This window comes from Nonomuraea sp. NPDC005692 (genome assembly GCF_040631115.1).
GTDB lineage: Bacteria > Actinomycetota > Actinomycetes > Streptosporangiales > Streptosporangiaceae > Nonomuraea.
Genome location: NZ_JBEXYU010000024.1, coordinates 1 through 55,523, shown reverse-complemented (window position 1 = coordinate 55,523; position 55,523 = coordinate 1). Strand labels below are relative to the sequence as shown.

Below are 55,523 nucleotides of genomic sequence, written 5' to 3'. Positions count from 1 at the left end.
TACTCCTGCGAGCCTTCGTATCGAGCCGGTCAGCCACGCGCCCCGGACGGCCCCCCTTGAAACTGACGGAGTCAGCACCATGTTTGATGTTCTGGGCGATCTGAACTGGTTCGGGATCCTGCTCGGCTTCATCGCCTTGACCCTGCTCGGCGGCGTCTGGTTCGCCGGCCTGTTCCCCAAGGCGTACAACCGCTCCCTCGGCCGCGAGCTCGGCGCCAAGGCGCCGAGCTGGGCGCTGTTTCTCGCCGGGCCGCCACTGGCCAGCCTGGCCATCACCCTCACGAGCGCGATCCTGATGGCTGCGTTGAAGATCGACACCTACTCGTCGGCGGCCTGATCGTCAGCGCCGTTCTGCTGGCCATCTGAGACCGGCAGCACCGTGGGGACCCGCCGATTCGGCCGTCCGCGACTTACCAGCCCATACCGGGCGTACCGCGCCCGGAAAATCAATAAGGAGTCACCAGCATGGCCATCTCCACCACCACCCACCTGAACTTCCGCGGCGACGCTCGCGCAGCGCTGGAGTTCTACCAGACCGTGTTCGGCGGCCACCTCACCACCATCGCCTACGGCGATTTCGGCATGCCGAAGGAACTGCCGGACGCCGACAAGATCGTCTTCGGCCAGGTCACGGCCGACAACGGCTTCAGCATCATGGCGTACGACGTGCCCAGCCAGGCACCGGCCGCCGCCGCGCCCGCCGCCACCACTCGCGAGCACGGCATGACGCTGACCGGCGAGCAGTTCTTCGTGTCCGTCCGCGGCGAAACCACCGAGGAAGTCAGCGAGCTGTGGGACAAGCTCGCCGACGGCGCCGACATCATCGAGAAGTACGGCCCGTCACAGTGGGCCCCGGGCTTCGGGATGCTGACCGACCGCTTCGGCGTCACCTGGATCCTCGACGTCGCCGCCCCGTACGCCGGCTGACCACCGACGCACTCATCCGGTCCGAGGCGGCCCGCCCAGGCCGTCTCGGACCACCCGGCCCTCCGCCTTTCGAAGGAACAGATCATGCGCACCCGCCCCCTGGGCCGTACCGGCATCAAGGTCAGTCCCTACTGCCTCGGCACCATGATGTTCGGCCCGTTCGGCAACCCCGACCCCGACGACTGCGTCGCCATCATCCATCGGGCCCTCGACGCCGGCATCAACTTCATCGACACCGCCGACGTCTACGGCGGTGACGGCGAAACCGAACGGATCGTGGGCAAGGCGCTGCGCGGCCGACGCGACGACGTGGTGCTCGCCACCAAGTTCAACGGCCCCATGGGCCCTGACCCCAACCATCGCGGCAGCTCCCGCCGCTGGATCGTCACCGCGGTCGAGAACTCGCTGCGGCGTCTCGGCGTCGACCACATCGATCTCTACCAGGTCCACCACCCCGAGCCCGGCACCGATGTCGAGGAAACCCTCGCCGCCCTGACCGACCTGATACAGGCGGGTAAGGTACGCGCGATCGGCCATTCCAGCCTGCCGGCCGCGGAGATCGTCGAGGCCCAATGGGCTTCCGAACGGCGCGGGCTGGCGCGCTTCCGCACCGAACAGCCGCCGTACTCGATCCTGAACCGCGGTATCGAGCGCGACGTCCTCCCGGTCTGCGAGCGTTACGGGCTGGGCACGCTGGTCTGGAGCCCGCTGGCCTCGGGTCTGCTCACCGGCCGCTACCGCCAGGGCGGCAACGAACAAGTCTCGAGCGCCCGCATGCACTGGGTGCCGAAGCACATGACCGACAAGCGCAACCACGATGCCGTCGAAGAACTCGTCCCGATCGCCGAGCAGGCCGGTCTGTCGCTCACCCATCTGGCCCTGGCCTTCGTCATCAGCCATCCCGCGGTCACCTCGGCGATCATCGGCCCCCGCACCATGGCGCAGCTCGGCGACCTGCTCGCCGGCGCCGGCACCACCCTCGACGACGACACGCTCGACCAGATCGACAAGGTGGTCCCGCCCGGGGTGAATCCGGGCACGCTCGACATCGCCTACGTACCACCCGCACTCGAGCAAGCCGACCTGCGCCGCCGCCGCACGGCCGACCGCGCCGCCGCCTGACGTGCCTGTCCACGACCACCGGTAGGCCCAGTGCTCCCGAAGCTACGGCGAGGAGCAGAGTACCTCGCCGGTGACGCTCCAGCCCCGCGCCCGGCACCAGTCTGCGAACAGCGTCGACACCTCGTCCTCGCGTCCGGTGACGCCGGGCCGCCGGATCGCGAGGGGCAGGAGTTCGGCAGCCTCGTCGGCTCGCGCCGCGACCTTCGCCGCCATCTCATTTGCGGCCATGTTCCACCATCTTCGTTTCTGTTGCCAGGGACGGGGCCGACGGCCACATGGTGGCCGGTACGACCTCGCGCGCGGTGAGGTCGGAGAGCGTCTCCCTGCGGCGGACGAGCTGGTTCGACCCGCCCTCCACCATGACCACCGCGGGACGCGGGAGTCTGTTGAACCGCGTCGAGGTCATCTCGGTGTAGGCGCCCTGATCGAGCACCGCGAGCACGTCGCCGACCTCGACGTCCGGCAGCAGGATGTCCTCGGCGCGCGACGATCCGCGGGAGGTGAACATCGTCGCCGACGAGTCGACGGTGACGAAGCGTCGGTGCGCGAAGTGCTGATGACGTCCTGCAATGACGCGCCAGAGGCAGTGAGAGCCGCCTTCATGTTCGCAGGCCAATCCGCCTGTGTGCACGGCTCGCAGACATGTCAACCGGCACTCCTCAAGCAGCCGCCGACGACTTACGCAGGCGAGGTCGTCGCCTTCCGCAGGGCGTTGACGGCCGCCGTTGGGACGTAGTTCTCGGGCACGCCGTCGACCAGGATGAGGTCGGTCTCGATGTGCCGTGAGCGCAGCGGTGCGATCTCCCGGTACGCGGGAGAATCCCACCACGCCCGCGCCTCGGCGATCCCCGGGAAGCCGAGCATCACGACATGTCCTGGCCAGCTGCCCTCCTTCACCTCGTGCTGGGTGGCGTGGACGAGGTAGCGTCCGCCGTACGGTTCGAAGGTGGCGGGGAGCCGTTCGATGTACTCGGCGATTTCCGGGTGAGGGGCTGCCTTCTGCAGGTGGGCGATGACGTAGGCCGTCATGGTGTCCTCCTGGTGGAGTCGTGTGCGGTGCGCCGCCGATCCTGGCACGCCCTTCGTAGGCGGGGCGATTACCTGACAGGTAGGCGATCTGACACCGCAGGCGGATTTGCGCATTCGTTTGAGCCGGCTGTTGATGGCGGCCGAGTCCTCCGCGAGATACGACATGAACCGCGCGGGTGCGGTCGTGATCGCGTCTGGGAGCGCCCAGCCGGGCCCCGCACTCTCCACAGGAAAGGCCACCTCGTCCAGGGCCGCGAGCCGAAGCGCGCTGCTCGCCCGTTCTAGATGGGACGGTGATGGACGTACTCCACCACTGTCCCGTCGGGGTGCCGGGCATTGAAACCGGCTCCGGTCGGCACGTCCTGGAGTGGGAACACGATCTCCGCGCCCTCAGCCACCAGCCGCTCGTAGTACGGCCGCACGTCGTCCACCAGCAGGGTGCCCACAGTGTCCCGGAACGGGCGCAAGGCCGCCTCGTCACCGGCGATGATCAGGAACGCTCCCACCGTGGCCAACTCCAGCCCCACCGCCGCGAAGGCGAACCGCGCGTCGACCGCCGTCCTCTGCAACCGCTCGTAGAAGTCGATGCTCTGGTCCAGTTCCTCGGACGGCACGAACACCCGGATCAGCACGCGGGGTTCGGCCAGGTCGGAGGAGTCGTCGTGCAGTCGCCACATGTCATTGCTCATGGCATCCAGAGTGGCGCCGGGCGCCGCCGACAGGCAGGGGAGAGTTCATGGGATGAGTGGCACTCATAGGCTGGCGGTCATGAACGAGACCCTTCGCCGCGAGCTCGGCGCCCACCTGCGCGCGGCCCGCGAGGTCGTCGACCCGGCGGACGTGGGTCTGGCCGGCGGCGGGCGGCGGCGTACCCCCGGACTGCGCCGCGAGGAGGTCGCGACGCTGGCCGGGGTCAGCGTGGCCTGGTACACCTGGCTGGAGCAGGGCAGGGCGAGCACCACCCGCCAGGTGCTGGACGCGATCTGCCGGGTGCTCGGCATGGACACGGCGGCGCACCGCCACACGCTGGCACTGGCCGGGTTCCTGCCCGCCTCCCCGGCCGCGGGCGCGGCCGTGATCGGGGAGCCGACCCGGACACTGCTGGACAGTTGGACGTCCACACCGGCCGCGGCCGTGGACGTGCGCTTCGACGTGCTCGCCGGCAACGCCGCCTACCGGCGCTTCTGGGGCGATCCGGACAGCGTGCCGATCGAGCGGCGCAACCTCCTCATCATGCTCGCCACCCCCGGGGGCCACCGCCTGACCGACGCGGAGCCGCTGCTGCGCGGCCTGTACGAGCAGTTCCGGGCCAACATCGGGCACATCCCGGACGACCCACGCGCCGCGGCCGTCGTCGATCTCCTGAAGCGCGAACGGCCCGACGCAGGGCACTGGTGGACCTGCCGGACAGTGCGGGAGTTCGCCCCTGTCACGGTCGGCGGGTTCACGTTCTGCCTGCTGCGGCCGGTCGGCGAGGAAGGCGTCGTCATCCTCGCGCAGCTCCCGGCCGGACTGTCCGGAACCGCCGGATCAGGAGTCCTGAACAGGTAGCCCTGAATGCCCGCAAGCACGGCATCGATCCCGGCACGCTCGTCTCGTGTTGGGCGGGTGGGGGCGTCAGTTGAATGGCGCACGGTCATGCAAAGGGGCCGACCGGCAAGGTGCTGCCGCTGTCACAGGTTCAAGTCCGCGCCGAAGGAGCGCCCTCAGCGCGCGTACAGCGACGCGACGCCCCCACCATCACGGCGGGGCGATGGCGCGGACCTCGGCCTCCAAGGTGGCCGCCGCGGCGGCGTCGGACGGAGCGAATCATGTAGGTGATGTAGTCGTTGCCAGTTGTCTGGGCGGCTCGCCCACCCTGGACGTGCGGCATGAGGCGGTCCGCGCAGGCCGCCGCACGCATGTCCCGTGCGGCCTCGCGAGGTGCGGAACGGAGGTCACCCAGCGGTGGGTGGGCGAGGACGATCGCGTAAACGCTGCTCCATGCCCAGCAGCCCGGCGTCCAGAGCGGTCTGGATCAGCCAGCTCCTCACCTGCCCGTGGCGTTGCTCGGGGTCGGCCAGGTCCAGGCCGGGGTCGGCCAGCACGTGCACACCGGTCGAGTTCCCGGCGCCGGGGATCCGGGTGAGCCCGCGGGTGTCCAGGACCTGCGGGATCGGCCGGGAGGTGACCATGTGCAGGACGCGGGGCTGGGCGATCGTCAGCGCGTCGACGAACGCCAGCCCGGCGAGCGCCCCAACGACCCGCTCGTCGACCAGAACCGAGATCATCGCGTCCATCACCGACTCGAGTGCCTCGATGCTCATCAACCACTGCTCTGCGGGCGGCTCGGTCCGTCCGCTCACCGGTTGCCATTCCGCTTCCTGCAGCGCGTCCCAGTTCGCCTGCCGGTGGAGCCGGATGACGCGCGAGCGGTTATGCCCCCGCCGTTCGAACGGCCGGCAATCCACGCCCGAGGACACCAGAGCGGACAGGACGGCGGGCAGTGGCGAGTGACTCAATGCCTCCGCCAGCCGATCAGCGTGCTGCTCACCCAGGGGACGCCACGCGGCCCGCGGGTCGACGGCGATGTTGAGACCAGAACGCAGGACGAGATCCACCCGCTCATCCGTGCCTCCGGCACCGACAGGCACGTCGGGTCGCTGGCAGCATCGCGTACGCCAGCAGGTTGTCGACCAGCTCGGCGGCGCGGGCGTGCCGAGCACGATCCGCTGGACGCGTTCGTCGCGGCCGTCGAGGTCGAGGATGCCGCCGTTGCGGGCGGCGGCCGGGGCGCGCAGGCGCCGGCGGACGTCTTCGACGCGGTCGGCCTCGCGGCGGCCGTGCAGGCAGCCGAACGTGGCCGGATGAGGCCACGAGGGGGGTGACGATTACGGCAGTCCACTCGGAGGCTGATGGGACGGGAGTGGCAGAGCCGAAGCGATCTGCCCCATGCGACCAGGACGAGGCTTTGGGGGCTTTCGACCCGGACCTCGCGGTTTGCGTCGAGGAGACGAGTCCGTGCGGGGCGCTGTTGGTCGCGGCTGAGCGGAAGGCCGAGGCGTAAGAGGCAGCCGCAAATGAAAATGTGAGCCCCACTCTGTTTGTTTCGGTCCAACCTGACAGATTGTGATCATTGTGAGCGCAGTTGCGGCTCTCTTAACGTCAGCGGCATGGCCCTCCCGGGCCGGCCAGGAGGCGCAAGACGGTGACGACGTAACCCCCGCGTAGCGAAGGGATGGCATCGCATGTCACAACCAGACGAGAGCGTAATGATCAAGAGTCTCGGCTCCACATACTGGAGCTGGCGTCAATACCAGGAAAAGACATACTGGTGTTGGAACGCGACAACGGTCAGCATCGCGAACTTCTACGCCAACGCGCGAACATGGACCCAGTGCGGGTTCGCCACCGCGGTCCTCAACAGGAAAGACTCCCGGCTCGCCGCCCAGCAACCGTTCCAGTGCTGCCCGGATGGCGCGTTACGCGGGGACTGCAACCAGGGCTGGTGGCCGGATGCCGGGCCGCTGCAGCAAGCCGGGGTTTACGTCCCGGCCCCCGAAGATGCCAGGAATTACCTCGACTGGGTGGAGGCACCCGGGTGGGTGCAGGTCAGAAGGTTCCCGGCGTTGACGAAGAACGAGGTCAAGGCGGAGATAGACGCCGGACGCCCGATCATGATGAACATCGGCTGGGGCGGCGGCCTCTCCGGCCACATCGTCAACATCTGGGGGTACAGCTACCGCCCGGAGACCGGTGAACTGGTGCACGTGTGGGTGCATGACCCGTGGCAGGGCACTCATGGGACATACGCGGGCCAGGAGAACGATCCCATCATGTGGGTCGCGTGGGAGACGCTCTTCGGCGGCTACCCGGGCGGCCCGAACGGCACCTGGAACAGGACCTTCAAGACTCGGCGAAACTAGCCTCAGGGAGCATGCGATGCCGTTGAACATGCCTGAACCGCCGGGACGGATTCGGGAGGAAACACGCTCCCAGCTCGGCCTGATCGCCAGAGCCGGCGGAGAGGGCCCGAAACTGCTGGGCGAGGTCTCCCCGGATGACGTGGAGGTGTCCACCCCCCACCGGGTGTTCGCCCTGCTCGTCAAAGACATCGAGGCCGGCGGCGGCCTGGCAGTGGCGCAGCCGGTGGGCTGGCGATTCCTGCTGGAGTCCGGCGGCAATGTGCTCGCCGGCGCCGAAGTCGCCGAAACGCCGGACCGAACCTTCCCGCCAACGTTCTACAGAAGCTCGTCCGTCGGAGCAACCGCGACCGCGGTCAGAGCCGCACGAGCCCTGCCACAGCTCGAAAAGGCCGGGTTCGACCTCCGGCTCCTGCAAATCCCCGAGCTCTACCAGACCGCCCTGTGGTTGCACTCACTCGCCACCGATCTGCTCATACCGTTGGCACCCTCCCCGATCGGGCGCGAAGGCCAGGTCACACCACCACCGGTGTTCTTCCGGGAACTCGCCGTCCGTGCCCAGGAGTACAGAGCCCACCAGCCCCGCGAACGGGAGCCGACCTGATGCCATCCGCTCGTCCTCCCTGGAGGTGATCGCAAAGAACCGCCGGTTGGCGTGAGCTGCTCGGGAAGCGGAGGCGACTTCACCACCTCCGCTTCCAAGGCCGTGGTGCCCGCCACCGTCCGGTCGGGGCTCGACCCGGCCAGCCGAACCGGGCCTCTGGCTTGAGGATCTTCTGCGGCGGTCCTCCTCCAATTCGGCCGCGACCCCGGAACCCCGGCGAATCTCGTTCAGCGCCTCGATGACCGCGCGCACCCGGTACAGGGTGTGGCTACGCCTCTGCTCGTGGTCCTGCACGCGGGCCTTCGGCCAAGGGGCGCTGGCAGGCTCGCCCATCATGACGAGACACAGCGACATGGGCGGCTGGTAGCCCGTACGGCATGCGGAAGGGCCGAACCCCGGTAGGGCGGATCCGAGGGGTTGTCGCAACGCAGTGATCGGTTACTGACTGCAAGCAGCAGAGCGAGACGCTCGGCTGGGGGTTCCAGCCGAGCGTCTGTGCGCGCTTCGGTAGCCGCGAGACATCGCGCCTGGGCCGGCAACCCCGGATGGCGCTACGAACGCCGCCCGGCCGGCGTTTCAGGAAGCCGGCCGACTACTTTGCCCTCGGAGTCCAGCACCTTGATCACCGGTTTGTCGTCACCATCGATCTCCAGCACAATCCTTGGACGTCCTCGCGAGTCGCTGAGCACTAGAAACGCTCCTTCTGCAGTGCTGCAGCCGAGCTGGACACGAGGCGGCATGGCGGGCACTTGGTCTATCGGGAGCGCTGGATCAGGCATGTGCTTCATCTCTAGCAGCGCTGCGCCGTGGACGCCCTCCCACCGAGTGACCATCGTGATCGCCTGCGCGTTGGTGTAGTCGAGTGAGAGGCTGGCCCCGACAGAGGAGGCAGTGATTCCTCCTTTCTCGTTGCCGTCCCCATTATTGAAGATCAGATAGGTGCCCTGTGGCCCCTGGCGTTGGTCGGCGGGGTACGTCTTGCCTCCGATGATTATCGGTGGCTAGCTCGAGCTCGCCAGAAAACGCTGTCGGCCGCGGCGGTCTACCACCCGGAACGACTCTCGGGCCTGCTGGCCGGAGGACTCCGCTCGGGCGGGTCCGCTGCCCGCCATCACGGTCACGCCACTCGCCAACAGCGCGGCCGCCGTTCCGATCGCGGCCCGCCGATCACGTTGCTCCATCTCCCGGTTTCCCTTCCTCTGTGGAGGGCAACCAGTTGATCATCTGAGCGTGGCTGTGTCCCTACGGCATGCATGAAGATCACGGGTGGGGATAGCCCCCTACTGATGGATCCATATCGTCACGTCACTTGCCGGGAACTCCTGACACCGGCGCCTACACCCTTGCCACAGTGCGCTCTCACCCCTTTCTGTGAGCGTTTCGCGCTCTCATCCCCGACACCGTTCCTAGGTCAGCCCCTGATGTGCCAAGAGCTCGGCGAGGCGCTTCTGCGGGAGTGTCCCACCCAAGTCATGAGGGATCCCGCCCGGCACATCGGGCACCAGGGCCGCCCCGATCGGGGGTTCAGGTCGGCGCCGCCGCCTCGCCGTGCGGACAGCAGGGCCGCGTGCGCCGGTCGCCGGCGGTGGTGCGGGTCTGCTGGCGGACGGCGTCCTCGCGGACCTGACCAGGTCGGCCAGGTCTCCGCTGCGGGCCATGGCAGTCAGATAGCCGGCGAGGTTGCGCGGGGCGTGCTGGCGCTGGACGGTGACCACGATCTGCCTGGCTTCGTCCTCCTCGACGCCGAGCTCGTCCATCGCAACCTGGACGGGCCGCACAGACCGTCCCGGCCGTGCCGGTCCTGATGATGAGGAGTTTGAGGGCACTGAGGGGATGGGGGCCGGCTCTTCCGGACACTTCGGTCGCTTTCTCCGGACCCTTCGTCCTGGTTTTCCGGACCCTTGGCCGGTGGCGAAGGGTCCGCCTTTCCTGGACCCTTCGCGATGCCGACATCGGCCTGGGGTTCGGCCGTGGTGTCGCGTGGTGTGGGTGGTGGGCGCCAGGTGCGGGATCTCGAAGACCGCCCGGCGGCCGTGATGCTTGGTGCTGACGCGCTGGAGCGCCCTTGCTGATCAGCAAGTTGATCACTTCGAGCGGTCGCGCCCGGCAGCGCGCCGGGCTTGCGGATCAGGACCTCCAGATAGTGGTCCAGCTCCAGGCGCCGGCCGCCCTTGGCGAACAACCGATCGTGCTCGGCCACGACCTGCTGCCCGTCATAGACGATCAAGTGGGAGGCGTGCAGCATCACCCGCAGCTGGCGGCCGATGAACCGGGCCGGGGCCGAGTAACGGTTCGTCCGGACGGTGATCTGGCTGTAGCGATCGACCCGGACCGGGAGCAGCAGCCCCGTCTCGAACGGCTCCTGCGAGACCGTCCGCAGCAGCGGCCGCTCGATCACGAAGTACTCGCCGACGGTCCTGGCCCGCGCCCCAATCCGCCGGCCCTCGTCGGCCTCGTCCCAACGGTCGATCATCTCGTTCAGCTCATCCAGCGAGCCCACCTCTGGAATCGGGACCAGGTGATTGCGGCGGAACCAGCCGATGTCGCCCTCGACCCCGCCCTTCTCATGGGCGCCCTTGATCCCCGGCTGACAGTAGAACGCCTCGACCCCGTAGTGCTCGCGAAACGCCGTCCAGCGGGCGGACTCCGTCCGGGCCCGAGTGAACCCCAGCACCGCGGAGACCGCGGCCTTGAGGTTGTCGTAGCGGACCTTGCCCGTCGGAACTCCGCCCAGCACCCTGAAAGCGTGGACGTGTCCCTCGAAGAACGCTTCCTGCCCTCCGGTGGCCAGCACCCGGTGGACCGCTTGCCCGAATACGACAATCGGAACGAGAACAGGAAGCACTTCACCTGCTCGCCCGCGATCCGCACCGTCACGTCCCCGAAGTCGACCTCGGCCTCGACTCCCGGCAGATGCGACTGCGGGATGAACGCCTCCGGCGGACCCCGGCCTGCCTCGACCCGGATCTCACCCCGCCGGTGAGCGACATGGGCGCGGACGATCTGATACGAGATTTCCATCGCCTGGTGCTCATCCACCAGCCGCGCGAAGATCCGCTTCGCCGTGTGCCGCTGCTTGCGCGGCGCATCCAAATCGGTCCGCAGCATCTCGTCGATCAATGGTTGAACTGATCCAGCCGACTCGCCCGCGGCGCCATCTTCTTCCTCGGCTCCGGCCACGGCTGACGCAACGCCTCAGCCACCGTGTTCCGGCTGACCCGATACTTGATCGCGATCTGCCGACCCGGCAGCCCTGCACGAGAACCCCGGCGAATCGCCGCGAATACCTCCACCTTGGACTGGGGGTGTGTCACCAGCGTCTCCTCACACGGAGTAACGCTTCGATACTCGCACCGCTAACCCTCAGATGGCTCTGGAATTCGCTGACACGGCTCCATCCCCACCGAGCGCCACAGAGCCACTGACCGACATCCGGCTCTCAAATTCACCTACAGAGCCAGACATGCCGAGCTCGCGCACCTCGTCGATACGGCCTTGCTCGACCAGCAGTTCGGTGAGGCGCTCAACGGCTACAACTGTGGCCGTCTCCCGCGTGCGCCGGAGCGACCACCTGGCCGCGGATGGTCGCGTACGGCTTCCGCGGCCGTGAAATCGGCTCGCTGCTCGGCGAGGGGATCGTGTGCAGGCCAGACTGGCGGACGACGCGGCGACCGCGATCATGTTCGTGCTCGGCGCGCCGGCTGTGGCCGGCGTCCTGTGCCTTGGTGAACGCGAGCGCGTCAGCGGGCCGGGTACCTACGCCCCCGTTCAGGACGCGGACGCCAACCGCGTCCGCTCCGGAGAGCTGCTGCTGAGGCCACGATGGAGCTGTGGAGCAGCCGTACGGGTGTGGAGTACGGCTGCAAGGACTCCAGTGCGACTCCTGGTTCCTCCGGAACCTACCGGCCCTGACGCGGTAGCCCGTATTCTGCTGTCAGCTTCCCCCCGCAGCCGGAGAACAGATGCCGACCACGGTCGAACGCGTCGCCGAGGTATGGTCCCGGCAGGCCGACGCGTCCTGGTCGTCCGGCTCCGGCTACCTGATCGCCCCGCGCCTGCTCATCACCTCCACGCACGTGCTGTCCGCGACGGGCCGCCCCGGACCCGGGGCTGAGATCAAGGTCAGGACCGCCGACAGGACGCGCCTGTGGTCCGCCGCGTGCACCTGGTCGGCGGCCGACCCACAGGTGGACGTCGCCCTCCTGGAGATCACCGACGACGACTGGGCCGATCCTCCCGTCGCGCCCGTGCGCTGGGGACGCCTGGTCAGCCGCCGGGCCGAGGTGGTCTGCCAGGCCTCGGGCTTCCCCGAGGTGCTGGCCCAGCCGGACGGCGTGCGCGAGCGCGATCAGGCCGGCGGCCGGGTGAACCCGGAGGCGGGCGCCAAGCAGCGCCGCTATCACCTCCAGGTGCTCAACCCGCCCAAGCGCACAGGTGCCGGGTCGCCGTGGGCAGGGATGTCCGGTGCCGCGCTGTTCGCCGATGACTTGCTGATCGGCGTGGTGGTCGCCGACCACCAGGGGTACGGCGGAGCCAGGCTGCTCGCCACGCGGGCCGAGGCCCTGTTCGCCGAGCCCGGTTTCCTCGACGCGATCGCGGTGCCGGCGGTCCTCGAATCAGCCGAGCTGGCCAGGTTGTTCTCCCCTCCGGCCGACCGGCGCCGCCCGCGCTCTCCCGCGGCGCTCCTGCGCGCCGACGCCGAGGCGGTGCGGTGGTTCACCCCGAGGGACGACGAGCTGGCCAGGCTCGTCGGCTGGTGCTCCACGGACGAGATCTTCGACGCCCGGCTCGTCTTCGGCGCCGGGGGGCTGGGCAAGACGCGGCTCGCGCGCCAGCTCGTCGCCCATCTGCGCCGCGAGGGCTGGGTGACCGGGCAGGTGGTGGCCGAGAACGCGGCGGCGCTGCCGGAGGAGCCTCTGAGCCGGTTACGCTCGTGTGACCTGCCCCTGCTGCTCGTGGTCGACTACGCCGAGACGCGGCCCGACGTCGTCCGCCGGTTGATCGAGAACGTCGGGATCGACGACGGCAGCGCGGTGCGCGTGTTGATGCTGGCGCGCTCGGCCGGGCAGTGGTGGCAGCGGCTGACCGCGAAGTCCGATCTGATGGAGTACGCCCTCGAACTCGCCGAGCTCCACCCGCTCACCGGCCTGCCGACGTGGACGGGAGCACGCGAGACGGCGTTCAGGGAGGCGGTGGTCGACATCGCCGCCCAGCTCCATCGGGTGTCGGGCCTGCAGGAGACGTGCTGGACCGACCTGGCCGCCCAGGTGGCGCCGCCCGATCTGGGCGGCCCCGGCTACGGATCGCTGATGCGCCTTCATCTGAGTGCCCTGGTGGGGTTGCTGCAGGCGGGGCCCGCACCGGCCGCCGCGCGCAGCCGTACGCCGCACGAGAAGGTCCTCATGGTCCACGAGAACCGCTACTGGCGGCGTACGGCGGACGCGGTGGGCCTCGCCTTCCTGTCGGACGACACGCTGCGCAACACGGTGACGATCGCCACCTTGTTCGGGGCGTCGAGCAAGTCCCAAGCCGTGGCACTGCTCAGCCACGTCCTCGGTCTGCGTGACCTCGGGGAGAACGAACTCCTCGTCGTCCACCAGTGGCTGAGCACGCTCTATCCGTCCCAGGAGGGGGAGTGGGGGCCCTTGGAGCCGGACCGCCTGGGTGAGTATCTCGTGGGAACCCACCTGCGCGAGTGGCCCGACCTGATCGACGAACCGCTGGCCGCCGCCGCCCCCACCCAGCTTCACCAGGCCTTCCACGTGCTGGCCCGGGCGAGCGGCGATCACCCCCACGTCGGACGGCTGCTCAAGGAGCAGGTGGTCGGGCAACTGGCCAGATACGGCCCCGTCGCCCTGCAGGTCGTCATCGAGACCGAGCAGCCCGGCTACCTGATCTCGGCGCTGGAGGACGGCGTGGCCGGGGTCTCCGCCTCTGACGAGGCCGCGCTGGTCGCGCTGGCGGGTTCCTTCCCCGCCGGCGCGCCCGCGCTCAACCTGCTGGTCGAGCCACTGACCCGGCTGGCCATATCGGTGTACGGCAGGCTGGTGAGCGAGGGCAGGACGGACTACCGCCCGGAACTGGCCAGGGCGTGGCAGAACCTGAGCGATCACATGCGGGAGGCCCGGCGCCACGATGAGGCGCTCGCCGCCAGGGCCGTGGCGCTGGAGCTGTACCGCAAGCTGACCGGCCTGGGCAGCGCCGCGACGGGAGGAGCCTCTCATGCGTCCTGACCACGGCTACCTCCCCGACTACGCCGCCAACCTCGTGAGCTACGCCGAGCAGCTCATGGAGGTCGAGGATCACGCGGGCGCGTCCGCCGCGGCGCGGGAGGCCGTCGAGGTCTACGAACGGCTGCGCGGCGAACCGCTCGGGCTCGCTCGCGCGCTGACCGTGCGGGCGGAGTCGGCCGCCGCGCTCGGACGGTTCGGTGACGCCATGGCCGACGCACCGTCCGCCCTGCTCGTCCTGTGGGACGCTGTCGCTGAGACGGGCAGCACGCCCGTTCTGCGCGACGCCCAGCTGCGCGTGCTCCTCCTGCTGACCGACGTCCAGCTCCGCGCGGGCCTGGCCGCGGAGGCACTGGCTACGGCCGAAGGCGGCCTCGAGCTGCTCGCGGGGTCCAGGAGCCGCAGGAGGGCCGGCGAGGCGAAGTTCTCCGCGCTGAAGGCGCAGGCGCTGCGCCTGCTCGGGCGCGACGGCGAGGCAGCGGAGGTCATCGAGGAACTGGACGACTCCCGCCATTCTCCCCATGAGGCCGCCTTCTCGTACGAATACCCCGATGAGGCGGTCGCCTTCTATCGTGGCCTCGCCGAGCACACCCCGGAGTCGGCCCTGCCGGCGCTCGCGGCGGCGCTCACCGAACGCCGCGGCAGGCAGCGGAGCCAGGGCGATGACGAGGGCGCTCTCGCGACGGCCCGCGAGATCGTGGACGTCCATCGGCGGCTCGCCGCAACCGAACCGGACCCTTACCAGATCCATCTCGCCTACGCTCTGGCGGCGCAGGCGGAGATCGAGCGGGGGGTCGTCCCGGACGAGGACAGGGCCGGGCTCGACCGGGTCGCCGCTCTTCTGCTCGAGGCCGCCGAGCTGCTGCCGAGCGACCACGAGGACCGCGCCAGGTTCATGGTGGCGGCGACCGTCGAGCAGTCGCCGGACGCCGCGATCTCCGTCCTGACCCGGCTCATGCACGAACAGGACGGCCTCGCGGCCCACTCGCTGTTCGTCTACGCGACGCTCGGCGATCTCCTCGTCGACCGGTTCCAGCGTGTCGGCATGGACGCAGACCTCGAGACGGCCATCGGGGTGCTGCGCGAAGGGCTCGCGGTCGTGCCCGAGGCCGAGCCGGAGCGCGACGTCCTGTGGATCAGCCTGAGCGGGGCGCTGCGGCTCAGGTACGAGCGATCGGGGTCGCTCGCCGACCTGGACGAGTCCATCAGCCTGGTCAGAGCGAGCCTGGAACTGTCCGCCGGCGTGACCGCCCCCGCCGAACTCGGCCTGCTGCTCTTCCACCGGTTCCTGGCGGTCGGCGAGCAGGCCGACCTCGATGCCGCGATCGAGCTCATGCGGGGGGTGGCCGCGGCGATGCCGGAGGACTCCGCGGACGCCCCGCTGATCGCCGGCCGTCTGGCCGACATGCTGGGAGCCCGTTTCGAGCGGTCGGGCGAGCCCGATGACCTGCGCGCCTACCTGGCGGCTGCCACGGAGGTCCTGTCCGGCACCCCCGCCGACGCGCCCGAACATCCCGTGGCGCTCGATCGGCTCCGTCACGCCGTGTCGTGGACGTACGAGGCGACCGGGGAACCCGCCGTCCTGGACCACCTGCTCGACCTGACGCGCAGGCTCGTCGCCCTCGACACGCCCGGCACCCACGGAGCCCTCGCCCTCGTGCAGCTCGGCCACGCCCTGGAGGAACGCTTCGAGCGTTTCGACAACCCCGGCGATCTCGAAGAGGCCGTGGACATGGCCCGCAGGGCGGTCGGCGCGATGCCGGAGGGCGACCCGGACCGGCACTGGGCCTTCGCCCTGCTCGCGAAGGTCCTGCTACGACGCTCGTGGTCCGCCGGGATCGCGGACGACCTGGACGAGGCCGAGGCGCTGATCCGGCTGGCGGCGGCCATCGCCCCTCAGCAGGCGCGCCGGCAGCACGAGGCGTTCATCGACACGCTGCGCGAAGCCCGGTTCCGGCTCACCCGTGACCTCGCCGACCTCGGCGCGCAGCACCGCGGGCGCTGGGAGCGCTCGGGAGACCCGGCTGCCTTCGAAGGCGCGCTGGAGGCGTTCGCCGCGATCGCCGGACGGCTCGACGAGCCGATCGCGGAGCGCGTGCTGGCCTGGCAGGAGTACGGGCGGCTCGCCGTGGCGGGCGGTGCCTACGAGCGCGCGCTCGGCGCGTTCCGCGCCGCGATCGAGCTGGTGCCGCTGGCCATGTCGGACCGGCTCTGGCATGCACGGGGGAGGCGCGAGGACAGCCTGACCGAACTGGCCGGCGACGCCGCCGCGTGCGCGCTGGAGACGGGACGGCCGCAGGAGGCGCTCACGCTGCTGGAGCAGGGACGCGGGCTGCTGCTGTCGCAGGCCCTGGGCGTACAGGAGGATCTTCGCACGCTGCGTGCGCGCGCACCTGAGCTGGCGGAGCGGCTGTCGGCGCTGCGGATCGCAGTGGACGAGCCATCGTCACGCGAACCCGGAGGCCGGGCGGCGGAGGAGTTCGAGCGGCTGGTGGAGGAGGCACGCGCCCTGCCCGGCATGGCGGGTTTCCTGCGCCCGCCGGCGGTCGGCGATCTCCTCCAGGCCGCGGCCGAGGGGCCCGTCGTGGTTCTGAACGTGAGCGGGCACCGCTGCGACGCGATCGCGGTGACGACGGACGGGTTGCTCGTCATCCGCCTGCCTGGCCTCGATCGTGCGGCGGCCACCGAGCGTGCGCGCCGTTTCCTGACCGAGCTCACCACCGCCTACCGACCGCTGCGTGACCGGCTGGGCCGGGAGCAGTCGCTGGCCGAGACGCTGGGCTGGTTGGCGGAGGTCGTGGTCGGCCCGGTGCTGGAGGCGTTGCGGCCGCACCTGCGCGCAGCCGAGGGCATGCCGCGCGTGTGGTGGGTGCCGACGGGGCCGTTGAGCGTGCTGCCGTTGCACGCGGCCGGGTGGCTCCCGGAGACTTCCGCCATCGACTCGGTCGTCTCCTCGTACACGGCGACGATCGGCGCGCTGACGCGTTCCCGTTCGGCCACGCCCGCGGACCGACCGCGTTCGGCCCTGGTCGTACTGCCGCAGGCTGCGGAGAGCCCGATGCGGATGCCGGGGGCCGAGCGGGAGGCGCTCACCGTCGCCCGCCTCCTCAGCCCCGCCGTCGTCCTCGAGGGAGAGCAGGCCACCAGGCAACACCTCCTGCAAGAGCTGCCGGGCACCGACGTCCTGCACTTCGCCGGCCACAGCAGCACGGACGCCGACGACGCCACAGCCGGCTCGCTCCTGCTGTCGGACGGGCGGCTGCGCCTGCGGGACATGGCCGCGCCCAGCCGCCTGACGTATCTGTCCGCCTGCACCACGGCGGCGCCAGGTGCCGCCGGCGAGCCCATCAACCTGGCGGTGGCGGCGCAGCTCAGCGGCTCCCAGCAGGCGATCGCCACGCTGTGGGAGGTCGACGACCGCGCCTACGCCGACCTCGCACAAGCCTTCTACGAGGAACTCGCGGACGCGAACGGAACCCTTGACGTGGACCGCTCGGCGCGAGCCCTGAACGCCGCCGCCCGCCGGCTGCGTGAACGTTACCCGCACATCCCCTCGCTGTGGGCCGCACATGTCCATGTCGGCCGCTGACCACGATTGGAGCCCCATGACCGACGACCAGTTCGCCGACCTCAGCGCCACCATCAGGCAGATCAGGCGGGAGCTCACCCGAGCCATGCACGAGGGCGAGGGTCAGGAACTGCTGTTCGGGCTGGGCCCCGTGGAGCTGGAGTTCCTCGTGGACGTCAAGAACGAGGTCAGCGGCGAGGGCGGCGTCAAGATCAGTGTCATCTCGGTCGGAGCCAAGAAGGCCAAGGGCCGGTCCAGCTCGCACAAGATCAAGCTCACCCTGAACCCCGTCGACGTGGACGGTAACCCAGCCCGCGTCGCAGCGACGGGCAAGTCATCGATCCCCGATGCCTGATCCTCAGAGCCGCGGCGGGGCAGGCGCGCCCGGCAACGTTGCCCGGCTGGAGGACCTGCGCACCGCCCGGCCACGGGCGTTGAGCGAGCTCGGCGACACCCTGCGCGCCTACCACCGGTTCGCGCTCGAGCCGTACTGGCCGGCCATCCGCGCACGCGTCGACAGCGACACCGCCCGGCGCCGTCAAGCCCTGCGCGAGGAAGGCGTGCACCACCTGCTCGCCACCTTTCACCCGATGATGCGCCGGCGTTTCCCGGCACTGACCTCCCCGGCCACCCCTCCGGCGCGCCGTGTAGGGGGCCGAGCCGAGCGCGTAGCCGGTTCCGGGTCCACGCACGACTGCGTAGGCGAGCGCATCCGGGACGCGGCGCACCACGATCCGCGGCGCCCACAGCCGGTAGGGGGTGCGGGCGGCCGGGACACGGTGCGCGTACGGGGGCATCGCCGCGGCCAGCAGCCTCAGCGGCACCGGCCACACCGGGACCGCTTGGGCGCGCACGCCGACGCCCATCCCAGGCAGCACCAGTTCGGCGCTTTCGGCCCGCGGCGGCGCGAGCCCAGGGTCGCCGCCCGGGCCGGTGTCCGGCAGAGGGCTGCCGTCAGGGTGGTAGACCACCAACCGGGCGGCGCCGCCGCTCAAGTCCGCGCTCACCGCGGCGCCCGCCCGAAGGACGGACTCCAGCAGCCGCGCGGCCGCCAGCCAGGTCCCGGCGGAGCGGACACTCCCAGCGCGGGAACGGGCGCGGGGGGCCGGCGTGGCACAGGCGCAGGCTCAACCGGTTCTGGCGCCGCGTCCTCGTGCGTGACCGCGTCAGCCGGTACCGGGACGGCAGGTACCAGCGCCAGACGGGCCAGCAGCGCCCACGCGGCGTCCGGGAACGAGCCGCGCTTGCTGAAGGAGTTCAACGCGCCGAGGGGATCCATGCCCGCGGGCAGCGGCTTGATCGCGGGCACCGCCCGGACAGGGGCGGCCGGCCGTGGCTGGTCTTCGGTGACGATCAGGGCCAGCAACGCGCGGGCCGCCTGCTCGCGGGCCGCGCTCTTGCTCAGCCCTCTCCCGCCGTCTGAAGGTCCCGGCCCCTGGTCCGGCAGGTTGCCTGGCAGGTGTACAGCGGCTGCGTGCCGCTGAACCCGTGCGACACCTTGAGTGTCAGGTCGGTGATCAGCTCGATCTGCGCGCGCTCGTTCAACGCGCTGATCGGATGATGATCGGGCGGCAGCGGCCCCACCTGTGTTGCCGGCGGCGTCCCCGGCTGCGGCGCGGGCGAGGGGGAGCCGGCCGGCGCCTTGCAGGTCATCCCGTGGACGTGCGACGCCCCGGCCACCATCGCGGCCCTCATCGACATGGGGATCGACGGCATCATCACCGACTATCCGGACCGGGTCCGGCAGATCATGGCCGAGCGCGGCATGCGCCTGCCCAAGCCCTACGTCAAATAGAGGCTCTGTTGGGCCGTCGTGCCGGTCCGCGGCCGGCGTGGAGAACCCCCGTCGGCCGCACCCTCACTCTCCGAATATCTCCTTGCGGAGAAGGTGGGACGTCTACCCGTCCGAGTTCAAGGCCGACGCCGCGCGACATCACGACCACCGGCGCCGCCGAGGCCCCGTAACCCCGGGCAGGGCCGGAGGCGGGCGGCGGTGACGTGCGGGGGATGTGACGTCAGCTGAACTGCCACCAGTTCATGTTGAACAGGTAGCCGCTTCCGCCGGTGAACTTCAGGTACAGGTCGCGGGTGCCGGTCGCGCCGCTGACCGGGCAGGACACGGTGGTCCAGGTCTGCCAGCCGCCTGTGCCCGGCACGGTGCACGTCCCGGCCGACGGGCCGTTTAGGCCGTCGAGGCGGAGTTCGAGTCTGCCGCCGCTGGAGGCGGAGGCGACCCGCGCGGTGAAGGTCCTGGGGCCGGCGCCGAACGCGACGCCCTTGACCTTGATGTGGTCGCCGTTGTCGATCCAGCCGACGTTCATTCCGCCTTCGCTGGAGGGCTCGGTCTCGATCCCGGACTCCCAGGCGATCGTCTCGGCCTCCTGGCGGACGTACGGGTTGAGGGTGCCCACCTGGGGCGCCCCGGCCGCGGTCATGTTGATCGTCGGGATCGTGCCGCCGGAGCCGTAGGCGAACTTCTCCACGGCCACCGAACGGGTGAAGCCGCCGCCGCCCGGCAGTGCGCCGTTGTGGTAGAAGAAGTACGAGCCGCCCTGGTAGTCAACGATGCCCGCGTGGTTGGTGAAGCTGCCGCCCTGCGTGGGCATGATCGTCCCCCGGTAGGTCCAGGGCCCGGTGGGGCCGGGGGCCGTGGAGTAGGCGATGAACTCCGAGCAGCACTTGGCCGCGAACACGAGGTAGTACAGACCGTTGCGTTTGTAGACCCAGGGCCCTTCCTCGAACAGCGTCGGGCGGTTGGCGTCGCCCGTCCTGGTGCCGAATCCCGACGTGGTGAGCGGGATCTGCGTCGCGCTTCCCGAGTACGAGGTCATGTCGGCGTTCAGCTTCACGTACCAGAGGTGCGGATTGCCCCAGTAGAGGTAGGCCTGCCCGTCGTCGTCGATGAAGACCGTCGGGTCGATCTCGCCGTTCTCGATCAGCGGCCGTCCGAGCGCGTCCCTGAACGGCCCGGTCGGACTGTCGGAGACGGCCACCCCGATGGCCATCCGGCCGGTCGCCCGGTTGGTCGTGGGCACGTACCAGTAGAACAGGCCGTTCCGGTAGATGGTCTGTCCCGCCCAGGCGTCGGACTTGGCCCAGCTGAAGGTGGTCAGGCTCAGTGGGGATCCGTGGTCGGTCCAGTTCACCATGTCGGTGGAGGACCAGACGCGCCACTCCTTCATGGTGAACCAGGTCGAGCCGTCCTCGTCATGGCCGGTGTAGAGATACACCCGTCCGTTGTGCACCAGCGGCGCCGGGTCGGCGGTGTAGACGGTCTGGATGATCGGATTGTCCGCGCTGGCGGGGTGGGCGGGCAGGAAGGCCACGAGGCCGAGCAGGACCAGCAGCCCTACGATTCCGCGTCCGGCTCTTGTGGTGGCCGGCAACCGTAATGCCGTTCTCACGATCGCTCCCGGGATGACGGGTCAGGTACGGGTCCAGCGCTGGTTGGCGCCGCCGTTGCACGACCAGATGGTCAGTTTGGTGCCGTTGGCGGTGGCGTTGTTCGGCACGTCCAGGCACTTGTTCGCACCGACGGCGGTGATGGAGCCGTCGGCGTTGAAGCGCCACTGCTGATTGCTCTGGCCGTTGCAGTCCCAGATGATGACGTTGGTGCCGTCGGTGGTTCCACCGTCGTACACGTCAAGGCACTTGCCGCCGTAGACGCGCAGTTCGCCGCTCGCGGTGGGCGTCCATTGCTGGTTGGTCTGGCCGTTGCAGTCCCAGATCTGGGCCTGCGCGCCGTTCGCCTGTGAGACGCCGGTGACGTCCAGGCAACGGCCCGAGCCCACGCCTTTGATCTCCGTCCCGCCGGAGGGTTCGCCCTGCGGCTGGCCGATGCTGCCGGGAACCGATTGCAGCGCCGTGTACCAGGCGGCGGCCATCTTGTCGTAGCCGCCGGCGGTCGGGTGGATGCCGTCGATCAGGTCCGAGGTGGTCAACTTGCTGTGCAGGTCGACCAGGTGGACGTGCTTGCCACTGTTCGCCTTGCTCTGGATGATGCCGGGGATCGCCGCGTTGAAGGTGCGGGCGGCGGACTCCTGTCCGGCGTTGGACAGCGGGATGATGGTGGCGACGAAGACGTCGGCGTCCGGTACTGCCGCGGTGATGTGGTCGATCAGCGTGGACAGCCGTTGCGGAGCGCCGGCCACGTTGTAGTTCTGCAGGATGTCGTTGGTGCCCAGGTGGAGCAGCAGCGTGCGCGGCGTGTACGTACGCAGCCAGCCGGTGAGGTTCGCGTCGATCTGGTCGATCCGCCAGCCTGGGTGGCCCTCGTGATCGTGATCGCCCAGGCTGGCGGGCCCGTTGAACTGTGAACCGACGAGGTCGACCGTGTAGCGGCCGCCGGTCAGGCGCTGCCACAGGCCGATCCGGTAGCCGCCCGGCACCTGCGTGCCCTCGGTGATCGAGTCGCCGAGGGGCATGACCCGTATCCCGCCGTTGGACTCGGCTCCGGCGACCCCCGTCCCCATCGCCGTGCCGGTCGCCAGCAACGCCGCCACCGTCAGCACGGCGGCCCGCCATCGCCTCCAGGTACGCATGCTCACCCTCTCACGATCGGCTGCGAGTCGGCCGATGACGCCCGGCTGACGCGTCGCGCGCCCTTGAGGCGGGCGGGCCGGGCATCGACTCCGCTGTCGGCTGGGACATCGGGACCTCCTGTGGTCATGTTCGCTGTCGCTGACATCGCGCCGGCGTCCGGCGTCCGAGGCCCGGCCGGGGCCAGGGGCATCACGTCAAGGTCCACTTCTGGTTGGTGCCGCCCGAGCAGCTGTACAGCTGGAGCCCGGTGCCGTTGCCGTTGCCTGCGCCGACGGCGTCGAGGCACAGCCCGGACTGGAGGCCGGTGATGGTGCCGTCGGAGTTGACGCGCCACTTCTGGTTGCCGCCGCCCCAGCAGGAGTAGATCTGGATCTTGGCGCCGTTTCCGGTGCCGGCGGCGTCCAGGCATTTGCTGCCGTACACCCTCAGCTCTCCGGCTGAGGTCTGCGTCCACTGCTGGTTGGTGCGGCCGTTGCAGTCCCACAGCTGCACGGCGGTGCCGTCGGCGGTGCCGGCGTTGGGCACGTCCACGCAGCGGCCGGAGGCCACGCCCTTGATCTGACCTGCGGGTGGTGGGGTCGGCGTGGTGGTGGACGACCCGCCGTCCAGGCCGAAGAAGCGAATGGCGTACGCCGCCATCCCCGGGTGGGGCAGGTCGTGACCGGCGCCGGTGATGGTGTACGCCTCGACCTGCCCGGAACCGAACACCCGCCGCGTCCAGCCGGACTGCGGGCTGTCGGTGGAGGCGGGGGTCTGGCCCACTCCGTGGACGTTGGTCCACTGGTCGACCTCCTCCTGCAACATCGTGTACGGCAGCACGGAGTCGGCGGTGCCGTGCCAGGCCATCACGCGAGGCCGGGGCCCGGCGTAGCCGGGGTAGGCGTTCCTGACCAGGTCCCCCCACTGCTGCGGCGCCTTGTCGCCGCATCCGGCCGGCCCGAGGCAGCCGTAGGGGACACCGGAAAACGGCGCTCCCGCCCTGAACACGTCGGGGTAGGTGGCGAGCAGGTTGCCGGTCTCCATCGCCCCGGAGGAGAAGCCGGTGGCGAACACCCGCTGCGGGTCGCCGCCGTAGCGTTGCAGCACGTAGTTGGTCATGGAGACGATCGACACCGGGTCGCTGCCGCCGCCGTGCCGCAGGGCCTCGTTCGACCACACGTCGAAGCAGTTGGACAGGCCGTTGGCGGTCTTGTTCGCCTGCGGATAGATGACGATGAAGCCGTACCGGTCGGCCAGCGAGGCGAACTCGGTGCCCTGGTGGAAGCCCGGAGCCCAGCCGTTGCAGCCGTGCATCGCCACCAGGACGCCCGGCCTGGCCGCCACCCTGTCGGGGACGTAGAGGTACATCCGTAGTCCGCCGGGATTGGTGCCGAAGTTCGTCACTTCGGTCAAGGCCGCCGCCGAGGCTCCCGGAGCAGTGGTGAGGAACATGGCCAAAGCGGTGGCCGCCGCCGTGATCACAGCCGCCAGAGCGGCTCCGAGGCCCGCGCGTCTTTTTCTGGGCGATTCGCCTGGTTTCATGCATCCATCTCTCGTTTGTTAGCGCTAACAAATCGCTGACCGGTCGAGCTCTTCCGGGCCGATGGAAGGGACGGAGGGAGCAAATACGAGCCGGAAAGGCACTGTCAAGAGCGCCTTGGCGCGCGGCGGCCGGAGAAGGCGGCCGCCGTGCTCGCTCACCTTGACTTATCGAGGCGGACCGGCGAAAGCGTCGCCATGAAACTTTCATCCCCTCCCGCGACAGGAGCTGACGAACTCCCCGCACACCAAGTGGGACGTTGTAGCTGGCGGCGCTCGTCGCGATCGGGGTCAATACGCTCGGCTGGATGCTGCGGCCGGTGCTGTACGAGAACGTGCCCGGCCTGTTCCTCGACAGGTACGCGGGCGTGCTGGCTGGTCTGCGCGGCCTGCCCTGGCCGCGCTCGCGCTCCAGACCGCCCCCGCCGAAGCCAAGCCCTGGACGACCTGGGCCTGGCCGGCGCGCTGGCGAACGCCCTCCAATGGCATAGGTCGTCGCCATGAACTGCACGAGCTGGTTTGATGGAGGCGCGGCCGCACAATACTGGAAGTGCGCCCTTGATCCAGCGCGCGATCCATACCATCCCTAGCGGAGAACACAATGGCAGCAGGACGTTCTTCAATCGCCCGCGTTCTTCTCACTACGATCCTCCTGATCGGGGGATGTGGGCTCCCGTCCGCGACGATCAGAGTCGATTCGGTTCTTCTCGGTGATGTGCGCACCATCGGCAAGGTGCTTGCGGCAGTGGAAGGTGTCAGCGAAAGTGATCACATAAAGCAGGTTTCAAACTTGCTGGTGATTGACGTTGGGGCAACGAGTGGTTCACAAGCGCTCGACAAAGCCGTCGAATTTTTGATCGCCCGGAAATGGGCGATCGCGACGGAGAACAGGCCCGCCATCGTTCTTCTGAACTCAACGGTGCACAAAAACACTTCGGTGGCTGTGCGCCCCTTTCATCCTGCGTACTTCGAGGATTTTCCCGACGTGCTGCAGCGGCTACGTGGATCGTCTGTTGACGAAAATTCTCTTGTCTATCTCGACGTGTCCGCGATCGATGGATAGCTCGAAGCGGCAACCTCGACACAGATGAGTCTCGCCTCTCCTCATGCCAACGGCACGCGCTTCCGATCAGCTGCAATCGATGCACCGGCGGACGACCGGTTCCAGGTAATCGGCGTGCGGGCTGTTCACGTCCGGTTCGATGCCTTGGTCGTGGTCTGCCGTATCAGTTCACGGGTCGCAGGATGCCCTCGTCAGCGACCGTCTGCCGGGGTGGCGACATCCTCCGCCCCTTCGGCCTGGCCGGGGCCGCGCTCACGGGGTGGTGCCCATGCCGTACTGAGCCGCCTGCAACGACCACAGCTCCGCGTACTCGCCACCGAGCTTCAGCAGCTCCTGGTGGGTGCCGCTTTCGGTGATCCGGCCGTTCTGCAGGACGAAGATGCGGTCGGCGTGCTGCACGGAGTGCAGGCGATGGGTGATGAGGATGACCGTGCGTCCACCGGCCAGGGCGCGTACCCCGGCGAACGTCTCGGCCTCGGCGCGAGGGTCGAGGGCGGCGGTCGGCTCGTCCAGGACCAGCACGGGCGCGTCCCGGAAGTACGCGCGGGTGACCGCGATGCGCTGCCACTGCCCGCCCGACAGGTCGACCCCGCCCTGGTACTCGGGGGCGAGCAGTGTGTCCCAGCCGTCCCGCAGGGAGGCGATGAGATCGGTGGCGCCGGAGGCCGCGGCAGCGCAGGCGAGCGCTTCGGGGGTGGGGCCGGTGGTGTGGCGGCCGATGGCGACGTTGGCGGACACGGTGAAGGGCCATCGTTCGTAGCCCTGGGACAGCAGGGCCACCTGGTCGAAGAGCTGGGTTCGGTCGAGGTCGGTGGTCGGTGTGTCGTCCCAGGTGACCGATCCGGATTCGGGCAGGTAGAGGCCGGTGAGAAGTTTCGCCAGGGTGGTCTTCCCGGAGCCGTTGTGCCCGACCAGGGCCACGATCTGGCCGCGGCCGATGGCCAGGTCGACGCCGTCGAGGGCGGGCTCGTCGGCGCTGGGGTAGCTGAAGCGCAGGCCGCGTGCTTCGATCAGGTCGGGACCATCGGCCCGCCGCAGGCCGGCGCCGTCGCGGGGGATGGCCAGTCGTTCGGCCTGACGGCAGGCAGCGGCCCAGTCCTCGGTGTAGAGGCCGTGTTCGAACACGTTGTTGATCGAATAGATCAGGGTGCTCAGCTGGCTGGTGCCGGTCTGGATGGCCAGGACGGCAGTACCGGCGGCGGCCAGGTGCATGCGTCCGGTGATCAGGAGCCAGCCGAGCACAACGTAGGTGGCGCCCGTCGTCAGGCCGCTCAGCGCCCCGGCCAGCAGCTCGCCTCCGGCGTCGGCGCGGGCGAGGCGGGCTTGCTCCCGCGCCGAGCGCAGGGCCATCCGGTCGTGGTGGCGGAGCAGGAAGTCCCCGGCGGCGTGTGCGCGGATCTCCTCGGCGGGGTCGGCTCCGATCAGGAGCTGGGCAAGGCTGCGCTGCTGCCGTACGGGAGTCAGCCACCGCAGGCGGGAGGCTTTGCGGCGCAGAGTGGAGCGCACCAGCGCCCAGGCGCGCGGCAGGATGATGAGCGGCAGCAGCGGAAGCAGCAGGGGGTGCAGGACACCCAGGACGCCGGCGGCGGCAGTCATGCCCATCAGCGCTTTCAGCATGCGGATGACCTGGTCGATGACGATGTCGATCCACCCGGCCCCGTACTGCGCGGCCTCCAGGAGATCATGAAAGTGGGCGCCCTGGAAGTGCAGGAGTTCGACGTTGGCGGCGCGGCTGAGGAGTTCGTCGTAGGCCAGGTGCTCGACCTTCGGCTGGAGCCGGCCGGAGGCGGCACCGGACCAGGCGGTCAACACCGCGACGCTGATGCCGGCGGCCGCGACCAGGACCAGCGCCGGTATGGCGGCCTTGACGCGGTCGGGGGTGGGACCCTCGGCGAGGATCTGCTGCAGGACCCGGTTGGTGGCCAGCAGGCCGAACGCGGTCGCGGCGCCGACGATGAGCTGGCAGGCCACGACGATCACGAGCGCGGCCGGGTCGGCTCGCCAGGACAGCCGCAGGCAGATGCCGATCAGCGAGGGCAGCTTACGCATGATCACGCCGAAGCCGACCGCCAGGTCGGCTTCGTGCCGCGCCCAGCCCATGCTGTATTGGAAGCCGCCTCCGAAGATCGGATCCGTGGCGGGTTCCTGCACGGCGGCCTGCTGCCCGGTGTGGTCGGCAGGGGGAGGATCAGATTCGGACCTTACCGTCACGGACGAGGCTCCGTTCTCTCGGGGAGTGGTTCTTCCGCTCGCCGTCGGCGTCCCCTCTCGCCCGGGTGGCGACGCGGGCACCCCGTTGTCCTGGCTGCTGGAGGGCCTTGCCGGGTGAGGCGGTCGCAGGCTCACGGTGGAGTGCGGCGGGCAGATCCCGAAGACGAGCGGTCTCGTGATCGATGTCACCCGGCATCTGCTGCGTGGCTGAGCGGGCGCGATCCGGGCCATGAAGGCGGCCCTGGAACGCCCCCACGAGCGCAATGCCCGTACGTCAGGCGGCGCCGCTTCCGCTGTGTCCACCGCCCGCCTGCTGCTTGGTGGGCAGCGTCGGCACAACGGTGACGACCGCAGGGACGTAGGGCGAGCCTGGGATCCACTCGCGAGTCCATGGTGCGGCCCCGTCTGCCGCGACGCGTTGTAGCGCGATGCTGGTCCAGGCCAGTGCCGGCGTCAGCACGATCATTCCCGCGGCGGCTGCCCGGTTGATGGCGCTCATGGGGGTCATGCGATCACCTCAACACGCACGCGCCCCACCCGGAAGACGATGGTGACGGAACCTCGTGGGCACACTATTCACGCGGGCGCGGCACTGACCTGGCTGGACAGAGGAACGGGCCAACAGGCGCAGAGCCGCGCCGAAGGCCGGCGGAACTCTTGCGCCGAGTGCGTTCTGGTAAGCGCCGGCCCGGGTCGTCGGTGGGAAGGGTGATGAGCTGCCTCATCGGCCGGTCCGCCGCCGGACAGCTCGCCGAGCGGGCATGACCGTCCTGATCGGCGCCAGGGACCAGTGGCGGGGCGATGAGGCAGCCGCGGGTCGGTGCAGTCAGGGCTTTCCCTTAAAGGTGCTGCACTCCTGTCATTTCGTTGGATGGACGTGGCGTTCGGGCTGTCGGCGCGATCGGTGACCGCAGGAGGTCTCGCCAGTCGGCGGGCCAGTTGGCCAGGGCGAGGATGCCCATGATGAGGAGTTGAGTCGGCGCGGCCCAGCTCTCCACCGCCGGGTCGTGGTTGACGATGTGGGTGGTGACCGCGCCGGTGAGCACGAACATCAGCGTCGTGGCACCTAGGAAGCGTGCTCGACGGTCGGGGATCACGAGCAGGACGGCGGCGACACCTTCCAGCGCGCCAACCACGAAGCGCATCCAGGACGGGTAACCCCAATCGACGAACTTCACGGAGTACGCAGTGCTGAATATCGTGTCACCCGGCCAGTACTTGGTCACGGCGCCCAGCGCGAACTGAAGGGCCAGGAACCAATACAGGCCGGTCTTAAGGTGTTTCGACATTTCTCATCTCTCCCGGAGAGTTGGCAGGGGTGGACCTCCGCCGGCGACTGCATTGCCAACGGAGTCTTGTTTCGGGTTTCAGCCCCGCAGCGCGGCGATGACTTTCTCGATACGCCGCCGGCGCGTCTCGGGTTTCTTCGCGCTCTCCACGGCGCGCACGTGCTCACGTTTGCGGCTGTCGGTGAGACAGTCGAAAGCGGTGCGGGCGGCCGGGTCGTCGTCCAGGGCCCGGGCCAGGTCGGAGGGCTCGACGACGACGCGCGGCCGGCTGTCGAGCTCCACCTCGACCTCAACCTCGTCGCCGATCGTGACACCCGCGGCCTGCCGGTTGGCGTTGCTGAGGCCGAGCAGATGGCGGCCGCGCATGAGGGCGACCCGGCTCTTCCAGCTATGCCCGTTGACGGTGATCGTCACGGGCGGCCGCGGCCCACCGCCGAGCGCTGCTACCACCTCGGGCGGAACCTTCAGGCCTCGCATGGGCTCGGGTGGCTCGACGTGGGCCCAGAACTTCATGATCCGTCTCCTGTTGTTCTGCCGGCTCACCGGCTGCTCCGCGTAGGACTGGTCGGTTCACCGGGCGCTGTGGCCGAGACTCCAGATGTAGCCGCTGAAGCCGCTGCCTTCCGGGTCCGTGCCCACCTGGTCGGCGAGACCCGCGCGACCGTGGAAGCCGACCGGCGAGGACCGTCCGATGCGAAGAACACCGAGATGCCGTAGTCGTTCTTGATCTGCCGGCCGAGGCCCCCGCTCTCATGCCTTGCTCCTTGCACTTCAGATGTATACGTGCCGGACATCTGGGCCAGGGCCCGGCTGTCACATCGGCGCGTGTTCGCCGGTCAATTGGTATGACAGGACCGGATGGAGGAATGTGACCGATGGTTGAGCAGGATTGGCTGAGCGAACGGTTCGCCGAGCACCACGACCGCTTGCACGCGGTGGCCTACCGGATGCTCGGCTCACCCAGCGAGGCCGAGGACGCGGTGCAGGAGGCCTGGCTGCGGGTCAGCCGCGCCGACACCGGCCAGGTGGAGAACCCGGCCGGGTGGCTGACCACCATCGTCGCCAGGGTCTGCCTGAACATGCTCGAGGCACGCCGGGCTCAGCGTGAGGACTCGGCCGGGACGCTGCCGCCCGAGCCGACCGCACCGCGCCCCAGCACTCACCTGGCCGGCCAGGCCACCCCTGAGGACGAGACGCTGCTGGCCGATTCGGTCGGTGTCGCGCTGATGGTGGTGCTGGACACGCTGGCTCCCGCCGAACGGCTCGCGTTCGTCCTGCACGACGTCTTCGCCGTGTCGTTCGCCGAGATCGGCGCCATCATCGACCGCTCCCCGGCGGCGGCCCGGCAACTCGCCAGCCGGGCCCGGCGCCGGCTGCAAGGAACGGCCGACGCGTCCGATGCCGCGCGTTCGGCGAAGCGGGAAATCGTCGAGGCGTTCCTCGCCGCGGCCCGAGGCGGAAACTTCACCGCCCTGGTCGAGCTGCTCGATCCGGAAGCCGTGGCCGTAGAGATCCGCGGCGCCGAAGCGGTGGCGGCCTTCTTCGCCGGACGGGCTCAGGCCGCCCGGCTCGCCCTGGTCGATGGCGTCCCGGCGGCCGTCTGGTCACACCGTGGCCAGCCGAACGCCGTCATCACCTTCACCATCCATGACGAGAAGATCACCCGAATCGCCATCGACACCGACCTGGACCGGCTCCACGACCTTGACGTCGTCTACCTCTCCGCCGGTGACAAGGAGCGGCGTTGACCGGCACGGATCTCAGACTCTCCTCCTGCGCCGTCGCCGTCCACGACTCGACGAGGCGCTCGCCTTCCACCGCGACGTACTCGGATCCGAGGTACGCGATGACCTGGGATCCGAGGGAACGCGGCGGGTGAGCGTCCGCCCGCCGGCCCAGCCGGACGGGGGGATCGTCCTTCAAGCGCAATCGAGGCCGTGGGTACCGAAGTGATGCAAGAACCGATCAACCAGCCCGCCGGCGTCTCCCTCGCCCCCCGGCGCCGTGTGGACCTGTGGGTCGCCGGTCAGGTGCAGGACCAGCGGCAGAGGCCGCACACGGTTGAATGGTGGTCGTGGTGCGAATGCTCCGTGGCGGTACGGGCCCTGGCAGACCGCCGACCAGTGCATCCGCGCCGCCGATGTGGTTCTGATCGAGCGCTCGCTCAAGGATTGGGTACGTGGGCCTGCTGTGCGTGCCGGGGTGTGCTCGGCCGGGGACGCTCGCGTGTACCGGGCAGCCAGGCCAGGGCGATGAGGACGCCGAGGAGGCCGAGGCCGCCGCTGGCGGCCAGGACGATGTCCAGGCCATGGACGAAGGCAGAGCGGACCGTGTCCGCCAGGGCCGCGGAGCCGGCGGATCGTGCGGCGGCCAGACCTGCGAAGACGCTCTCGCCTGCTTGCTGCGGCACCGCGGCGCGGTAGGTGGAGGCCAGGATCGAGCCGAGGACCGCCGCGCCGAAGCTGCCGCCGAGGGTGCGGATGGACTGGGTCACCCCGGCGCCGACTCCGGCGTTGCCGGGCGACAGGGTGCCGAGCGCCGCGTCCATGACCGTGGGCAGGACGCAGCCGAGGCCGAGGCCGTACAGGGCCGTCCACGCGGCCGCCGACGCGGTGCCGCTGCTCGTATCGGTGGTGGCTCCCCAGAACAGGCCCGCGGTGAGCAGGACGAACCCCAGGCCGGCTGCGAGCTTGGGGCCGATCGTCCTGTTCAGCCTGGCTGCCGCCGACATCCCGATGAGCATCCCGGCGATGAGCGGCAACAGCCGCAGGCTGCTGCCCATCGCGTCCGTGCCGAGGTTCGCCTGGAAGTACTGCGGTAGCGCGAACAGGACGCCGAACATGGTGAAGTTGACGAGCGTGGCCAGCGCGGTGCCGACGGTGAAGCGCGCGTCGGCGAACAGCGACAGGTCCACCAGCGGCGCGCCGGCCCGTCGCTCCCAGAGCACGAACAGCGCCAGCGCGGCCGTCCCGCCAAGGATCGGTCCGAACACGGCTGCGTCGGTCCAGCCCCGCTCACCGATTTCGATGAGGCCGTAGGTCAAGGCCGTCAGCGCCGCGCTCGACAGCAGCACGCCGCCCGCGTCGATCCGCTTGCCGCGCTCGCGCGGCGATTCGGGCAGCCAGGCGGTGACCGCGAGGAACGCCAGGACGACCACGGGGACGTTGATCAGGAAGACCGAGCCCCACCAGAAGTGGGTCAACAGCCAGCCGCCCAGGAGCGGGCCGATGGGGAAGGCCAGCATCGAGGCCATCGCCAGCGTTCCGATCGCCTTCGGCCGCTCCTTCTCGGTGAACATCGTCGGGATCAGCGCCAGCATCGTGGGCATGATGAGCGCCGCTCCCAGGCCCAGCACGGCACGCGCTGCGATGAAGATCCCGGTCGAGGGCGCGTAGGCGGCGGCCAGCGAGCTGATGCCGAAGATGACCAGCGCGACCAGGAGCGTCTTCTTGCGGCCGAGGCGGTCGCCCGTCATTCCCGCCGGGATCATGCCGGCGGCGAGCACCAGCGTGTAGATGGTGACGAACCACTGCAGTTGGGCGTTGTCGGCGTGCAGGTCGTCGGCCATGCTGGGCAGGGCCAGGTTCAGGATGGTCACGTCGAAGCCCACGGCCAGCGACGTGAGCACGAGCGCGGTGAGCGCCCACCATCTGTGTGAGTGGGGTTGGCGCGACATCGTGGCGGCCTACTTCGCGGCGTTCGTGAGGAGCTTGTCGAATTCGCGGTCCGGCAGCGTCCTGTTGAGCTCCAGGAGCTTGTCGGCCATGTAGCCGACCGCGTAGCGCGTCTCGGGCTTGCCGGCTTCGACGGCCTGCCGGATGGTGGTGGCGACGACGCCGGGGTCGCTGGCCGGGGTGTTCTCGCCGAGCTGTGTCTCGGCGCGTTCGGCCATGGCTTCGGCCATGTCCCGGTACGCGGTCGTGCCGGAGATCTCGCGGAGGTCTTGTGCCGTGTGGTCTTCGAACCCGGTTTTGATGATGCCGGGCTGGATGATCACGACGTCGATGCCGAACGGCTCGACCTCCATGCGCAGGCTGTCGGAGTAGGCCTCCAGCGCGTGCTTGGTCGCGTAGTACCAGCAGCCGAGCGGTAGTGCGATCTCGCCTCCGATGGAGGAGACGTTGACGATCGTGCCGGAACCCTGCGCGCGCATGTACGGCAGGGCGAGCTGGGTCAGCCGGGCCGGCGCGAAGACGTTGACCTCGAACTGGTCGCGCGCCAGGTCGATGGGGATGTCCTCGGCCGCGCCGTGCAGGACGGTGCCGGCATTGTTGATCACGACGTCGATGCGTCCCTGTTCGGCGATGACGGCGCCGATCACGCGTTCCAGGTCCTCCGGCCGGCGTGCGTCCAGCGCCAGGACGTGTCCGCCGGCCTCGCGGATGTCGTCCATCTTGTGCACGCGCCGCGCGGCGCCGTAGACGATGTGGCCGGCGCGGATGAGTTCGAGTGCGGTGGCTTTGCCGATGCCGGCGGAGGCGCCGGTGACGAGAATGACCTTTTCCATGGTGGAACCTCCTCTTCGGTCAGGGGGAACGCTAGGGTTGTGTCCGGATATGAGGCAACTCGCAAAACAAATATGCGCAGGTAGAGCCCTGTTTGTTGGTGCAATGAGTTTGCAGCTGAGTGCAACTGTCTTTCAGTGCTGCACTCGCCGCGGCCGGCGGGTGCTCAACCGGGGAGAGGATGACATGCCAGGAGGCCGGCTGACCGCCGAGGATCGTCGCCGCATCGCCGAAGGGCTGGCGTCCGGTCTGACGTACGCGGAGATCGCCCGCCGGCTGGGACGGTCCACGTCCACCGTCACCCGTGAGATCGCCAGGAACGGCGGCCCGCACGGCTACCGGGCGGCGCGCGCCCAGCATGCGACGAACTGGCGTGCTCGCCGGCGCAGGCGCGCTCCCCACGCCGGCGTTCCCCACACCAGCGACAACCGTGACGTCCGCACAGCCCTGGAGTTCGAGGAACAGTTCGTCGCCATGATGATCGAGGGCGGGATGGCGCCCATGACGGCCAGGGTGTTCGCCGCGCTCTTCCTCAGCGAGGGCGGCAGCCTGACCGCCACGGAACTCGTCCGGCAACTCCATGTCAGTCCGGCGACGATCTCCAATGCCATCAAGTGGCTGGAGCAGCGACAGATGGTCGCCCGGGAGCGGGAGGCGCGTCGGGTGCGGTACTTCGTCGAGGTGGACGTCTGGTACCACACGTGGGCGGCCAGCGCCAGGTCGATAGCGATCTGGGCGGACACCACGCGGCACGGCGTCGGGATCTTCGGCACCGACACACCCACCGGTGACCGGCTCCGCACCACCAGCCAGTTCTTCGAACTCCTCGGCCGCGACATGGGCCAGGCGGCCGAGCACTGGCGGCAGGCCCTCTCCATGCAACGCCGGCGGTGAGCTCCGGCATGTCGGGGGCGGCCTGGGTGAGCGGTTCTCGAGCGAAGGGCCGCGTCCGTCCAGCCCAGGACCCCCGGCCCTGGGCGCGCCGGAGCTTGGCACCGGCTCCGCCGCCGCGCCGGCCGAAGGCGGCCGCGTCCTGCCCGTCTTCGACGGCCCGGACGCCATCCCCGCACCCGCACACGTGCCCAGATGATCGCAGCTGGGTCGGCGATGAGGCCGGCCGTGCAACGTCGACCGCGAGCCACGGCACGACGGCAAGTGCCGTGGGCGTGAGCCCGGCAAACGTCGTGCCCTCGGGGTGGATGATGGCCGGGCGGTCGCCGTCAGATCGCGAAGTCCGCCGCGCGCTGGGCGGCCCACTGCGCGTAGGTGAAGGCGGGGCGTCCGGTGACGTCCTCGACGACAGGCAGGACGCGGGCGCTCCGGCCGTCCCTGGCGGCCAGCCCCTCGACCAGGTCAGTGATCGCGGGGGCGGGCATCCCGTGGCGCCGCAGCTGCTCCTCGAACCGCTCCCGGGGCAGCTCCTCGAACCGCAGCGGCCTGCCGATCGTCTCAGCGATGATCCCGACGCGGTCGATCTGGGTCAGCAACTGCGGTCCGGTGAGCTCGTAGGACTGGCCGGCCCGCTGGTCGATCAGGGCGCGGACGGCCACCGCGGCGATGTCGCGCGGGTCGACGGGGGCCAGCGCGGCGTTGCCGTACACGCCGTGCACGACCCCGCCGTGGGCGATCTGGGGGATCCAGGCCAGGTCGTTGGTCATGAACGCGTCGGGACGCACGAAGGTCCACGGCAACCCGGACGCCTCGACGGCCTGCTCAAGACGCAGGTGCTGCTGGCCGACCCACCCCGGCGTGGAGTACGTGACGGCCGCCGAGGACAGCAGCACGACATGCTGCAAGCCGGCCTCCTTGGACGCTTCGAGGAAACCTTCCACCGCGCCGAAGACAGGGAAGAGGAATGCCCGCTCGGCCCCGGACAGCGCCGCCGGCAGGGTCTCCGGCTGGGCGAGGTCGCCGGACACGACCTCGACGTCGTCCGGGAACGAGACCTTGCCGGGATCACGGGTGATGACGCGGACCTTCTCACCTGCGTCAAGGAGCTGGCGGACCACGTTGCCGCCGACGTTTCCGGTGCCACCGGTAACCAGAATCATGATTGACGTGCCCTTTCTACTTCTTCATGGGGTTTGCCGGATGAGCGGCGAGCCTCAGCCCGCCGTCCAGAGCCGGAGCTTGTCGGGGTTGCGTACTCCCCAGATGTGCGTGATGCGGTCAGCCGTGACTCCGAACGCCAGCACCGCCATGGTGGCGCCGTCCACCTGGAGCACCAGGCCGGGCAGGCCGTTGACCGTGCGCTCCAGGATCGCCAGCCCGGGCGCTTTGCCGGCGAGCTCGGTCAGGTAACGCGCCACCTTCTCGCGGCCTTCGACCGGGTGGAGCACGGCGCTGACGAGGCCGCCGCCGTCGCCGATCGCCAGGACGTCGGGGTCCAGGAGGCCGATGAGGGCGTCGATGTCCTTGGCCTCCCAGGCCAGCTTGAAGTCCCGGACGATGCTGCCGAGCCGCGCGGCCGAAGCCGTCGGCGCCTGCGAGGCGCGGAGGCGGCGGCGGGCGGAGGAGGCGAGCTGGCGGCACGCCGCGGTGGTCCGGCCGACGATCTCGGCCACCTCGGCGAAGGAGTAGCCGAAGACGTCGTGCAGGATGAGCGCGACGCGCTCGGCCGGAGTCATCGTCTCCAGCACGACGAGGAAGGCCATGTTGATCGACTCGTCGAGGGTGACCCGGTCGGCCGGGTCGCCGCCGGGCCGGCCGGCGCTCCACTCCGTGCGGTCGGGCACCGGCTCGGGGATCCATTCACCCACGTAGCGCTCCCGCCGGGCTCGCGCCGAGCCGAGGATGTCGAGACAGACGCGACTGGCCACCGTCGTCAGCCAGCCGCCGGGCGACTCGATGGCCTCCTGCTCCTGCCGGGACATGGCATACCAGCGGGCATAGGTCTCCTGCACGACATCCTCGGCGTCGGCCAGGGAACCGAGGAGCCGGTAGGCGAGATTGATGAGCTGCCGCCGCTCGCTCATGATCGCGCTCAGGCTCGGATCGATCCCGTCGTCCGCCGGCCCTGCAGGGGTGGTCATGGTGTCCCGCTTTCCTCTGGTGCGTCAGTCAACAGCGGTACGACGAGAGACTGTCCCGAAATGTGAGGTCGGCACGTCGCCTGACATTTGGCGGGGGTGCCTCGTCGTACGGCTGCAACGCATACGGAAGCCCCTTCCAGGAGTGAACTCAGCATGACGACCACCAGGACCACGCTCAGCGAACTGACCGGCGACTACGTCCTCGACCCCGCTCACACCCGGATCGGGTTCGTCGCCCGGCACACGATGGGCAGCAGGGTGCACGGCCAGTTCGACGAGTTCGAGGGTGGCGCGTACCTGGACGGCGATGAGCCGTCGAAGTCCAGCGCCCGGCTCACGATCCAGGCGAAGAGCATCCAGACCCGCAACGCGCAACGCGACGGGCAACTGAGCGGCAGATTTCTGCGCGCGGACGATCACCCGGCCATCACCTTCACCTCGGCCAGGGTGAGCCAGACCGGCCCGGCCACCTTCAAGGTCGCCGGTGATCTGACCATCCGCGGGGTGACCAGGCCGGTCACCTTGGATTTCGAGCTGACCGGCGCCGAGAACGACCGTTCGGGCGACCGCCGGGTCACCCTGCGAGGCGGCACGGTGATCAGCCGCAGGGACTGGGGCGTGGACTGGAACGCCGCGATCGGCGTCATGGTCGGCGGGAAGGTGAAGCTGGAGTTCGACGTCGTCCTGGTCCCGCTCTCCTGACCAGGTCGGCGCGCCGGGCTGATCATGCTTCGGCCTCAGCTCGCTGGTCGCCGCCTACGCCACCTCCGTCGGCATGTTCATCGCCGCCCGCGCGGTGCTCGGCGTGGGGGCCGCGCTCATCATGCCCATGGTGATCGCGCTCCTGCCGGTGCTCATCGTGGTCGCCGCGGTCCGACGTGGCTGCCCGAGTCACGGGCCGAGCACGCCAGGAGGATCGACTACGGCGGGCGGGCGCTGTCGGCGCCGGGCGGTCGCGCTGGTGGCGTTCGTGATCCGGGAACGGCGGGCCGCCCATCCCTTGGTGGACCTGTCGCTGTTCAGCAGCGCCCGGCTCACCGCCGGCAGGGCACTCGGCACGCTGATCAACTTCACCATGTTCGGCGTCCTGTTCACGATGCCGCAGTACCACCAGGCGGTCCTGGGCAGCGACGCGCGCGGCAGCAGGCCGCCGCCTGCCTCGCGTTCACCCTGCTGGCCGCGGCCCTGCTGCGGCGTGGCACCACCAGCACGGCGAGGTGCTGCTGCCCGGCGGTGGCCGCCTCCGGCGCACGCGACCGTGACGCGGCACCACTCGAAATAGGGACGCCACACGGCATGATCAGAACGCTGCAAGGGACGGCGGAGGCCATGTCCGCCGCCCCTTTCAGCTGCCGGGTTCAGCGGGGCCGCGGCGTGAGCAGCTGGGGGTGGGAGAAGTCCGTGTCCTTAATCCGGGCCGCCTTGCCCTTCAGCTGCCACCGGAGGAACAGGGGAGCGGTGAGCGGCATCTTGCTCATGCGCACCATCACCTTGCGCCAGGTGAGCTCGAAGCGGGTGGCCGGGACGAACAAGCTGCGCATCTGCATCCCGTTGTCCTGCAGATAGCTGATGGTGGGGCGCAGCTGCCGCTCCCATCGGGTCAGCGCCTCGGTCACGCCGCGGGGGTGGCGGTCCAGCATGGTGCCCAGCAGGTCCGCCCCGGCCATTCCGCTGGAGGCGCCCATTCCCGCGTACAGCGTCACGCACCAGGCCGCGTCACCGACCAGCACCACCCGGCCGCGATGCCAGCGGTCCATGCGCACCTGCTCGACCGAGTCGAACAGCACCTGCCCGGCCGACTCCAGCGCATCAAGCGCCGCCCCGAGCGCCGGGCCGGCCGGCTCGGGGCCGAACGCCTCGCGCACCCGCTCGGCCATCGGCCGGTTGAACTCGGCGTTCACGTCGTCGGTGTGGTAGCTCAGCAGCACGGTCGGCGGACGGTCCTTGAACGGGAAGACCCACATCGACCGCTGATGCTCCGCCAGGATGACGGAGTCGGTCTGGTCGTGACCGGGGAGCGCGCCGGCCAGCTGGAAGGCGACCGCCATGTAGTTCATCCGGCGCAGATACCTCTCGTGCGGCCCGAACACCAGCCGCCGCACCATGGAGCGCAGCCCGTCCGCGCCGACGACCAGATCGAAGCGCTCGGTGACCGAGGTCCCGGCGGCGCTGTCGGCCAGCGTCACGTCCACCCCGTCGGCGTCCTGCTCGATCCGGGTCGGCACCGTGGAGTAGCGGATCTCGACATCGGACGGCAGCGCCGCGAAACCGGCCGCCTCCACGTCTCCCCGCATCATCATCCACGGCCGGCCGGGAAAGTCCTTGAAACCCAGCCCGGGCCTGCGCCGGCCGGCCCGGTCGATGTCGTAGGCGGCGCCTTCAGGGCCTCGATCGGTCAGATTCTCCAGAATGCCCAGGCGCCGGGCGGCGGCGCGGCCGGCACCGAACAGGGCGATGAAGTATCCGCCGGACCGCCGGCCGGGATCTCGTTCGATGATGACCGGCGTCCAGCCGATCTGCCGCAGCCGCAGCGCGGTGGCGATCCCGCTGATCCCCAGCCCGACCACCAGAGCCCGGCGGCCACGGTTTTTCGTCATTTCCATGAGGCCCCCCAAAGAAGAGAACAGGCATGTCGAAAAGCCGGACGAGGACGCGGGCGTCCTCGTCCGGCTTGACTCAGATGGACAGCAGGACGGCTTACGCCTCTGGCGGGAACCAGGCCTGCAGGGATTCCATGTTGATCGGCAGTGAGATGTGCTCGTGCGTGATCAGCCATTTACCGTTCGACCGCCGGCAACCGACGGTCGAACGCACCCAGATCGAAGTTTCCAGCCCGTTCGTGCGCTTGCCGGAATCCAGGTGCAGCATGTGCGCGAACGCCACGTCGCCACTCACCGAGACCTTCAGCTCGTGCGTCTCCAGGCTGATGGGGCCGTCGTAGCCGTCGAACCACCGCACGAAGTTGCGGCGGACCTCGTCGCTGCCCGCGAACTGCAGAGGGGGAACGACATCGTAATAGACAATGTCCTCCGAATAATGCGTCATGAGCAGATCGATGTCCTTCACCTGGGCCGCATCGACGCGACTCGCCAGGAACGCTCTGAACTCAGAATCGCTCGAAGTCATCGTTTCTCCGTTTCGCCGTTTCGCCGTACAAGAATGAGGACCGCCGCCGGCTCGGCCGGCGACGGTCCCTGTGGTTTCAGCAGTACGACGACGCAGTCCACCGAAATGTGAGGCGCCCCGACGTATTCGGCGCCGCGCACTGGCGTCACCACCGGCTCGGACGTCAGCCGAGCCCTGAAGCCCCATCCCTCGCAGCCTGAGACACCAGGGGATCAGCACCTCGTCAACGACGCCGCGGGCCTGGGAGATCGACGCGACGGGAGCAGCGCTGCGCCAGGCCGAGGGAGCGGCGACCTTTCGTCCGGCAGGGCTGCCCGCGATCGGACTGGAGGAAGTGCAGGGCGGCGTCCGGGATCTGCGCCGTCACTCCGCCTCGGTGACGGCCTGGGCGAACTGCGCCGATTAGAGCCTGGCGTAGGCGCCGCCGACGGCCGGCGCGGCGTGGCCTGGGGCGGCGACCGCACCGAGGCCACCGCTCAGCTGCTGGCCTGGCCCGGCGTTCTCGCAGCCGAGTCGACCGGACCTCCACCGGGCGGTCGGTCATCGGTGGCGGGCACGATGGGCGGCTACGGCCACCAGCGCGCCGACCACGGCAGACACCGTGTCGGCGTCGAGGTCTCGGTGGCCTGTGCCGAGATTGAGGGAGATGTGCTCCCCGCGCAGCACGACGCCGTCGCCGTTGGGCAGCGCCACGCCGAGCACGCCGTCGTCCAGCTCGGTGATCTCCGGGAGTGTGACGTCGGCCGCCGCGAGCCGGGCCTGCAGGTCGGCCAGCCGTTCGTGCAGGCCCTCTGCTCGCGCTTCGGCGACGCGTGCGGTGGTGGTGGTCTCGGCCAGCTGGGCGCGTAGTGCGTCGCAGGTCGCGCGCTGGGCCGCCAACTCCTGGCCGGCCTGGTCGCGCTCGTCGGTCAGGCGGTTCCGTTCCCGTTCGTGGTCGGCCTGGCGCCGTACCAGCTCAGCGCGCAGTTCCTCCAGGCGCGCGTCGACGGCTTGGACGTGCGCGGCGGCGGCGGTCAGTTCGGAGCGCAGACCTGCGGCGGCATCTCGCTCGGCGGCGAGCTCTTGCTCGCTCAGCTCCAGGCGCTGGCGCAGCTGATCAAGAGCGTCGGCCGTCTGCTGCCGTTCGATGGCGACCTGCTCGCGCTCGGCCTGGACCTGCTCGCGTAGCTTGTGCAGCGCGTCCTCGGCGCGCTTGCGGGATGTCTCGGCCGCCTCCGCCCGGCCCTCGGCCTGATTGGCCCGCCCTTCGGCGCGGCCTACCTCCTCGGCCGCGTGGCGGCGGATCGTTTCCATTTCGGTCACGGCGTTGTCGGTGCGCCGCTCGGCGGCCTGCTGCAGGTCGTGGGCGTCTGAGGCCTGCTGACGGGCGACGTCGCGGGCCAGCTCGGCGTTGGCCGCGCGCCGCTCGGCTTGCTCGGTGCGCTCCAGCGCCGCGGCGGTGGTGCTCTCCAGCTGCGTGATGCGGGCCAGCAGTTCGTCGCGCAGCCGGCCGTACAGTTCCCGGTCGGCGGCGGCCTCGGCGAGCATGCGCTCGGCGAGCTGGATGCGCGTGGTGGCGTTCTCGTTCAGCCGGCGCACCCAGGAGGCGCCGTCGACCGGGGCGCCGGGGACCTCAGGCAGCGGCCGGGATCGGGCTTCTTGTCCGCAGTCGCCGCTGCAGTAGGTGCGCGGCTTGGTCTTCGGCTTCTCCAGCGGCCGCGGCCGGCCGTCGACGGTGCGCCAGCGCGCGGCGCAGTTCGGGTTGCCGCAGCGGCCGTAGGGAGCGTCCGGGTCGACCTGCGGCGCGGTGCCGGTCGCGGCGAGCGGCAGGGCGCGCGGCGTCTCGGCAGGCTGCTCACCGCCGGGTGGAGTGGGCTCGTTCACCCTGCGATCGTAGCAGTGTCAGAGATAGCAGAATTCAGAATCAGAAAAAGAAAACTGGAATCTAATAATCTGCGAGCATGGATGTCTTTCACAGAAGAACACTTCTGTGAAAGACTGTGTCGGGAGAGCCGACGGGGGCGATGATGCTCCGGCGACCCGGCACTCACTACCGCCCCAAGGAGCGCATGCCATGCCCAGGCGTACACCCCGGCTGACCCGCACCCACGCCACCGCGCTGCTGCTCCCGGCACCGGCAGGGGAGCCCGACCGCACCGTGCTCGTGCTCACCGACGACGCAACGCTCGGCTACGCGACGCCCGAGGCCGTGCTCACCGGCAGAACCGGCCGGGTGGCCTGCACGCGCATGCCGTCGCTCACCCCCGACCCCAGGTGGGAACAGGCGGACGAGCAGCGGGAACGCAGCCTCCCCGCGCGTGTCCAGGAGGCTCTTCCCTCATGAACGACCGCATGAGCGACGCCGAGCGCCGGGCGGTCGCGCTGCTGCTGGAGCAGGGCGAAGCGTGGGTCGCGATGTGGCGGAGCGCCTGCTCACCGCAGCGCGACGGCTGGCGGTTCGCCAGCCTGGCCGAGCTCCTGCTCAGCCATGGCCGCCGGTTCACCCCGGCGTCCCGGCCTTCCGCGTTCGTGGCCGGCCCGCCGGGGACGTGCTTCGCCACCGCCAGCCGGTGGGCCGACGAGCACGAGGGCCTGCTGTATGTCGAAGGCATGGTGGTGGCCCAGAGGGTGCCTGTCGCCTTTGACCATGCGTGGTGCGTCCGCGCTGAAGCCGATGACCAGGTGATCGATCCCACGCTGCCCGACGGGATGGGCATGGCCTACCTCGGGGTGGCCCTGACCGACGGCTACCGCTGCGCTCAGCAGGCCCGCCGCGGCGTGGATGCCGTCATCACCGGCGGCGGCATCAACCTCGCCGACAACACCGAGGTGCTGCGTGACGGGCTGCCCGGCGACGCCTGGGTATCCGTCGGCCGACCGCTGCCCGCATCGGTGCAGCTGGGGGAGGGGGCATGAGCGGTACGCCCATCCTTCCGGCCGGCTCTGGTCCCGCAGAGGCGCAGGACATCCTGGAACCCACCGCCGTGCATCGGCCCGGCCACAACCCCTCCAGCGACACCGGCCCGGCGCCCGGGCCGCTCGCCGAAGCACGCCAGGCACCTGCTCCAGCGCCGCCGCCCGAGCCGCTGGTGTTCAGCATCGGCGCGATCGCCGGGCTGAGCCCGCGCCGCGAGCGAGGCGACAGGGGAGAGGTGCCCGGCGCCGACGTCGACCTGATCGACGGCCTGGACCGGCCCACCTGGAACGTGGTGGCCGGCTGGCTGCAGCACAGCACCTCTGTCTCGACCCGGCAGACCCGGCTGCAGGTGCTGGCGGCCTTCCTGCGCTGGCTGCGCACCCTGACCCCGCCGGTGGCGCTGCTCGAGGTCACCGAGGATCACCTGATCGCCTACCGCGACGCCGCCGCGACCGGCGCGCTGACCGTCGGCGTGCGTAAGCCCGGCAAGGCGCTCGGCCCGGCCACGGTGGCCAAGCAACGGCACAACCTGTCCAGCTTCTACGGCTACGCCCGCCGCCGCAAAGTGATCGCCTACAACCCCGCCGCCGACGTCGACGCGCCACCGGTCTCCACCGAGGGCAGCACCCGCCCCTTCACACCCGTGCAGCACCGGCATATGCGAGCCGGGGTGGCCAAGCTCGCCGCGACAGGGCAGCTGGCCCAGGCCGCCGCCATCGCTCTGCTGGACGACGTCGGCGGCCGCGTGGGCTTGCTGGCCGGGCTCACGGTCGGCGACATCCGCACCGTCACCGAATCTGACGGCAGCAGGCACACCGTGCTGCGCTTCCGCAACAAGGGCGGCAAATACGCCCAGCTCCCCATCCCGGACGCCGACACGATCGCCATGCTGCAGCAGCTGCGGCAAGGCAAGCCTGCCGACGATCTGCTGTTCACCCGTGAAGACGGCTGGCCGATCGACCGCTGGTGGGTCACCGCGGCGTTGAAGGCCGCGGCCGCGGCCGGTCAGATGCCCACCGAGGAGGGGGAGAAGGCGCATCCGCACCGCATCCGCGCCACCGTCATCACCGAACTCCTGGACGGCGGCGCGCCACCGGAGGAAGTCCAGCAGGCCGTGCAGCACAAGTCAATCTCCACCACCTTCCGCTACAAGGGGCGCAACAAGCGCCTGAGCGGGCACGTGCTGTACCGAGGCACGCGCGACACGGAAGCCACCGGCGATGGATGAAATCGATGGAGAGGTGGCCCAGCCAAGGCGCAGAGGAGCGTGCGCGTCCTGACTCCAGCAAAAACATAGCGCGTCGAGGGCCGACTGAACCAGTGACCCGCACCACGCCGGCGACCGAACTCGCCCGCGTCGCCGAAACCCTGACGGCACCGCACGGGCGTGGCTGGTCTGGAGACTTGAACTGGCAGACGAGCGCGACCATGCCACCGTGGGCGCCCCAGACGCGGTCAGCGCGACACGGGATGGCGAAGATTGTGGCCGACCTGTGCTGGCCAGCGAGCGTCAAGCCCTGATGGTTTGTACGCCAGTAGCATGGCAGTGCTGCTTCTTTGCAGGTCAAAGACGAGTTTAGCGTTTACATGTCACGGTAAGTAGTAGAGAGAAGCGTAGAGTAGTCAAGCATCCCTCACTCCGACAGGAGAGACCATGCGCGCCCTCACAGCATTGGCGGCGCCTCGGCCTCGTCGGTGGTGTGCATGCCCAGAGCGAGCACGCCGGCGGGCGGGATGGGCGCGAACAGCTCCTCCAGCAGAGCTCGACGCTCGCGCAGCGGCAGCCCCGTCACGTCCCGGCCATGCACGCGAAGCACGTCGAAGGCGGCGAAGTGACAGCGTTCGGTGATGGCCAGGGAGGCTGCGCGGCGGCGCCCGGCGATGTTCCTGCGGTGCAGCGCCGTGAAGTCGAGGCGACTGGACGTCGCCCATCGGACGATCTCGCCATCCAGCACCGTCCCGGCAGGCACGTGGTCGAACGCCGACCAGACGATTTCCGGGAACGTCTCGTTGAGACGGGCGCCGCGCCGGGAGTGCAACTGCACGCCACGGTCGCCGTCGACGAGGACAATGCCGCGAAAACCATCCAACTTAGGCTCATACGCCCAGGCGCCGGCGGGCCCTGAGGGGATGTGGTCCATGGCCTTGGCCAGCATCGGCTGGATCGGGGCCCGCACCGGCGAGCGGGCGCGTTCGTGCTGGTCGGGAAGGGTGGCCACGTCCGGTTTCTATCGGCCCCCCAAGCCGGACAAAACCTCTATTCGGTAGAAAAGGAGTCAAAAGTGCTTATGGTGGTGTCCGCCCGGCAAGGGTGTCACAGGATTGCTAACGAGCTGGCTTTAGAGGTCTCCACCAGCACCGCTTGTAGGTCAGTGCTGACACCACCCGGACCAGGAGGGCACCCTAGTGTTGGTGGGAGTTGACACCACCCTGGCGGGCACGCAAGCGGATCTCGTAGAGCAGGCCAAGTGGCGGGAGCACCCCAATCGGGACGCCCCCGAGCACGTCCGCGATCAGGTCGAACTGTGGGCGGGACACGCACGCACTGAATTGGAGTGGGCGAAGAACCTGAGCAAACGACTGTCTGAGGGCGCCTACACCATGGCCGATGATCCGGGTTCGTGGCGAACGGTCCACGATCCCCTCAAGATGCGCTTCTAATCAACCTTGACTAGACGTTTCCTCCGCGTGTACTCTGGCTAAGTAGTCAAACTTGACTAGCTCAACCAATCCGTTCGCAACACCGAGAGTAGGAATCGAACCCATGGGAAAGTTCGCGATCGAGACGAGAGGGTTGAGCGGAGGTGGGCGCACGTCGGCGACGAAGCTCCTGGTACTCGGTATCGTGCACCTCTCCGGCGGCGCGCATGGCTACCAGGTGCGGTCCGAACTGCAGAGCTGGGGTGCGGAGATTTGGGCCAAGATCAAGCCCGGCTCGATTTATCACGCGCTGAAGAAGGCGGCGGCTGATGGCCTCCTCACCGAACACGCCGAGCCGGGCAACTCCGGGCCGGAGCGCGTTCTGTACCGCGCGACAGCTCGGGGACGTGACGAGATAGTCGAACTGGTCCGCGACGGTCTGCGGCGCACCCACGACCCGGCCATGCTCGACGCGGCCATCGCCATGTTGCCCATGCTGACCAGGACAGATGCCATCGCGCACATTAACGAGCGGGTCGCGCGCCTGGAAGCGGAGCTCGTAGGGCAGGCCAAGGGGGGGGAGAACCCGAACCCCGACATTCCCGAACACGTCCGCGATCAGGCCGAACTGTGGGCGGGACACGCACGCACCGAACTGGAGTGGGCGAAGAACCTGAGCAAACGACTGTCTGAGGGCGCCTACACCATGGCCGATGATCCGGGTTCGTGGCGAACGGTCCAGGATCCCCTCAAGATGCGCTTCTAATCAACCTTGACTAGACGTTCTCCTCGCGTACTCTGGCCAAGTAGTCAAACTTGACTAGCTCACAACCAATCCGTTCGCAACACCGAGAGAAGGACTCGAACCCATGGGAAAGCTCGCGATCGAGACGAGAGGGTTGAAGAAGAGCTTCGGCAAGACCCACGCGGTCGCCGGTGTGGATCTGGCCGTGAGCGCCGGGGGCGTATACGGCGTGCTCGGTCCGAACGGGGCGGGCAAGACCACGACGATCCGCATGCTGGCCACGCTCCTGCGCCCCGATGCCGGAGAGGCGCAAGTGCTCGGCTACGACGTCGTGCGTGACGCCCGGGCGGTGCAGAGCAGGGTGGGCCTCACCGGGCAGTTCGCGTCGGTCGACGAGGACCTCACCGGGGTGGAGACCCTGTTGCTGCTCGCCAGGTTGCTCGGCTACTCACGCCGCCGAGGCAGGGAGCGGGCGGCCGACCTGCTCGACGCGTTCGGTCTTGCCGAGGCGGCCGACCGGCCGGTGAAGAAGTACTCCGGCGGGATGCGCAGGCGCATCGACATCGCGGCGAGCCTGGTCGTCACCCCCGAACTGATCTTCCTCGACGAGCCCACGACCGGGCTCGACCCGCGCAGCAGGAACCAGGTCTGGGAGATCGTCAGGGGCATGGTCGCCGAGGGCGCCACCGTGTTGCTGACCACGCAGTACCTCGACGAGGCCGACCAGCTGGCCGACCGGATCGCGGTGATCGACCACGGGAAGGTGATCGCCGAGGGCTCGAGTGGCGAGCTCAAGGCATCGGTCGGTGCCGGCTCGCTGCACGTACGGCTACGTGCGGCCGAGCAGCGGGCCGAGGCCGAACGGGTCCTCGCCGGCGTCCTCGAGGTGCCGGCCGAACCGTCCGCCGACCCGGCCGCGCTGTCCGCGCGGATCTCCGACCCCGAGCGGGTCGCCCGCGCCCTGGCCGAGCTGTCCCGCAGCGGCATCGACGTCACCGAGTTCGCGCTCGGTCAGCCGAGCCTGGACGAGGTGTTCCTCACCCTGACCGGACACGCCGCCGAGGAGGATGCCGCATGAATGCCACGACCGCGGAACAGGCGTCGGCGCCGGTCACCGAGGACGCGCTGCGCAGTGTGCTGTTGGCCGGCGAGCGGCCGTCGCGCCCCGGCCCGGTGCTCACCTCGCTGACGTTCGGCTGGCGCGCTTTGCTGAAGATCAAACACGTGCCCGAGCAGCTCGTCGACGTGACCATGTTCCCGATCATGTTCCCGATCATGTTCACGCTCATGTTCACCTACCTGTTCGGTGGCGCGCTCGCCGGGTCGACTCAGGAGTACCTGCAGTTCCTGCTGCCGGGCATCCTGGTGCAGGCGAACGTCATGATCACCATGAACACCGGCATAACGCTGAACACCGACATCCAGAAGGGGGTGTTCGACAGGTTCAGGTCACTTCCGGTGTGGCGACCGTCGCCGCTGGTCGGCGCCCTGCTCGGCGATGTGATGCGCTACTCGATCGGGTCGGCGATCGTGATCACGCTGGGCCTGGTCCTAGGGTTCCGGCCGGAGGGTGGCGCCGTCGGCGTGGTGCTGTCGGTCGCGCTGCTGCTGGTGTTCTCGTTCTGCCTGTCGTGGCTGTGGACGATGCTCAGCCTGATCCTGCGCACGCCGAACTCGGTGGCGGGGGTCAGCATGATGGTGATGTTCCCGCTGACGTTCGTGAGCAACATCTTCGTGGACCCGAAGACGATGCCCGGGTGGATGCAGGTGGTCGTCGAGGTCAACCCGATCAGCCACCTGGCGACCGTGGTACGCGGCCTGATGGACGGCTCGGTGCCCGCCGGGGAAATCGGCTGGGTGCTCGTCTCGTCCGTACTTCTCGTCGCGGTCTTCGGTCCCATCACCATGGTCCTCTACCGCAACAAGAAGTAGATGCCGCTACCGCGAGCACTTGGTCGAAATCAGCTCCGACAACCCGGCCCACTCGGCCAACGCCATCACCGGTACCAGGCCCGGACACGACGAGGAGAGACGCATGAGCACCCTCCCCAAGAACAACTCGGAAACTGTTGCGCACACGCCCGGGCGGGCGAGCAGCATCGGGGTCTGGATTCTGCAAGTCGTGCTGGCGGCGATAATCGCCGGCGGCGGAATCTCGAAGCTCGCCGGCGACCCGGTCATGGTGGACATGTTCGCCGACATCGGGGCTGGCCAGTGGCTCCGGTACCTGGTCGGAGCGCTGGAGGTCGCGGGAGGGGTTGGACTCCTGATCCCGGCTCTGGCGGGCCTGGCCAGTCTCGGGTTGGCGGCATTGCTGACCGGTGCTGTCATCACCGATCAGTTCGTGCTCGAGCAGAGCCCTTGGCTGCCGCTCGCCTGTCTCGTCGTGGCGGCCGTGATCGCAAGGGCGCGGTGGTCGCGCACCGAGGCCGTCGTCGGCACGCTGCTCAGGCGCTGAGACAAACCTCTCGAACGGAGATGTGAGATGAACGAGATGGCCTTTCGCGTGACATCAAACGATGGCACCACCATCGCCTACGACCGGAAGGGAAGCGGCCCGGCTGTCGTCCTGGTAGGCGGCGCGCTGGACGACGGAGCCGAGAACGCTCCCTTGGTACCTGCTCTCGCCGAGCACTTCACGGTCTACAACTATGCCCGTCGGGGACGCGGCGCGAGCGGCTTCACCGAGCCCTACGCCGTGGAAAGAGAGATCGAGGACCTGGATGCGTTGATCGCGGAGGCGGGTGGCTCGGCACACCTGTTCGGGGCGTCCTCTGGTGGCGCGCTGGCGCTGGAAGCCGCCGCGGCCGGGTCAGCCATCGACACGATCGCCGTGTGGGAGGTGCCCTACGCGGTCGGGGACGACATACGCCCGCGATTCGAGGAGTACATCGCGGACACCCGACGCGCCTTCGACGCCGGGCGAGACGAGGAGGTTCTCGAACTGTTCATGCGCCTGTCCGGCGCTTCCGACGACAACATCGCGGCCAGGAAAGCGGCAGGCAAGCAGACGTCGCATTGGGCGGATTCGGTCGCCCTCGCGCCCACGCTGGTCCACGACAGCGTCTTCCACAACCGCTACCAATTGCCGACCGATCGACTGGCAACGGTCACCCAACCGGTCCGGGTCACCACCGGAGGACCGATCACGGTCCCCTACATGGCAGGCCTGCCCTCGGACTTCTTCGACCGCGCGGCCGACGAGCTCGCAGACCTGCTACCCCACGCTCAACGGGAGACCCTCGAGGGGCCGGATCACGTCGTCGACCCACAGACCGTCGGCCCGCTGTTGCTACGGTTCTTCAGCAGCGAACGCTGAGGGGCCCGCGAAGTGCTGCGGGAAGACCGATTAGGCACCGCGCAAGCAGATCTTCGTCGCGCCAGGGACACGGGGCGGACAGGTGGTGTCGAGGTTGATGTCGTTGGCGGCATCACAGGCCTGATCCTGGGCGTGCTCGTCACCACGCAAGGCCGGGCCGTCGTACTGACCTGGGCTTCAGTGGGACTCGACCTGGCCTCTCGCTGCTCATCGGCTCCGTGCCGTGGCCGAGCTCAGCGGGGGCAATCGTCTCTTAAGTGGCTGCCTCGATGCGTCCGGCTGGAGGACGGAATGCCGGCCTGGGCCGCGAGCCTGACGAGAACGAGATGTTCCTGTCGGTGCGGGCGGAGCTTGGCGCGGCGGGCGTGGCTTGCCCGTCTGCTCGGCGGCTCGACGTTCATCGTTGTGGGCGTTCACCGGCCGTCATCGCCATCGTCGAGGTCTGGTGCGGGATCGTCGCCCTCATCGGCCCCGTTGTTCTCGCCCGAACAGGACGGCTCTGACCATTCGCCGGTCCGGAGGTTGTCGACCAGGGTGATGGTGAGAAAGATTCCGAGAGCGGCGGCGAAGAGCCCCATCAGCACATTCCCAGCGGGAGGAAGGTCTTCGCCCACGCCGTTGATTGCGTGGATCACTCCAGCGATCGTCAGCAGCCCCTCGATGGTCAGTCTGCCGCGACGATCAGACACACCGCTGCGATGCGTTGCCCGGTCGTGGGGCGTGTGGTGGGTGTCTCGTGCCCACGCTGCTTCATGTCGCTCAAAATATGGGCAGGCCGGCGGCCCGCATAGTGACGCAAAAGGCGTGAATCGCTGTCGTCGCCTGCCCTTGCGCCCGCGCGCGAGGCACCCGAGGCAGGCCCTTGTCCCCGCGCATCTTCGCGCCGCCGCCAGCGCCGTGCTCCTGGGGGTTCCCGTAGCAAACGGCGAAAATCCAACGGATATAGCTCTGACCTGCGGTTATGGAGGTTTCGGGGACGATTGTTGATCTCCTCGGCTACGGTTCGTCATGATTCGTGTGTTCTGTGACGTCCGGGGTGGTTGATGTCGACGCGGTTCCTGTCGGACGAGCAGTTAGAGCGCCTGCGGTCGTTCCCGGACATCGGGCGTGAGGAGCTGAACAAGTACTTCACGTTGACATCGCGTGAGCACGGGTTCTTGGACGCGCCTGGCCGCGGTCCCGACGCCCGGTTGGGGTTGGCTGTTCAGCTGTGCACGTTGCCGTGGCTCGGCTTCGTCCCTGATGAACTGCTGCAGGTTCCGCAGGCGGCGGTGCAGCGGTTGGCGACCCAGATGGCGGTGTTTCCCGGGGTGCTCGAGCAGTACGACCGGTCGACGCGGAAGCGGCCGCAGACGCGCAGCGATCATCTGAAGCTGGTTATGAAGTAATTGACGTGGAAGAACGCCACGCCGGGCAGCATCCAGTGGAAGGATCTGGAGCAGTTCCTCCTGGACCGGGCGATGGAGCACGACACTCCATCGTTGTTGTTCCAGCAGGCGGTGGAGCATCTGCAGGCCGCGCAGGTGGTGCGGCCGGGCGCGGTCACGCTCATGGAGCTGGTGACCGCTACGCGGACTGCGGCGGGGAAGCTGACCAGCCAGAAGGTCGGGCATCTGCTGACGTGGCTGATGCGGGCGGATCTGGATCGGCTGCTGGCGGAGGACGCGGAGATCGGGATGTCTCGGCTTCGGTGGTTGACCACGCCGGCGGTCGAGGCGAGCGTTCCGGCGATCGGAGTGTCGGTCGACAAGCTGCTGTACCTGCGGGCGATGGACGCCCACCAGCTTGATTTGTCGATGCTGCCGAGGGAGCGGCGCCGGTTCCTGGCCACGGTGGCACGCCGCTCGACGGTTCAGGGCCTGGAGCGGCGAGAAGAACGCCGCTACCCGATCCTGCTCGCTCTGGTCGCCCAGTCAGCAGTCGACCAGCTGGACGAGGTCATCGCGTTGTTCGACCAGGCGGTGTCGGCGCGGGAGTCGCATGCGAAGGCCAAGACGGACGAGGCTCTGGCCGAGCGGGCCAAGAAGGGCGAGGCTCGTCAGTTGCTGATGGACGTGATCCTGCCGGTACTGAACGACCCAGGCATCGCCGACGAGGAGGTCGGCGGTCTGCTGCGCAGCCGGATCGGCCTGGACAAGATCCGCGAGGTGTCGGCGATCAACTGGAAGCCGCTGCCCCGCGACCACGGTCGGCTGGCCGCGCTGGAGGCCTCCTACAACTATCTGCGCCGCTTCACCCCCAAGGTGCTGACTGCGGTCGACTTCCACGGCGGGCCGGGTGCGCAGGACCTGATGACCGCGCTGGGGATGTTGAAGGAGTTGAACCGGACCGGCGGCCGGAAGGTCCCGGCCGCGGCGCCGACGTCGTTCGTGCCGGCCCGATACGCCGACTACCTCGCCAAGGCCCGCAAGGCGGGCGATGACACGGCGTTCCGGCACTACTGGGAGCTGTGCGTGGTGCTCGGCCTGCGCGACGGCCTGCGGTCTGGGGATGTGTTCGTTCCCGGTTCACGCCGTTACGCCGACCCGGGAACCTACCTGTTCACACCGGAGCAGTGGGAGGGCAAGCGGGCGGAGTTCTGCCAGCTGGTCCGCAAGCCCGCCGCCGCATCCGAGGCGATCGACCAGGTCAAGGAAGAACTCCTCCAGGCCCTCAAGGACCTGGAGGAGACGCTGGCGAACGCCGCCCCGAACGACGTCGGCGCGGTCCGCCTGGACGAGGAAGGGCGGCTGGTCATCCCGCCGCTGTCGGCCGAGGACATCCCCACCGCGGCCAAGGCGCTGCGGGAAGAGCTGGCGGGGATGCTGCCGTTCGTGCCGATCGCCTCGCTCCTGATAGAGCTGGACGTCCGCACCAAGTTCCTGGACTGTTTCACCCACGCCGGCGGCCGGAAGATCAACCTGTCGGTGGAGACCCGCCGTAACATCCTCGCGGTGCTCATCGCGGGCGCCACCAACCTCGGGCTGACCCGCATGTCGGAGGCGTGTGGTGTCTCCGCGATACCCTCGCCTGGACCCAGGAGTGGTACGTGCGGGGCGAGACGCTCCGCGAGGCCAACACGGTTCTGGTCAACCACCACTACCAGCTGGAACTGGCCAAGGAGTTCGTTGGCGGCACCATGTCCTCCTCCGACGGGCAGCGGTTCCCCCTCCGCGGCAAGTCCCTCACCGGCCGGGACATGAACATCCACGGCGGGCGCGTCCTGTCGACCTACACCCACGTGTCCGACCAGTGGTCGACCTACGGGACCAAGCAGATCATCCCCACCACCCGCGAGGCCAACTACACCCTGGACGAGCTCCTCGGTAACGAGACCGACCTGCCGATCCACGAGCACGCCACCGACAGCCACGGCGCTGTTGTTACATGGACACCTCTTGCCCCATCTGCCCAAGTGGCACCAGGATGCGGCGAGTTCATGGGAGATCGGGAAGATTCGGTCTGGAGGTGTCTGTGCGGGTTCGGCAGCAGTACGGCGAGGACGGCGCGCGGCGCGTCGAACTGCTCGGCGAGGACGGCGAGCCGATCGAGGTGGTGGCGGGGTTCCTGCGGTTCCTGGCGGCCCGGGACTGCTCGCCCAACACGCTCGTCTCCTACGCCTACGACCTTCGCCACCTGTGGCGATTCTTCGCCCGTGATGGCCTGACCTGGCAGGAGTTCGCTCCGCGCCACTCGATCGCGCTGCTGGAGTACCTGCGATCGGTGCCCTCGCGCAGGCCCCGCCAGCGCATGGCACTGACGGTCGTGGCGGACGCCGACGGCCCGGCCACCAAACTGGCCCCGAGCACCGTGAACCGGGTCCTGGCGGCCGTCGCCTCCTTCTACGAGTACGTAATCCTGGCCGGGATGTTCGACCGGCTGAATCCGATCGAAAAGCGCCCGGACCCAGCGCTGGCGCGCGTCTCGGAGCGGCATCGGCCGTTCATGGGGCGGGCCAGCCGACAACGTCCGGTCCGCCGGGCGGTGAAAGTCAAGACGGTGCAGCGGGTGCCGCGGCCGCTGAGCGAGACCCAGGTCAAGGCGCTGCTGGAGCAGCTGCGCGGCAAGCGGGACCGGGCGATCGTGCTGCTGATGCTGCAGGGCGGACTACGGCCGGGTGAGGCGCTGGGCCTGCACCTGGAGGACATCGCCTACGGCCGCAGGCGCGTGGTCGTCCGCCACCGCAACGACCATCCCAAGGGCGCTCGATCCAAGTCCCGCACTGAACGCGTCGTCGATCTGCACGAACCCGAGACACTGGCCGCGGTCAGCGCCTATGTGATGGACGAGCGCCCGGCCGACGCCGACAGCCCGCTGGTGTTCCTGATCGGTGGCCGCGGCAAGAGGCGGCTGGAGGCCTTCAGCTACGACGGGCTGGTGAAGATGTTCACCCGCGCCACGACCAGGACCGGGATCCGAACGCCCTGGGTGACACCGCACGCCTGCCGGCATACGCACGCGACCGCCATGTGGGAGGGCGGCATGCGGGAACTGGCGCTGCAGAAGCGGCTGGGCCACGCCTCGCCGGAGTCGACCCGGATCTACACCAGGGTGTCTGATCCGGCGGTGGTGAGCGAGTACAACCGGGCGCTCGGCGGCCTGGCCGTGGCCGGCCCCGGGGACGGGAAGTCCTGATGGCCGGACACGTGTCGGCCGCCGCTCTCGCGGCGACCTCGGTCACCCCGACAGGCCGGCCGAGGCGGCGGCACTGCCGCGAGGCAGAGTATCTCGCCCACGTACGCGCCCAGGACATCAATCCCAACTACCGCAACCAGAAGATCCGCCGGTATCGAGCGTTCATGGACGCATGGCCGCGGATGAGCGACTGGTTCGCCGCCCCGCTGGTCGAGCGGGTCGGACGGCTCCCCGGGGAAACCCACAAGGCCCCCTCCTCCCGGTGTCCTTCCACGCCCGGCCCTACCTGCTGTTTCTCGCTCTTCGCGGCTACGTCACCTTCGATTACGCGTGGATGTTCGGCGCCGGCCAGATCCGGGTCGACGACTGCGCCGCAGTCATGGGCATTGACCTGGGCACCGACGAGCTGATCGAGGAAGCGGTCGCGCTTGGCTACAACGGCAGCTCCGCGCGGCAGGCCATGCGTTGGACGGTCGGCCGGATCGCGCTGCACACCGGCATCCAGCACGCCGGCGAGCTCACCGAAGTCCACATCACCCAGGCACTGGAGGCCGTCCGGCTGTTCAGCGAACGCGACGACCTGCATCTGTTCTACCTTCGACGCAGAACTACCGCGACAACGCGGCCAAGCAGTGGGTCACCCACCTGCATCACTCACGCACCCGCGCATCTTCTACGGCGGCGAGCGCGGCGACCGTCTCCGGCATCACCCGGTCCACGCCCGACACCTCACTGTCGTCCACGACGACTTCGCTGTCGCCGAACTCGCTGACGTCGCGACCGCTGAGTTCGGCCACCAGGTCGCCGAGTTCGTCGATCCACCCCTTGCAGTCGACATACCGCAACTTCACGCGCGCGGGGCCGCCGGACAGAGCTCGTTCGGCTGACTGATCTGACTCTGCCGTGAAGTAGTCGACCAAGACGCCCATGGCCGAACACCTTATCGATCAAGGCGCCGTGAGGACAGAGAACGTCGCTGCTTGACAGTGTCCACATAACCACCTTGGTGAACTTCGGGCTGTTCGACCTGGTCGGCAAAGCCCTGACGCCGCGGATCCGCGACCTGGGAAAGATCACGATGCTGCGGGTCGACAACCCGACCGCCACCAACACGCTCTATCCCCACGCCGGGCCGCTGCTGGCAGATCGGTGGAACGAGGACCTGATCCGCGGCACCTGGGACGACATGCTGCGGATGGCTGGATCGCTGAAGTTCGGTGAGGCGACCGCGTCCCTGGTGGTTGGGAAGTGGTCGGCGGCCTCCCGGCAGAACACGCTCGCCGCGGCGATCAAGGAGTGGGGACGGATCCGCAGGACCATCCATGCTGCCCGGTATCTGTCGGACCCGGTGTACCGCCGGAAGATCTCCCGGCAGCTCAACAAGGGCGAGTCCCTGCACGCGCTGCGCCGGGACCTGCACTACGCGCAGCAGGGCGCCATGGTCCGGCCGCACCTGCAGGACCAGACCGAGCAGTCCTGGTGCCTCACGATCCTCACCAACGCCGTCATCACCTGGACGACCGAGTACTACGCGATGGGCATCAAGGAACTGCGCGCCCAAGGCCGTGAGGTCCCCGACGAACTGCTGTCGTTCATCGCTCCCGGCCACCGGGAGAACATCAACTTCTTCGGCTTCATCGAGGTCGACATCGAAGGCGAGACCGCCAAGCTCGACGACGGCGGGCGGCCCCTCCGCCCGACCTCGGTGAACGAGGCCGGCACCACCTTCCTTCTCAACCCCTGAGCTCGTCCCGTTTTGAACGGTCGGGCAGCGGTCTCCAGAGTCCTTGCTCCTTCAAGAGCTTCTTGGCGGCGTGCTGGGTTCGTTGAGAGGCAGCAGTCTGAGCTGTGGCGATCTTGTGGAGTAGGTCGGCGAACAGCTCGGCCTCCCCGGGCCTCACCCAGCGGAGCGTGTGTGAGATCCAGTGGTCTGACCATGCGCTCAACCCGGTGCTGATGACGAATCGCACCGGTCCGGCAAGGTCGGGGTCAGTGGGGCCGAGCTCCGCGCGAGCCTCGGATTCGACCTCGTCACGTGGTCGTTCGACCAGAGGAAGCAGCCCGATGGACGCCTTGCCGAGCGGCACCGCGTGATGGTTGGGCGGCGCTTCGTAGGCCCACTGTCCGTCGAGGATGATCAGCCAGGTTTGCCCCGGCTTGATCTCAAGGATCTTGCGCATCTCGACCGTCATATCCAGAAGTATGTCGGTCTGCTGATGATGCTCGGCGAGCATGGCCGCTCACGGTGATTCGAGAAGCCGTCTGGTCTCCGGGCCTGCGAAGGCGTACCCAGGAGACTGTGCGTCCAGGTACTTGAGGACCCGGATGATCACACATTCTCGGATCACGTTCGACGGATCGTCACACGTGAGGAGCGCTTCCGTCACTGCGTAGCAGCGTTCAAGCACCGGGACGTCCGCTTTGGAGACGGCAGGCTCGAACACCTCCCACCAGAAAACCTCAGACATCAACCCCGTACACGTTGTCGAGGTACGGCTCATGGTCGTAATCGGCGGTGTCCGCGCTCTCCTTCGCTTCCCACGCAGCTAGTACTACAGCGAGGCTTTGAGATGTTTCAGTCGATGTCTTCTGTAGTGGCTGGCTCGGGCGCGGGTCTGATGGAGGCGCCGGTAGTGGGACC

The 55,523-nt window shown here is 69.1% G+C and carries 53 protein-coding genes and 2 pseudogenes; 29 read left to right on the top strand and 26 right to left on the bottom strand.

Annotation, left to right across the window (positions count from 1 at the left end; translation table 11 throughout):
• Positions 1-79: 79 nt before the first annotated feature.
• From ABZ459_RS36195 to ABZ459_RS36185, 3 genes are all read left to right on the top strand, one after another.
• Entirely contained in the window at positions 80-337 is a 258-nt protein-coding gene (locus ABZ459_RS36195; protein WP_357980092.1) for a DUF1761 domain-containing protein, read from the top strand.
• Between the two features lie 128 nt (positions 338-465).
• Positions 466-927, top strand: a complete 462-nt coding sequence (locus tag ABZ459_RS36190) for a VOC family protein (RefSeq protein WP_357980089.1) — start codon at positions 466-468, stop codon at positions 925-927.
• An 84-nt stretch (positions 928-1,011) separates the two neighbouring features.
• Entirely contained in the window at positions 1,012-2,049 is a 1,038-nt protein-coding gene (locus tag ABZ459_RS36185; RefSeq protein ID WP_357980086.1) for an aldo/keto reductase, read from the top strand.
• 42 nt (positions 2,050-2,091) lie between these two features.
• Here the strand turns inward: ABZ459_RS36185 and ABZ459_RS36180 are convergent, their stop codons facing one another.
• The 4 genes from ABZ459_RS36180 to ABZ459_RS36165 all read right to left on the bottom strand — a co-directional run bounded on the left by ABZ459_RS36180 (position 2,092) and on the right by ABZ459_RS36165 (position 3,767).
• Positions 2,092-2,277, bottom strand: a complete 186-nt coding sequence (locus ABZ459_RS36180) for a hypothetical protein (protein ID WP_357980083.1) — start codon at positions 2,275-2,277, stop codon at positions 2,092-2,094.
• Positions 2,264-2,557: a hypothetical protein gene (locus tag ABZ459_RS36175; protein WP_357980080.1), complete on the bottom strand. Its 294-nt coding sequence runs from the start codon at positions 2,555-2,557 to the stop codon at positions 2,264-2,266. Before ABZ459_RS36175 ends, ABZ459_RS36180 begins: the two co-directional genes overlap by 14 nt.
• Positions 2,558-2,727: 170 nt before the next feature.
• A complete protein-coding gene (locus tag ABZ459_RS36170; RefSeq protein WP_357980077.1) occupies positions 2,728-3,078 on the bottom strand; it encodes a DUF1330 domain-containing protein in 351 nt (116 codons plus the stop codon).
• Between the two features lie 281 nt (positions 3,079-3,359).
• Positions 3,360-3,767, bottom strand: a complete 408-nt coding sequence (locus ABZ459_RS36165; RefSeq protein ID WP_357980074.1) for a VOC family protein — start codon at positions 3,765-3,767, stop codon at positions 3,360-3,362.
• 79 nt (positions 3,768-3,846) lie between these two features.
• Here ABZ459_RS36165 and ABZ459_RS36160 point away from each other — a divergent pair, with 79 nt between their 5' ends.
• Positions 3,847-4,629 (top strand): helix-turn-helix domain-containing protein, encoded by a 783-nt coding sequence (locus tag ABZ459_RS36160; RefSeq protein WP_357980071.1) that lies wholly within the window; start codon positions 3,847-3,849, stop codon positions 4,627-4,629.
• A gap of 386 nt (positions 4,630-5,015) precedes the next feature.
• On the opposite strand, the gene ABZ459_RS36155 is transcribed toward ABZ459_RS36160, so the two are convergent.
• On the bottom strand, positions 5,016-5,678 hold the full coding sequence (locus ABZ459_RS36155) for a hypothetical protein (RefSeq protein WP_357980068.1): 663 nt from the start codon (positions 5,676-5,678) through the stop codon (positions 5,016-5,018).
• A gap of 651 nt (positions 5,679-6,329) precedes the next feature.
• Here ABZ459_RS36155 and ABZ459_RS36150 point away from each other — a divergent pair.
• Positions 6,330-6,983, top strand: coding sequence for a papain-like cysteine protease family protein (locus ABZ459_RS36150; RefSeq protein WP_357980065.1), 654 nt, complete (start codon positions 6,330-6,332; stop codon positions 6,981-6,983).
• A gap of 16 nt (positions 6,984-6,999) precedes the next feature.
• Complete coding sequence (locus tag ABZ459_RS36145; protein WP_357980062.1) at positions 7,000-7,584, top strand: hypothetical protein; 585 nt, start codon at positions 7,000-7,002, stop codon at positions 7,582-7,584.
• Positions 7,585-9,247: 1,663 nt separating this feature from the next.
• On the opposite strand, the gene ABZ459_RS36140 is transcribed toward ABZ459_RS36145, so the two are convergent.
• Positions 9,248-10,429, bottom strand: a complete 1,182-nt coding sequence (locus tag ABZ459_RS36140) for a hypothetical protein (RefSeq protein WP_357980059.1) — start codon at positions 10,427-10,429, stop codon at positions 9,248-9,250.
• A gap of 68 nt (positions 10,430-10,497) precedes the next feature.
• Here ABZ459_RS36140 and ABZ459_RS36135 point away from each other — a divergent pair, with 68 nt between their 5' ends.
• From ABZ459_RS36135 to ABZ459_RS36120, 4 genes are all read left to right on the top strand, one after another.
• The gene (locus ABZ459_RS36135) at positions 10,498-10,716 is read left to right on the top strand and encodes a hypothetical protein (protein ID WP_357980056.1); all 219 of its coding nucleotides are present in this window, start codon (positions 10,498-10,500) and stop codon (positions 10,714-10,716) included.
• 830 nt (positions 10,717-11,546) lie between these two features.
• Positions 11,547-13,817 carry a serine protease gene (locus ABZ459_RS36130; protein ID WP_357980053.1) on the top strand — a complete coding sequence of 757 codons (2,271 nt, stop codon included), beginning with the start codon at positions 11,547-11,549 and terminating at the stop codon, positions 13,815-13,817.
• The gene (locus ABZ459_RS36125; RefSeq protein ID WP_357980050.1) at positions 13,807-17,403 is read left to right on the top strand and encodes a CHAT domain-containing protein; all 3,597 of its coding nucleotides are present in this window, start codon (positions 13,807-13,809) and stop codon (positions 17,401-17,403) included. The genes ABZ459_RS36130 and ABZ459_RS36125 overlap by 11 nt, the downstream gene beginning before the upstream one ends.
• A gap of 16 nt (positions 17,404-17,419) precedes the next feature.
• On the top strand, positions 17,420-17,737 hold the full coding sequence (locus ABZ459_RS36120; RefSeq protein ID WP_357980047.1) for a trypco2 family protein: 318 nt from the start codon (positions 17,420-17,422) through the stop codon (positions 17,735-17,737).
• Positions 17,738-18,783: 1,046 nt separating this feature from the next.
• Here ABZ459_RS36120 and ABZ459_RS36115 read toward each other — a convergent pair.
• Positions 18,784-18,927: a hypothetical protein gene (locus ABZ459_RS36115; RefSeq protein ID WP_357980044.1), complete on the bottom strand. Its 144-nt coding sequence runs from the start codon at positions 18,925-18,927 to the stop codon at positions 18,784-18,786.
• A gap of 97 nt (positions 18,928-19,024) precedes the next feature.
• Between ABZ459_RS36115 and ABZ459_RS36110 the strand changes: the two genes are divergently transcribed.
• Positions 19,025-19,177: a glycerophosphodiester phosphodiesterase family protein gene (locus tag ABZ459_RS36110; protein WP_357980041.1), complete on the top strand. Its 153-nt coding sequence runs from the start codon at positions 19,025-19,027 to the stop codon at positions 19,175-19,177.
• Positions 19,178-19,397: 220 nt separating this feature from the next.
• Here the strand turns inward: ABZ459_RS36110 and ABZ459_RS36105 are convergent, their stop codons facing one another.
• The 3 genes from ABZ459_RS36105 to ABZ459_RS36095 form a co-directional block, all read right to left on the bottom strand.
• The gene (locus ABZ459_RS36105) at positions 19,398-20,786 is read right to left on the bottom strand and encodes a glycoside hydrolase family 43 protein (protein WP_357980038.1); all 1,389 of its coding nucleotides are present in this window, start codon (positions 20,784-20,786) and stop codon (positions 19,398-19,400) included.
• A gap of 21 nt (positions 20,787-20,807) precedes the next feature.
• The gene (locus tag ABZ459_RS36100) at positions 20,808-21,923 is read right to left on the bottom strand and encodes a lectin (RefSeq protein WP_357980035.1); all 1,116 of its coding nucleotides are present in this window, start codon (positions 21,921-21,923) and stop codon (positions 20,808-20,810) included.
• A 190-nt stretch (positions 21,924-22,113) separates the two neighbouring features.
• Positions 22,114-23,355 carry a PHB depolymerase family esterase gene (locus ABZ459_RS36095; protein WP_357980433.1) on the bottom strand — a complete coding sequence of 414 codons (1,242 nt, stop codon included), beginning with the start codon at positions 23,353-23,355 and terminating at the stop codon, positions 22,114-22,116.
• 688 nt (positions 23,356-24,043) lie between these two features.
• Here ABZ459_RS36095 and ABZ459_RS36090 point away from each other — a divergent pair.
• Positions 24,044-24,505 (top strand): hypothetical protein, encoded by a 462-nt coding sequence (locus tag ABZ459_RS36090; RefSeq protein ID WP_357980032.1) that lies wholly within the window; start codon positions 24,044-24,046, stop codon positions 24,503-24,505.
• Positions 24,506-24,757: 252 nt separating this feature from the next.
• On the opposite strand, the gene ABZ459_RS36085 is transcribed toward ABZ459_RS36090, so the two are convergent.
• From ABZ459_RS36085 to ABZ459_RS36070, 4 genes are all read right to left on the bottom strand, one after another.
• Complete coding sequence (locus tag ABZ459_RS36085) at positions 24,758-26,656, bottom strand: ABC transporter ATP-binding protein (RefSeq protein WP_357980029.1); 1,899 nt, start codon at positions 26,654-26,656, stop codon at positions 24,758-24,760.
• Between the two features lie 334 nt (positions 26,657-26,990).
• Complete coding sequence (locus tag ABZ459_RS36080; protein ID WP_357980026.1) at positions 26,991-27,215, bottom strand: hypothetical protein; 225 nt, start codon at positions 27,213-27,215, stop codon at positions 26,991-26,993.
• A 340-nt stretch (positions 27,216-27,555) separates the two neighbouring features.
• A complete protein-coding gene (locus tag ABZ459_RS36075) occupies positions 27,556-28,005 on the bottom strand; it encodes a DoxX family protein (RefSeq protein WP_357980023.1) in 450 nt (149 codons plus the stop codon).
• Between the two features lie 78 nt (positions 28,006-28,083).
• Positions 28,084-28,518 (bottom strand): YdeI/OmpD-associated family protein, encoded by a 435-nt coding sequence (locus tag ABZ459_RS36070; RefSeq protein ID WP_357980020.1) that lies wholly within the window; start codon positions 28,516-28,518, stop codon positions 28,084-28,086.
• A gap of 362 nt (positions 28,519-28,880) precedes the next feature.
• On the opposite strand from ABZ459_RS36070, the gene ABZ459_RS36065 reads away from it, so the two are divergent.
• The gene (locus tag ABZ459_RS36065; protein ID WP_357980017.1) at positions 28,881-29,753 is read left to right on the top strand and encodes a sigma-70 family RNA polymerase sigma factor; all 873 of its coding nucleotides are present in this window, start codon (positions 28,881-28,883) and stop codon (positions 29,751-29,753) included.
• Between the two features lie 416 nt (positions 29,754-30,169).
• Here the strand turns inward: ABZ459_RS36065 and ABZ459_RS36060 are convergent, their stop codons facing one another.
• Positions 30,170-31,681 (bottom strand): MFS transporter, encoded by a 1,512-nt coding sequence (locus ABZ459_RS36060; RefSeq protein ID WP_357980014.1) that lies wholly within the window; start codon positions 31,679-31,681, stop codon positions 30,170-30,172.
• Between the two features lie 9 nt (positions 31,682-31,690).
• The gene (locus tag ABZ459_RS36055) at positions 31,691-32,512 is read right to left on the bottom strand and encodes an oxidoreductase (RefSeq protein ID WP_357980011.1); all 822 of its coding nucleotides are present in this window, start codon (positions 32,510-32,512) and stop codon (positions 31,691-31,693) included.
• A gap of 184 nt (positions 32,513-32,696) precedes the next feature.
• Between ABZ459_RS36055 and ABZ459_RS36050 the strand changes: the two genes are divergently transcribed.
• Positions 32,697-33,404, top strand: coding sequence for a helix-turn-helix domain-containing protein (locus tag ABZ459_RS36050; RefSeq protein WP_357980008.1), 708 nt, complete (start codon positions 32,697-32,699; stop codon positions 33,402-33,404).
• 326 nt (positions 33,405-33,730) lie between these two features.
• Here ABZ459_RS36050 and ABZ459_RS36045 read toward each other — a convergent pair whose 3' ends face one another.
• A complete protein-coding gene (locus ABZ459_RS36045) occupies positions 33,731-34,561 on the bottom strand; it encodes an NAD(P)H-binding protein (protein ID WP_357980005.1) in 831 nt (276 codons plus the stop codon).
• Positions 34,562-34,615: 54 nt separating this feature from the next.
• Positions 34,616-35,542, bottom strand: coding sequence for an RNA polymerase sigma factor SigJ (gene sigJ, locus ABZ459_RS36040; protein WP_357980002.1), 927 nt, complete (start codon positions 35,540-35,542; stop codon positions 34,616-34,618).
• 153 nt (positions 35,543-35,695) lie between these two features.
• On the opposite strand from sigJ, the gene ABZ459_RS36035 reads away from it, so the two are divergent.
• Both ABZ459_RS36035 and ABZ459_RS36030 read left to right on the top strand, forming a co-directional pair.
• The gene (locus ABZ459_RS36035) at positions 35,696-36,244 is read left to right on the top strand and encodes a YceI family protein (RefSeq protein WP_357979999.1); all 549 of its coding nucleotides are present in this window, start codon (positions 35,696-35,698) and stop codon (positions 36,242-36,244) included.
• A gap of 73 nt (positions 36,245-36,317) precedes the next feature.
• Positions 36,318-36,824, top strand: coding sequence for a hypothetical protein (locus ABZ459_RS36030; RefSeq protein WP_357979996.1), 507 nt, complete (start codon positions 36,318-36,320; stop codon positions 36,822-36,824).
• A gap of 76 nt (positions 36,825-36,900) precedes the next feature.
• Here ABZ459_RS36030 and ABZ459_RS36025 read toward each other — a convergent pair whose 3' ends face one another.
• The 3 genes from ABZ459_RS36025 to ABZ459_RS36015 form a co-directional block, all read right to left on the bottom strand.
• A complete protein-coding gene (locus ABZ459_RS36025) occupies positions 36,901-38,139 on the bottom strand; it encodes an FAD-dependent monooxygenase (protein WP_357979993.1) in 1,239 nt (412 codons plus the stop codon).
• A 100-nt stretch (positions 38,140-38,239) separates the two neighbouring features.
• The gene (locus ABZ459_RS36020) at positions 38,240-38,668 is read right to left on the bottom strand and encodes a nuclear transport factor 2 family protein (RefSeq protein WP_357979990.1); all 429 of its coding nucleotides are present in this window, start codon (positions 38,666-38,668) and stop codon (positions 38,240-38,242) included.
• Positions 38,669-39,208: 540 nt separating this feature from the next.
• Positions 39,209-40,531: a hypothetical protein gene (locus ABZ459_RS36015; RefSeq protein ID WP_357979988.1), complete on the bottom strand. Its 1,323-nt coding sequence runs from the start codon at positions 40,529-40,531 to the stop codon at positions 39,209-39,211.
• Positions 40,532-40,721: 190 nt separating this feature from the next.
• Between ABZ459_RS36015 and ABZ459_RS36010 the strand changes: the two genes are divergently transcribed.
• The 3 genes from ABZ459_RS36010 to ABZ459_RS36000 are packed head-to-tail and all read left to right on the top strand — an operon-like array spanning position 40,722 to position 42,792.
• Positions 40,722-40,991 (top strand): hypothetical protein, encoded by a 270-nt coding sequence (locus ABZ459_RS36010; protein WP_357979985.1) that lies wholly within the window; start codon positions 40,722-40,724, stop codon positions 40,989-40,991.
• Entirely contained in the window at positions 40,988-41,563 is a 576-nt protein-coding gene (locus tag ABZ459_RS36005) for a hypothetical protein (RefSeq protein WP_357979982.1), read from the top strand. Before ABZ459_RS36010 ends, ABZ459_RS36005 begins: the two co-directional genes overlap by 4 nt.
• Positions 41,560-42,792 (top strand): site-specific integrase, encoded by a 1,233-nt coding sequence (locus ABZ459_RS36000; RefSeq protein WP_357979979.1) that lies wholly within the window; start codon positions 41,560-41,562, stop codon positions 42,790-42,792. The genes ABZ459_RS36005 and ABZ459_RS36000 overlap by 4 nt, the downstream gene beginning before the upstream one ends.
• A gap of 436 nt (positions 42,793-43,228) precedes the next feature.
• Here ABZ459_RS36000 and ABZ459_RS35995 read toward each other — a convergent pair whose 3' ends face one another.
• Complete coding sequence (locus ABZ459_RS35995) at positions 43,229-43,783, bottom strand: hypothetical protein (protein WP_357979976.1); 555 nt, start codon at positions 43,781-43,783, stop codon at positions 43,229-43,231.
• Between the two features lie 193 nt (positions 43,784-43,976).
• On the opposite strand from ABZ459_RS35995, the gene ABZ459_RS35990 reads away from it, so the two are divergent.
• The 6 genes from ABZ459_RS35990 to ABZ459_RS35965 all read left to right on the top strand — a co-directional run bounded on the left by ABZ459_RS35990 (position 43,977) and on the right by ABZ459_RS35965 (position 48,268).
• A complete protein-coding gene (locus tag ABZ459_RS35990) occupies positions 43,977-44,225 on the top strand; it encodes a hypothetical protein (protein WP_357979973.1) in 249 nt (82 codons plus the stop codon).
• A gap of 103 nt (positions 44,226-44,328) precedes the next feature.
• Entirely contained in the window at positions 44,329-44,970 is a 642-nt protein-coding gene (locus ABZ459_RS35985; RefSeq protein ID WP_357979970.1) for a PadR family transcriptional regulator, read from the top strand.
• Between the two features lie 103 nt (positions 44,971-45,073).
• Positions 45,074-46,027, top strand: coding sequence for an ATP-binding cassette domain-containing protein (locus tag ABZ459_RS35980; RefSeq protein WP_357979967.1), 954 nt, complete (start codon positions 45,074-45,076; stop codon positions 46,025-46,027).
• On the top strand, positions 46,024-46,881 hold the full coding sequence (locus ABZ459_RS35975; RefSeq protein WP_357979964.1) for an ABC transporter permease: 858 nt from the start codon (positions 46,024-46,026) through the stop codon (positions 46,879-46,881). The genes ABZ459_RS35980 and ABZ459_RS35975 overlap by 4 nt, the downstream gene beginning before the upstream one ends.
• A 103-nt stretch (positions 46,882-46,984) precedes the next feature.
• Positions 46,985-47,407 carry a DoxX family protein gene (locus ABZ459_RS35970; RefSeq protein WP_357979961.1) on the top strand — a complete coding sequence of 141 codons (423 nt, stop codon included), beginning with the start codon at positions 46,985-46,987 and terminating at the stop codon, positions 47,405-47,407.
• A 27-nt stretch (positions 47,408-47,434) separates the two neighbouring features.
• Complete coding sequence (locus tag ABZ459_RS35965) at positions 47,435-48,268, top strand: alpha/beta fold hydrolase (protein ID WP_357979958.1); 834 nt, start codon at positions 47,435-47,437, stop codon at positions 48,266-48,268.
• Positions 48,269-48,681: 413 nt separating this feature from the next.
• Here ABZ459_RS35965 and ABZ459_RS35960 read toward each other — a convergent pair whose 3' ends face one another.
• Positions 48,682-48,957 carry a hypothetical protein gene (locus tag ABZ459_RS35960; RefSeq protein WP_357979955.1) on the bottom strand — a complete coding sequence of 92 codons (276 nt, stop codon included), beginning with the start codon at positions 48,955-48,957 and terminating at the stop codon, positions 48,682-48,684.
• A 354-nt stretch (positions 48,958-49,311) separates the two neighbouring features.
• Here ABZ459_RS35960 and ABZ459_RS35955 point away from each other — a divergent pair.
• The 3 genes and pseudogenes from ABZ459_RS35955 to ABZ459_RS35945 all read left to right on the top strand — a co-directional run.
• Positions 49,312-51,243: pseudogene (locus tag ABZ459_RS35955) on the top strand (DUF4158 domain-containing protein); the annotation flags it as partial.
• A gap of 8 nt (positions 51,244-51,251) precedes the next feature.
• Positions 51,252-51,566, top strand: a pseudogene (locus tag ABZ459_RS35950) (Tn3 family transposase); the annotation flags it as partial.
• A gap of 155 nt (positions 51,567-51,721) precedes the next feature.
• Positions 51,722-52,882, top strand: a complete 1,161-nt coding sequence (locus tag ABZ459_RS35945) for a tyrosine-type recombinase/integrase (protein ID WP_357979952.1) — start codon at positions 51,722-51,724, stop codon at positions 52,880-52,882.
• A gap of 127 nt (positions 52,883-53,009) precedes the next feature.
• Here ABZ459_RS35945 and ABZ459_RS35940 read toward each other — a convergent pair whose 3' ends face one another.
• Together ABZ459_RS35940 and ABZ459_RS35935 are read right to left on the bottom strand one after the other, a co-directional pair.
• Complete coding sequence (locus tag ABZ459_RS35940; RefSeq protein ID WP_357979949.1) at positions 53,010-53,468, bottom strand: hypothetical protein; 459 nt, start codon at positions 53,466-53,468, stop codon at positions 53,010-53,012.
• Positions 53,469-53,532: 64 nt separating this feature from the next.
• Entirely contained in the window at positions 53,533-53,811 is a 279-nt protein-coding gene (locus tag ABZ459_RS35935) for a hypothetical protein (RefSeq protein WP_357979946.1), read from the bottom strand.
• 77 nt (positions 53,812-53,888) lie between these two features.
• Between ABZ459_RS35935 and ABZ459_RS35930 the strand changes: the two genes are divergently transcribed.
• Complete coding sequence (locus ABZ459_RS35930) at positions 53,889-54,626, top strand: Tn3 family transposase (protein ID WP_357979942.1); 738 nt, start codon at positions 53,889-53,891, stop codon at positions 54,624-54,626.
• On the opposite strand, the gene ABZ459_RS35925 is transcribed toward ABZ459_RS35930, so the two are convergent.
• A complete protein-coding gene (locus ABZ459_RS35925; RefSeq protein ID WP_357979939.1) occupies positions 54,616-55,116 on the bottom strand; it encodes a hypothetical protein in 501 nt (166 codons plus the stop codon). The two genes, ABZ459_RS35930 and ABZ459_RS35925, sit on opposite strands and share 11 nt — an antisense overlap.
• Positions 55,117-55,523 lie beyond the last annotated feature (407 nt).

Bases quoted from the DNA above. Each gene is read 5' to 3' on its own strand.
- ABZ459_RS36070 (WP_357980020.1), bottom strand. From the start codon at position 28,518: ATGAAGTTCTGGGCCCACGTCGAGCCACCCGAGCCCATGCGAGGCCTG.
- ABZ459_RS36165 (WP_357980074.1), bottom strand. From the start codon at position 3,767: ATGAGCAATGACATGTGGCGACTGCACGACGACTCCTCCGACCTGGCC.
- ABZ459_RS36190 (WP_357980089.1), top strand. From the start codon at position 466: ATGGCCATCTCCACCACCACCCACCTGAACTTCCGCGGCGACGCTCGC.
- ABZ459_RS36095 (WP_357980433.1), bottom strand. From the start codon at position 23,355: ATGTTCCTCACCACTGCTCCGGGAGCCTCGGCGGCGGCCTTGACCGAA.
- ABZ459_RS36175 (WP_357980080.1), bottom strand. From the start codon at position 2,557: ATGTTCACCTCCCGCGGATCGTCGCGCGCCGAGGACATCCTGCTGCCG.
- ABZ459_RS35980 (WP_357979967.1), top strand. From the start codon at position 45,074: ATGGGAAAGCTCGCGATCGAGACGAGAGGGTTGAAGAAGAGCTTCGGC.
- ABZ459_RS36090 (WP_357980032.1), top strand. From the start codon at position 24,044: ATGGCAGCAGGACGTTCTTCAATCGCCCGCGTTCTTCTCACTACGATC.
- ABZ459_RS36125 (WP_357980050.1), top strand. From the start codon at position 13,807: ATGCGTCCTGACCACGGCTACCTCCCCGACTACGCCGCCAACCTCGTG.
- ABZ459_RS36170 (WP_357980077.1), bottom strand. From the start codon at position 3,078: ATGACGGCCTACGTCATCGCCCACCTGCAGAAGGCAGCCCCTCACCCG.
- ABZ459_RS36025 (WP_357979993.1), bottom strand. From the start codon at position 38,139: ATGACGAAAAACCGTGGCCGCCGGGCTCTGGTGGTCGGGCTGGGGATC.
- ABZ459_RS36150 (WP_357980065.1), top strand. From the start codon at position 6,330: ATGATCAAGAGTCTCGGCTCCACATACTGGAGCTGGCGTCAATACCAG.
- ABZ459_RS36185 (WP_357980086.1), top strand. From the start codon at position 1,012: ATGCGCACCCGCCCCCTGGGCCGTACCGGCATCAAGGTCAGTCCCTAC.
- ABZ459_RS35925 (WP_357979939.1), bottom strand. From the start codon at position 55,116: ATGCTCGCCGAGCATCATCAGCAGACCGACATACTTCTGGATATGACG.
- ABZ459_RS36065 (WP_357980017.1), top strand. From the start codon at position 28,881: ATGGTTGAGCAGGATTGGCTGAGCGAACGGTTCGCCGAGCACCACGAC.
- ABZ459_RS36120 (WP_357980047.1), top strand. From the start codon at position 17,420: ATGACCGACGACCAGTTCGCCGACCTCAGCGCCACCATCAGGCAGATC.
- ABZ459_RS35940 (WP_357979949.1), bottom strand. From the start codon at position 53,468: ATGCAGGTCGTCGCGTTCGCTGAACAGCCGGACGGCCTCCAGTGCCTG.
- ABZ459_RS36055 (WP_357980011.1), bottom strand. From the start codon at position 32,512: ATGGAAAAGGTCATTCTCGTCACCGGCGCCTCCGCCGGCATCGGCAAA.
- ABZ459_RS36145 (WP_357980062.1), top strand. From the start codon at position 7,000: ATGCCGTTGAACATGCCTGAACCGCCGGGACGGATTCGGGAGGAAACA.
- ABZ459_RS36130 (WP_357980053.1), top strand. From the start codon at position 11,547: ATGCCGACCACGGTCGAACGCGTCGCCGAGGTATGGTCCCGGCAGGCC.
- ABZ459_RS36180 (WP_357980083.1), bottom strand. From the start codon at position 2,277: ATGGCCGCAAATGAGATGGCGGCGAAGGTCGCGGCGCGAGCCGACGAG.
- ABZ459_RS35985 (WP_357979970.1), top strand. From the start codon at position 44,329: ATGGGAAAGTTCGCGATCGAGACGAGAGGGTTGAGCGGAGGTGGGCGC.
- sigJ (WP_357980002.1), bottom strand. From the start codon at position 35,542: ATGACCACCCCTGCAGGGCCGGCGGACGACGGGATCGATCCGAGCCTG.
- ABZ459_RS36050 (WP_357980008.1), top strand. From the start codon at position 32,697: ATGCCAGGAGGCCGGCTGACCGCCGAGGATCGTCGCCGCATCGCCGAA.
- ABZ459_RS35935 (WP_357979946.1), bottom strand. From the start codon at position 53,811: ATGGGCGTCTTGGTCGACTACTTCACGGCAGAGTCAGATCAGTCAGCC.
- ABZ459_RS35965 (WP_357979958.1), top strand. From the start codon at position 47,435: ATGAACGAGATGGCCTTTCGCGTGACATCAAACGATGGCACCACCATC.
- ABZ459_RS36195 (WP_357980092.1), top strand. From the start codon at position 80: ATGTTTGATGTTCTGGGCGATCTGAACTGGTTCGGGATCCTGCTCGGC.
- ABZ459_RS36000 (WP_357979979.1), top strand. From the start codon at position 41,560: ATGAGCGGTACGCCCATCCTTCCGGCCGGCTCTGGTCCCGCAGAGGCG.
- ABZ459_RS36005 (WP_357979982.1), top strand. From the start codon at position 40,988: ATGAACGACCGCATGAGCGACGCCGAGCGCCGGGCGGTCGCGCTGCTG.
- ABZ459_RS36035 (WP_357979999.1), top strand. From the start codon at position 35,696: ATGACGACCACCAGGACCACGCTCAGCGAACTGACCGGCGACTACGTC.
- ABZ459_RS36135 (WP_357980056.1), top strand. From the start codon at position 10,498: ATGCGACTGCGGGATGAACGCCTCCGGCGGACCCCGGCCTGCCTCGAC.
- ABZ459_RS35975 (WP_357979964.1), top strand. From the start codon at position 46,024: ATGAATGCCACGACCGCGGAACAGGCGTCGGCGCCGGTCACCGAGGAC.
- ABZ459_RS36080 (WP_357980026.1), bottom strand. From the start codon at position 27,215: ATGAGCGCCATCAACCGGGCAGCCGCCGCGGGAATGATCGTGCTGACG.
- ABZ459_RS36045 (WP_357980005.1), bottom strand. From the start codon at position 34,561: ATGATTCTGGTTACCGGTGGCACCGGAAACGTCGGCGGCAACGTGGTC.
- ABZ459_RS36160 (WP_357980071.1), top strand. From the start codon at position 3,847: ATGAACGAGACCCTTCGCCGCGAGCTCGGCGCCCACCTGCGCGCGGCC.
- ABZ459_RS35970 (WP_357979961.1), top strand. From the start codon at position 46,985: ATGAGCACCCTCCCCAAGAACAACTCGGAAACTGTTGCGCACACGCCC.
- ABZ459_RS36010 (WP_357979985.1), top strand. From the start codon at position 40,722: ATGCCCAGGCGTACACCCCGGCTGACCCGCACCCACGCCACCGCGCTG.
- ABZ459_RS36030 (WP_357979996.1), top strand. From the start codon at position 36,318: ATGTTCATCGCCGCCCGCGCGGTGCTCGGCGTGGGGGCCGCGCTCATC.
- ABZ459_RS36020 (WP_357979990.1), bottom strand. From the start codon at position 38,668: ATGACTTCGAGCGATTCTGAGTTCAGAGCGTTCCTGGCGAGTCGCGTC.
- ABZ459_RS36075 (WP_357980023.1), bottom strand. From the start codon at position 28,005: ATGTCGAAACACCTTAAGACCGGCCTGTATTGGTTCCTGGCCCTTCAG.
- ABZ459_RS36060 (WP_357980014.1), bottom strand. From the start codon at position 31,681: ATGTCGCGCCAACCCCACTCACACAGATGGTGGGCGCTCACCGCGCTC.
- ABZ459_RS36100 (WP_357980035.1), bottom strand. From the start codon at position 21,923: ATGCGTACCTGGAGGCGATGGCGGGCCGCCGTGCTGACGGTGGCGGCG.